The 55184-nt window shown below is 59.2% G+C and carries 59 protein-coding genes, 1 tRNA gene and 1 pseudogene (2 of these 61 only partly in view); 42 read left to right on the top strand and 19 right to left on the bottom strand.

Going from position 1 to position 55184, the window contains the following annotated elements; translation table 11 throughout:
- The 6 genes from ACI2KK_RS15935 to ACI2KK_RS15910 form a co-directional block, all read left to right on the top strand.
- A protein-coding gene (locus ACI2KK_RS15935) for a ParB family protein (protein ID WP_404669591.1) crosses the window boundary here: on the top strand, positions 1-1449 show its 3' portion. The gene continues 87 nt to the left of window position 1, outside the view; 1449 of the gene's 1536 nt are visible here — the last part of the coding sequence; its start codon lies beyond the left edge, outside the window; it ends in the stop codon at positions 1447-1449.
- Positions 1450-1465: 16 nt separating this feature from the next.
- Positions 1466-2017: a DUF2857 domain-containing protein gene (locus tag ACI2KK_RS15930; protein ID WP_400620767.1), complete on the top strand. Its 552-nt coding sequence runs from the start codon at positions 1466-1468 to the stop codon at positions 2015-2017.
- Positions 2011-3231: an STY4528 family pathogenicity island replication protein gene (locus tag ACI2KK_RS15925; RefSeq protein ID WP_400620770.1), complete on the top strand. Its 1221-nt coding sequence runs from the start codon at positions 2011-2013 to the stop codon at positions 3229-3231. Before ACI2KK_RS15930 ends, ACI2KK_RS15925 begins: the two co-directional genes overlap by 7 nt.
- 151 nt (positions 3232-3382) lie before the next feature.
- The gene (locus ACI2KK_RS15920; RefSeq protein WP_400620773.1) at positions 3383-4138 is read left to right on the top strand and encodes a PFL_4669 family integrating conjugative element protein; all 756 of its coding nucleotides are present in this window, start codon (positions 3383-3385) and stop codon (positions 4136-4138) included.
- Positions 4135-4644 carry a DUF3158 family protein gene (locus ACI2KK_RS15915; protein WP_400620776.1) on the top strand — a complete coding sequence of 170 codons (510 nt, stop codon included), beginning with the start codon at positions 4135-4137 and terminating at the stop codon, positions 4642-4644. The genes ACI2KK_RS15920 and ACI2KK_RS15915 overlap by 4 nt, the downstream gene beginning before the upstream one ends.
- Complete coding sequence (locus ACI2KK_RS15910) at positions 4641-5078, top strand: single-stranded DNA-binding protein (protein WP_400620779.1); 438 nt, start codon at positions 4641-4643, stop codon at positions 5076-5078. Before ACI2KK_RS15915 ends, ACI2KK_RS15910 begins: the two co-directional genes overlap by 4 nt.
- A gap of 94 nt (positions 5079-5172) precedes the next feature.
- Here the strand turns inward: ACI2KK_RS15910 and ACI2KK_RS15905 are convergent, their stop codons facing one another.
- Complete coding sequence (locus ACI2KK_RS15905) at positions 5173-5400, bottom strand: hypothetical protein (RefSeq protein ID WP_404669590.1); 228 nt, start codon at positions 5398-5400, stop codon at positions 5173-5175.
- A gap of 137 nt (positions 5401-5537) precedes the next feature.
- On the opposite strand from ACI2KK_RS15905, the gene ACI2KK_RS15900 reads away from it, so the two are divergent.
- The 29 genes from ACI2KK_RS15900 to ACI2KK_RS15760 all read left to right on the top strand — a co-directional run bounded on the left by ACI2KK_RS15900 (position 5538) and on the right by ACI2KK_RS15760 (position 32632).
- Complete coding sequence (locus tag ACI2KK_RS15900; protein ID WP_400620784.1) at positions 5538-5882, top strand: helix-turn-helix domain-containing protein; 345 nt, start codon at positions 5538-5540, stop codon at positions 5880-5882.
- A 125-nt stretch (positions 5883-6007) separates the two neighbouring features.
- A complete protein-coding gene (locus ACI2KK_RS15895; RefSeq protein ID WP_404669589.1) occupies positions 6008-7981 on the top strand; it encodes a DNA topoisomerase III in 1974 nt (657 codons plus the stop codon).
- A gap of 752 nt (positions 7982-8733) precedes the next feature.
- The gene (locus tag ACI2KK_RS15890) at positions 8734-9288 is read left to right on the top strand and encodes an STY4534 family ICE replication protein (RefSeq protein WP_400620790.1); all 555 of its coding nucleotides are present in this window, start codon (positions 8734-8736) and stop codon (positions 9286-9288) included.
- A gap of 67 nt (positions 9289-9355) precedes the next feature.
- Complete coding sequence (locus ACI2KK_RS15885; protein WP_400620793.1) at positions 9356-9613, top strand: hypothetical protein; 258 nt, start codon at positions 9356-9358, stop codon at positions 9611-9613.
- A 66-nt stretch (positions 9614-9679) separates the two neighbouring features.
- Entirely contained in the window at positions 9680-10174 is a 495-nt protein-coding gene (locus ACI2KK_RS15880) for a JAB domain-containing protein (protein WP_400620796.1), read from the top strand.
- Between the two features lie 66 nt (positions 10175-10240).
- The gene (locus tag ACI2KK_RS15875; RefSeq protein ID WP_400620799.1) at positions 10241-10957 is read left to right on the top strand and encodes a hypothetical protein; all 717 of its coding nucleotides are present in this window, start codon (positions 10241-10243) and stop codon (positions 10955-10957) included.
- A 130-nt stretch (positions 10958-11087) separates the two neighbouring features.
- Positions 11088-11597, top strand: a complete 510-nt coding sequence (locus ACI2KK_RS15870) for a PilL N-terminal domain-containing protein (protein ID WP_400620801.1) — start codon at positions 11088-11090, stop codon at positions 11595-11597.
- Entirely contained in the window at positions 11594-12265 is a 672-nt protein-coding gene (locus ACI2KK_RS15865) for a hypothetical protein (protein WP_400620804.1), read from the top strand. Before ACI2KK_RS15870 ends, ACI2KK_RS15865 begins: the two co-directional genes overlap by 4 nt.
- 56 nt (positions 12266-12321) lie before the next feature.
- Positions 12322-12996: a TIGR03759 family integrating conjugative element protein gene (locus ACI2KK_RS15860; RefSeq protein ID WP_404669601.1), complete on the top strand. Its 675-nt coding sequence runs from the start codon at positions 12322-12324 to the stop codon at positions 12994-12996.
- Complete coding sequence (locus ACI2KK_RS15855; protein ID WP_400620807.1) at positions 12978-13532, top strand: transglycosylase; 555 nt, start codon at positions 12978-12980, stop codon at positions 13530-13532. The genes ACI2KK_RS15860 and ACI2KK_RS15855 overlap by 19 nt, the downstream gene beginning before the upstream one ends.
- The gene (locus tag ACI2KK_RS15850; protein ID WP_400620810.1) at positions 13529-13948 is read left to right on the top strand and encodes an integrating conjugative element protein; all 420 of its coding nucleotides are present in this window, start codon (positions 13529-13531) and stop codon (positions 13946-13948) included. The genes ACI2KK_RS15855 and ACI2KK_RS15850 overlap by 4 nt, the downstream gene beginning before the upstream one ends.
- Before the next feature lie 9 nt (positions 13949-13957).
- Positions 13958-16084 carry a type IV conjugative transfer system coupling protein TraD gene (gene traD, locus ACI2KK_RS15845; RefSeq protein ID WP_404669588.1) on the top strand — a complete coding sequence of 709 codons (2127 nt, stop codon included), beginning with the start codon at positions 13958-13960 and terminating at the stop codon, positions 16082-16084.
- A gap of 24 nt (positions 16085-16108) precedes the next feature.
- The gene (locus ACI2KK_RS15840; RefSeq protein WP_400620817.1) at positions 16109-16837 is read left to right on the top strand and encodes a TIGR03747 family integrating conjugative element membrane protein; all 729 of its coding nucleotides are present in this window, start codon (positions 16109-16111) and stop codon (positions 16835-16837) included.
- Between the two features lie 291 nt (positions 16838-17128).
- Positions 17129-17977 (top strand): hypothetical protein, encoded by an 849-nt coding sequence (locus tag ACI2KK_RS15835; protein WP_404669587.1) that lies wholly within the window; start codon positions 17129-17131, stop codon positions 17975-17977.
- A 6-nt stretch (positions 17978-17983) separates the two neighbouring features.
- A complete protein-coding gene (locus ACI2KK_RS15830; RefSeq protein ID WP_138031821.1) occupies positions 17984-18427 on the top strand; it encodes a hypothetical protein in 444 nt (147 codons plus the stop codon).
- A gap of 3 nt (positions 18428-18430) precedes the next feature.
- Positions 18431-20515, top strand: coding sequence for an AAA family ATPase (locus ACI2KK_RS15825; RefSeq protein ID WP_404669586.1), 2085 nt, complete (start codon positions 18431-18433; stop codon positions 20513-20515).
- Positions 20516-20798: 283 nt separating this feature from the next.
- Complete coding sequence (locus tag ACI2KK_RS15820; RefSeq protein WP_400620046.1) at positions 20799-21134, top strand: RAQPRD family integrative conjugative element protein; 336 nt, start codon at positions 20799-20801, stop codon at positions 21132-21134.
- Positions 21121-21360, top strand: a complete 240-nt coding sequence (locus tag ACI2KK_RS15815; RefSeq protein ID WP_404669585.1) for a TIGR03758 family integrating conjugative element protein — start codon at positions 21121-21123, stop codon at positions 21358-21360. Before ACI2KK_RS15820 ends, ACI2KK_RS15815 begins: the two co-directional genes overlap by 14 nt.
- 15 nt (positions 21361-21375) lie before the next feature.
- Positions 21376-21753: a TIGR03745 family integrating conjugative element membrane protein gene (locus ACI2KK_RS15810; protein ID WP_400620040.1), complete on the top strand. Its 378-nt coding sequence runs from the start codon at positions 21376-21378 to the stop codon at positions 21751-21753.
- A 7-nt stretch (positions 21754-21760) separates the two neighbouring features.
- Complete coding sequence (locus ACI2KK_RS15805) at positions 21761-22162, top strand: TIGR03750 family conjugal transfer protein (protein ID WP_400620037.1); 402 nt, start codon at positions 21761-21763, stop codon at positions 22160-22162.
- Positions 22159-22797, top strand: a complete 639-nt coding sequence (locus ACI2KK_RS15800) for a PFL_4703 family integrating conjugative element protein (RefSeq protein WP_400620034.1) — start codon at positions 22159-22161, stop codon at positions 22795-22797. The genes ACI2KK_RS15805 and ACI2KK_RS15800 overlap by 4 nt, the downstream gene beginning before the upstream one ends.
- Entirely contained in the window at positions 22797-23603 is an 807-nt protein-coding gene (locus ACI2KK_RS15795; RefSeq protein WP_400620031.1) for a TIGR03749 family integrating conjugative element protein, read from the top strand. The genes ACI2KK_RS15800 and ACI2KK_RS15795 overlap by 1 nt, the downstream gene beginning before the upstream one ends.
- The gene (locus ACI2KK_RS15790; RefSeq protein WP_400620028.1) at positions 23593-25101 is read left to right on the top strand and encodes a TIGR03752 family integrating conjugative element protein; all 1509 of its coding nucleotides are present in this window, start codon (positions 23593-23595) and stop codon (positions 25099-25101) included. The genes ACI2KK_RS15795 and ACI2KK_RS15790 overlap by 11 nt, the downstream gene beginning before the upstream one ends.
- Positions 25064-25483, top strand: coding sequence for a TIGR03751 family conjugal transfer lipoprotein (locus ACI2KK_RS15785; RefSeq protein WP_400620025.1), 420 nt, complete (start codon positions 25064-25066; stop codon positions 25481-25483). The genes ACI2KK_RS15790 and ACI2KK_RS15785 overlap by 38 nt, the downstream gene beginning before the upstream one ends.
- Positions 25483-28224: a conjugative transfer ATPase gene (locus ACI2KK_RS15780; protein ID WP_404669584.1), complete on the top strand. Its 2742-nt coding sequence runs from the start codon at positions 25483-25485 to the stop codon at positions 28222-28224. The genes ACI2KK_RS15785 and ACI2KK_RS15780 overlap by 1 nt, the downstream gene beginning before the upstream one ends.
- A 222-nt stretch (positions 28225-28446) precedes the next feature.
- Complete coding sequence (locus tag ACI2KK_RS15775) at positions 28447-29424, top strand: TIGR03756 family integrating conjugative element protein (RefSeq protein ID WP_400620019.1); 978 nt, start codon at positions 28447-28449, stop codon at positions 29422-29424.
- Positions 29424-30779, top strand: coding sequence for an integrating conjugative element protein (locus tag ACI2KK_RS15770; protein WP_400620016.1), 1356 nt, complete (start codon positions 29424-29426; stop codon positions 30777-30779). Before ACI2KK_RS15775 ends, ACI2KK_RS15770 begins: the two co-directional genes overlap by 1 nt.
- Positions 30776-31081, top strand: coding sequence for a hypothetical protein (locus ACI2KK_RS15765; RefSeq protein ID WP_400620013.1), 306 nt, complete (start codon positions 30776-30778; stop codon positions 31079-31081). The genes ACI2KK_RS15770 and ACI2KK_RS15765 overlap by 4 nt, the downstream gene beginning before the upstream one ends.
- Positions 31082-31090: 9 nt before the next feature.
- Positions 31091-32632, top strand: coding sequence for a conjugal transfer protein TraG N-terminal domain-containing protein (locus tag ACI2KK_RS15760; protein ID WP_404669583.1), 1542 nt, complete (start codon positions 31091-31093; stop codon positions 32630-32632).
- Here the strand turns inward: ACI2KK_RS15760 and ACI2KK_RS15755 are convergent.
- Positions 32621-32986, bottom strand: a complete 366-nt coding sequence (locus ACI2KK_RS15755) for a hypothetical protein (protein WP_400620007.1) — start codon at positions 32984-32986, stop codon at positions 32621-32623. The two genes, ACI2KK_RS15760 and ACI2KK_RS15755, sit on opposite strands and share 12 nt — an antisense overlap.
- Positions 32987-33426: 440 nt before the next feature.
- Here ACI2KK_RS15755 and ACI2KK_RS15750 point away from each other — a divergent pair, with 440 nt between their 5' ends.
- From ACI2KK_RS15750 to ACI2KK_RS15740, 3 genes are all read left to right on the top strand, one after another.
- The gene (locus tag ACI2KK_RS15750; RefSeq protein WP_400620004.1) at positions 33427-33792 is read left to right on the top strand and encodes a DUF3085 domain-containing protein; all 366 of its coding nucleotides are present in this window, start codon (positions 33427-33429) and stop codon (positions 33790-33792) included.
- Positions 33793-34087: 295 nt separating this feature from the next.
- A complete protein-coding gene (locus tag ACI2KK_RS15745) occupies positions 34088-34408 on the top strand; it encodes a hypothetical protein (protein ID WP_400620001.1) in 321 nt (106 codons plus the stop codon).
- 89 nt (positions 34409-34497) lie between these two features.
- Complete coding sequence (locus ACI2KK_RS15740; RefSeq protein WP_400619998.1) at positions 34498-35436, top strand: ArdC family protein; 939 nt, start codon at positions 34498-34500, stop codon at positions 35434-35436.
- A gap of 83 nt (positions 35437-35519) precedes the next feature.
- On the opposite strand, the gene ACI2KK_RS15735 is transcribed toward ACI2KK_RS15740, so the two are convergent.
- Both ACI2KK_RS15735 and ACI2KK_RS15730 read right to left on the bottom strand, forming a co-directional pair.
- The gene (locus ACI2KK_RS15735; RefSeq protein WP_404669582.1) at positions 35520-35885 is read right to left on the bottom strand and encodes a histone-like nucleoid-structuring protein, MvaT/MvaU family; all 366 of its coding nucleotides are present in this window, start codon (positions 35883-35885) and stop codon (positions 35520-35522) included.
- A gap of 125 nt (positions 35886-36010) precedes the next feature.
- A complete protein-coding gene (locus ACI2KK_RS15730; protein ID WP_279840644.1) occupies positions 36011-36205 on the bottom strand; it encodes a hypothetical protein in 195 nt (64 codons plus the stop codon).
- 221 nt (positions 36206-36426) lie between these two features.
- Between ACI2KK_RS15730 and mobH the strand changes: the two genes are divergently transcribed.
- Positions 36427-38160: a MobH family relaxase gene (gene mobH / locus ACI2KK_RS15725; protein WP_400619991.1), complete on the top strand. Its 1734-nt coding sequence runs from the start codon at positions 36427-36429 to the stop codon at positions 38158-38160.
- A gap of 281 nt (positions 38161-38441) precedes the next feature.
- Here mobH and ACI2KK_RS15720 read toward each other — a convergent pair whose 3' ends face one another.
- The 5 genes and pseudogenes from ACI2KK_RS15720 to ACI2KK_RS15700 form a co-directional block, all read right to left on the bottom strand.
- Positions 38442-39872: a phosphotransferase gene (locus tag ACI2KK_RS15720; RefSeq protein ID WP_400619989.1), complete on the bottom strand. Its 1431-nt coding sequence runs from the start codon at positions 39870-39872 to the stop codon at positions 38442-38444.
- Positions 39853-40770, bottom strand: a complete 918-nt coding sequence (locus ACI2KK_RS15715) for an ATP-binding protein (RefSeq protein ID WP_400619986.1) — start codon at positions 40768-40770, stop codon at positions 39853-39855. Before ACI2KK_RS15715 ends, ACI2KK_RS15720 begins: the two co-directional genes overlap by 20 nt.
- Positions 40767-42605: an AAA family ATPase gene (locus ACI2KK_RS15710; RefSeq protein ID WP_400619983.1), complete on the bottom strand. Its 1839-nt coding sequence runs from the start codon at positions 42603-42605 to the stop codon at positions 40767-40769. The genes ACI2KK_RS15715 and ACI2KK_RS15710 overlap by 4 nt, the downstream gene beginning before the upstream one ends.
- A gap of 107 nt (positions 42606-42712) precedes the next feature.
- A complete protein-coding gene (locus ACI2KK_RS15705; protein WP_400619980.1) occupies positions 42713-43042 on the bottom strand; it encodes a hypothetical protein in 330 nt (109 codons plus the stop codon).
- A 146-nt stretch (positions 43043-43188) separates the two neighbouring features.
- Positions 43189-43854, bottom strand: a pseudogene (locus ACI2KK_RS15700) (DUF4113 domain-containing protein); the annotation flags it as partial.
- Between the two features lie 172 nt (positions 43855-44026).
- On the opposite strand from ACI2KK_RS15700, the gene ACI2KK_RS15695 reads away from it, so the two are divergent.
- Positions 44027-44974, top strand: a complete 948-nt coding sequence (locus ACI2KK_RS15695; protein ID WP_400619978.1) for a GCN5 family acetyltransferase — start codon at positions 44027-44029, stop codon at positions 44972-44974.
- A gap of 267 nt (positions 44975-45241) precedes the next feature.
- Here the strand turns inward: ACI2KK_RS15695 and ACI2KK_RS15690 are convergent, their stop codons facing one another.
- The 6 genes from ACI2KK_RS15690 to ACI2KK_RS15665 form a co-directional block, all read right to left on the bottom strand.
- Positions 45242-47044: a tyrosine-type recombinase/integrase gene (locus tag ACI2KK_RS15690; RefSeq protein WP_400619975.1), complete on the bottom strand. Its 1803-nt coding sequence runs from the start codon at positions 47042-47044 to the stop codon at positions 45242-45244.
- 221 nt (positions 47045-47265) lie between these two features.
- Positions 47266-47341, bottom strand: a tRNA-Gly gene (locus ACI2KK_RS15685).
- 63 nt (positions 47342-47404) lie between these two features.
- Positions 47405-47965 carry a CDP-diacylglycerol--glycerol-3-phosphate 3-phosphatidyltransferase gene (gene pgsA, locus ACI2KK_RS15680; RefSeq protein ID WP_404669581.1) on the bottom strand — a complete coding sequence of 187 codons (561 nt, stop codon included), beginning with the start codon at positions 47963-47965 and terminating at the stop codon, positions 47405-47407.
- 33 nt (positions 47966-47998) lie between these two features.
- Entirely contained in the window at positions 47999-49822 is a 1824-nt protein-coding gene (uvrC, locus tag ACI2KK_RS15675; RefSeq protein ID WP_404669580.1) for an excinuclease ABC subunit UvrC, read from the bottom strand.
- A gap of 10 nt (positions 49823-49832) precedes the next feature.
- Entirely contained in the window at positions 49833-50471 is a 639-nt protein-coding gene (gene uvrY, locus ACI2KK_RS15670; RefSeq protein WP_217885606.1) for a UvrY/SirA/GacA family response regulator transcription factor, read from the bottom strand.
- Positions 50472-50590: 119 nt separating this feature from the next.
- The gene (locus ACI2KK_RS15665; RefSeq protein ID WP_404669579.1) at positions 50591-50983 is read right to left on the bottom strand and encodes a helix-turn-helix domain-containing protein; all 393 of its coding nucleotides are present in this window, start codon (positions 50981-50983) and stop codon (positions 50591-50593) included.
- A 273-nt stretch (positions 50984-51256) separates the two neighbouring features.
- On the opposite strand from ACI2KK_RS15665, the gene ACI2KK_RS15660 reads away from it, so the two are divergent.
- Positions 51257-51694 (top strand): hypothetical protein, encoded by a 438-nt coding sequence (locus ACI2KK_RS15660; RefSeq protein ID WP_404669578.1) that lies wholly within the window; start codon positions 51257-51259, stop codon positions 51692-51694.
- Between the two features lie 10 nt (positions 51695-51704).
- Here the strand turns inward: ACI2KK_RS15660 and ACI2KK_RS15655 are convergent, their stop codons facing one another.
- On the bottom strand, positions 51705-52142 hold the full coding sequence (locus ACI2KK_RS15655) for a GNAT family N-acetyltransferase (RefSeq protein WP_404669577.1): 438 nt from the start codon (positions 52140-52142) through the stop codon (positions 51705-51707).
- On the bottom strand, positions 52132-52518 hold the full coding sequence (locus tag ACI2KK_RS15650) for a DUF488 domain-containing protein (protein WP_404669576.1): 387 nt from the start codon (positions 52516-52518) through the stop codon (positions 52132-52134). Before ACI2KK_RS15650 ends, ACI2KK_RS15655 begins: the two co-directional genes overlap by 11 nt.
- 127 nt (positions 52519-52645) lie before the next feature.
- On the opposite strand from ACI2KK_RS15650, the gene ACI2KK_RS15645 reads away from it, so the two are divergent.
- Positions 52646-54262 carry an inorganic phosphate transporter gene (locus ACI2KK_RS15645; protein ID WP_404669575.1) on the top strand — a complete coding sequence of 539 codons (1617 nt, stop codon included), beginning with the start codon at positions 52646-52648 and terminating at the stop codon, positions 54260-54262.
- Between the two features lie 153 nt (positions 54263-54415).
- Here ACI2KK_RS15645 and ACI2KK_RS15640 read toward each other — a convergent pair whose 3' ends face one another.
- Together ACI2KK_RS15640 and ACI2KK_RS15635 are read right to left on the bottom strand one after the other, a co-directional pair.
- Positions 54416-55111 carry a glutathione S-transferase N-terminal domain-containing protein gene (locus ACI2KK_RS15640; protein ID WP_404669574.1) on the bottom strand — a complete coding sequence of 232 codons (696 nt, stop codon included), beginning with the start codon at positions 55109-55111 and terminating at the stop codon, positions 54416-54418.
- A 32-nt stretch (positions 55112-55143) separates the two neighbouring features.
- A protein-coding gene (locus tag ACI2KK_RS15635; RefSeq protein WP_404669573.1) for a GNAT family N-acetyltransferase crosses the window boundary here: on the bottom strand, positions 55144-55184 show its end. 475 nt of this gene lie beyond the right edge of the window; 41 of the gene's 516 nt are visible here — the last part of the coding sequence; the start codon falls outside the window, past its right edge; its stop codon occupies positions 55144-55146.

The raw sequence follows: 55184 nt of genomic DNA, 5'->3' as shown, positions 1-55184 counted from the left end.
GTCAGTGAAACGGCAATGGTCGTAACGCTGGAGCAATTGCGGCCCTACGAACTGAATCCTCGTGTAGTGCGCAACCCGCTGTACGACGAGCTCAAGGCCTCCATTCGCGAACGTGGCCTTGACCATCCGCCGTCCATCACACGCCGGCCCAACGAGCAGCACTTCATCATTCGTAATGGCGGCAACACTCGCCTGAGCATCCTCGGCGAATTATGGCAGGAAACCCGTGAGGAACGTTTCTTTCGTCTCAATTGCCTGTTCCGCCCCTGGCAATCCGAATCGCATGCCCTGCTCGGGCACTTGGCAGAAAGCGATCTGCATGGACAACTGACGTTTATCGAGCGGGCGCTGGCGGTCGCGAAGCTGTTGGACATGCTGCAGGAGCCCGGCGAGGCCCTCAGCCAGCGTGAGCTCGCTACACGCTTGAGCAAGGGTGGCTATCCCGTCTCCCAATCGCATATCAGCCGCATGTTCGATGCACTCGAGTTTCTCCTGCCCTCCATTCCCCAAGTGCTGTATGCAGGCCTCGGCAAACCCAATATCGAGCGCGTGATTACCCTTCGACGCCGAGCAGAGTCTACCTGGAATCAGTATTTCGGTGATCGCCAGCAGTTTGCGCTGCTCTGGATGGAGGTGCTGTCCACCTTCGATGACGAGAAACCCGAGCTGGATGCCAGCGATGTGCAGGATGAGCTCATCGCCAAGATGGCTCTGTACCTGAACCAATCGCCGCGAGTCCTGGCGCTGGACATCCATCAGGACCGTCGCGCGCTGCCGAACCCGGCACCGCCAATTCCGAGCTTATCTAAACAAGACGCGAGCCCCAGCCGTGCACAATCAGGGGAGCAGGTTATCGAACCAGCGCAAATTCCCGAGACCCCGAACTGTAATCCGGGCGTGACCAGCGTTGAGGTCACCCCCAACCCGGAACCTCGGCTACCGCATATCCTGCAGGCGCTTGAAACCCAATCGTCCGGGACCCAACCACCTGAGGTCGATGGTTCAGACCGAAGCATCACGGGGCCGCCGAACACCGGAATTGAACGTATCGATGACATCGACGGCCTGCGGGAAGCCTGTGCCGAGCTGGCGCAGGACCTGGCGGTTTACGCCGATGCCAACGACTTGGTGCTTCGGCAATCAGAGGGTCTCGGTTTCATCCTCGCCCTGGACCAGTACTCCCCCCTCACCCCTCGACGTACGGGCATTCAGCTGGTGCTCTCGGCGCTGTTGCGCCTGCAGGATGACGTGGCCTGGGTGCAACGTCAGCAGTTGCCTGCCGCTCTGTTTGGGCAGTTGCTGATTGGCGCGTACGACCTGCCGTTTGCCGAGCGCCCTGCCCTGACCATTGGCCTTGAGCGCTTGCCAGACGAGCAGCTGGAGCAACTGTTTGCCCTGATACGCCATGCACGACAGCTGATCGATACCACGCTGTCGACTCTCCGATAACGTGAGGAGCCACCTCATGACCACGACTTTCAACCTGCTGAATCATGCCATGTTGAATCAGGTGCTGCATGAGCTGCGCCACGGGCGTTTGCAACGCTGCAAAGCGCTCGGCCTGGCGGATGAGGACATTGAGGTGCTGCAGTCGCTGCCGCCGACCACACTGTCGCAGCTGGCCCACTCTACGATCAGTTGGGTCGAGATCAAGGTCGACACCACTGTATTGAGACGGCTCATCGCCCAGGCCGAGCGGGACGAACTGAACGAGCGACTGATCAACCGAGCGCTGAAGCTCGGCGCCAGCTCCAGCATCATGTATCGCTGCTTCGGCCTGGACCATTCGGAAACCGCCCTGCGCCGCCGAATACTGAAGATCGAAACCCACCGCGGTCGACCGGTACAACTCACCGAGGCGCAGGAACATGCGGTGTGGAATCGCTGGAGCCAATTGCGCGAGGAAGACCCGGAGAATGATCCACTCGACGCAATGATGATGCTCGCCGAAGAGCAGCACATCAGCCTGACGCTGATCTGGCAACAGATCGAATTGTACGGAGGTGCTCCATGCTGAGCTTCTATGAGGTCGACTGGCAGGACGTCGTGCGTCAGTGCTACGACGCACTTCGGCGGCGCTTGGAATGGCAGGCCGCCCAGGCAAAACTGGCAGAGGCCGCTGCTGCGGAGGCACCGATCCGCACGATCTACTATGGCGATAACGATCCACTGCCGATGAAGCTGTTGCTCGACCGCCGCCTCACGCCCCTGGAGCGCAACACCTGGCAGGTGCTGCGCTGGCTGATCACCGAGCGCAGGGTGCAGACACCGCGCTATCAAGACCTTCAGCCCTACCTGGCCACCAGCCCCTGCGGCACCCAGGCCTCCCGGGAAACGATCGCTCGGGCGCTCAATGTCTTGCGCACCACCCGCTGGCTCAGTCTGGTCGAGCGTTCGCGGGATGCACATGGCTGTCTGCGCGGCTGCGTCTATGTGCTGCACGGAGATCCGTTGACGGCGGCCGAGCAGCTCGAGCTCGACAGTGGCTACCGATCACTGCTGCTGCAGAACATCACCCATGCCACCAAGGGCGTCAGGGATGTCACCGAGCATGTGATCGCGGACATCCAGGCCGACTCCAAGGTCGCGACCTCCGACAAAGCCTTCCTTGCTACGCCCCCCGCCGTGGCGGAGCAACACTCACTGCCGCTGACCAACCACGAGGCGGCAGATTCCGAACGCGGTGAATGCCACCCGGTTCGGAATCTCCCGGCGCCGGCAAGGGATTCCGAATCCTGCGGCAAACCTCCGATTTCCGCTGCCGTTCGGAATGCCGACAATGGCCGTACAGTACAGAAAGACAAAAGCAAAAAAAGTACAGTACTGGCGCACGTGGAGTTCGGACGAGCACGCTGGCCAGAGGATCTCAAACTGAGCCCTGCCGAGCGGCGCATGGCCTCCCAGGCGATGCGCCCGCTCGAGCCGGAACAGCAACAAGCGGTAATCAACGAGGCGGCGGTGCGGTGCGCTCGCGGCGAGATCCGAAAACCGGTCGCCTATCTGATGGGGTTGATCAAGCGGGCGTGCCGCGGCGAGTTCAACCTGTGGGCCGCACGCAGCGATACGACTGCCCCAGCGCACACACCGCGGCGGCCGCCGACTGCGGCGCCGGAACCTGAACCACCTCGCGAACGCCGACAGCCCGGCGAGCAACGAATCGCCTCGCCACTTGCCCTCGCCTGCCTGGAAGAACTCAAACTGCGTTGCCGCGTCCCCGCTGCATCGACCTAGCGCTGGAACGCAGTGGCTTTGATGCCTAGTGTGATCAAATCCACGGACGTCCACTCTTTAAAAATGCGAGCTCAGCACCTTCGCGTTGATTCACGCCGAGGGCGATGACACAGCTCATCGTCTGCCTCACTTCAACGGCGAGGATCCGGCGATGGTCGATCACTACCAGCTCAATCTGGGCTCATTGCGCAGCAGCATCACGCTCACCCTGCACACCCACCATGCCGCTCGACTGTGGCAGGGACGAGCCGCCCGCGAGGGCGTTCATGGCATCCTTGGCATGGCCGGCTATATCAGCGTGACCAACCTGCTCAAGCAGGCCAGCAGCCAGGACGATCCCTTCGCCGACTGGTTCATGCTGCAACTCGAAGACAAGCTGCTGCAGGCGAAGACTGATCTGCAGACGTTGACCGAACAGGTCAGCCTGGTGGAGCGCGATCTCCCCACTCAGGTCGATGTCGGCGACAACCTCAATATCCATCCGGTGACCCTGCCGCTGTTCATCGGCAGCCAGCTGGGCTTTCTCGCCGTCTACCTGCTGACCGATTACGACACGTTGGTGCGACGGGTACTGCTGGCGCATCACACCGCCTTGGTTGGCCGTGGCGACATGGAGATCTGGATCGACCGCGGCGCGCACCTGCTGCGCAGCGTTTTCGGCCTGGCCCAGCGCTACCGCCTGGCCGGCGTCAGCCGCGACGACGTGGCTGCCAACAGCGCCCGGGCGCGTGAGGCCGTCGAAAAGTTCGGCTTACCCCCGCAAGACGTCCTCGAGGGCACGCGCCGCTCTCGGTTCGCCCCGCCCATTCTGCGCCAAACGATGGACGCAAGTCTGGCCACAGCAGCGGCTGAGATCGCCGACGAGCCCCTGATCCCGCCGCCCGCGTTGGAAGGCGGTGACGTATGACCCTGGCCGAAGCCATCGCGCGGCGCCTTTCAACGGATGCCTATCGTCAGCTCGAACAGGGTGCCTCCCTAAAAGGCCTTTTAAAGCCTTTTAAGGGTAAGGGGGAGCTGCAGCAGTTCGCCGAATCGATCCTGCGCCTGCGTACCCAGGTCTCAGGGTTGATGGCGGGCATGCTGGCGATCGTGGCGCAGCCGCCCTTCTCGCTGCTGGACCTGCGTTTGGTGGTGCAGCACAGCGCAGCCGGGACGGATTTTCTGCGCTGGCGCAGCCGTGACTTCAGTCGCATGGGCGTCGAGGTGTGGAAGCAGGCGATGGAGCAGCCGCACCTCGCACCTACCGTGCGCGAGGCACTGCACCAGTTGGAGGTCAACCGCGTGGTGCTGAACCTACAAATGAGCAGCCTGCACTCACTGCACCGCCAGGCTTCGGCGTCCGCCCACCAGTTACTCGACGCCGAGGTCGCCCTCGGCAGTTCCGTTTCCCCCAACCCGGAGTCAATCCCATGAGCACGTTATTTGTTGGCGAAGGCAACATCGGCAGCGTTCCCGAGTTTCAGGAGTTCAACACCAACCCTGAAGAACCGCGTCGCCTGCTGCGGCTCAATGTGTATTTCGACAACCCTGTACCGCGTGACGGCAACTACGAGGACCGTGGCGGTTACTGGGCCCCGGTCGAACTCTGGCACCGCGATGCCGAGCACTGGAGCACGCTCTTCCAGAAGGGCATGCGCATCCTGGTCGAGGGCCGTACGGTCAAAGAGGAGTGGGAGGACAGCGAGGACAACGCGCGGGTGACGTTCAAGGTCGAGGCCCGGCGCATTGGCATCCTGCCCCACCGTCTGGCGTCAGTGACCATGCGCGGGAAGAACCAGGACGGCGGCAAAGGCGACGGCGCCAGCACTAGTCGTAAACCCGCGAGCAAGAAGAGCCCACGCAAGTAGGGTGTCTTGTGGTACTCGGTGGACTGGCCGAGCCAGCGTGCAGCTGATTCAGCACGGCCACCCACCGAGCGCGGGACACGCCGCCGGGGGTCGCTCAGTGGCGCGATGATGAGGCCAGTCTGCAGTGGGCCAGCAGCAACGAGGCCTGCTCCAGATGTTCATCCAAAGCGCGGAACGCGCGCCAGTGTTCGGGACTTTCGCGCAGCCATACCTCAAGCCGGGTGCGAGCGTCAGGGTTGTCCGGCTCCAGGTGCGTGGCCAGCAACAACTGGTACGCCTTCAACTGCAGAGCCTCGGCCCCACCGTCCTTGCTTTCGTTCATGTCCCTACCCTCCACGAGAGTTGGCAACTGCACTTTATTGGGGTGATACGCCTCATAAGGTTGATAGTCAACCTTATGAGGCGTTCATATGCGCGGGTTGATGGTCAACCATATGGGTCGAATTGGAGAACGCCCCATTGCCCGCGAAGAAGCCTAGCCTACGCCATCATATTGGCCGCCAATTGGCCAAGGTCCGCACTGCCTGCAATCTGACGCAGGAAGAAGTGGGCGTGCAGCTGCACGTAACCAGCGAGGCCATTTCCCGTATGGAGCGGGGTCAGGTCGACCTGTCAGTAAGCAAGCTGCTGCGGTTGGCGGACATCTACCAATGCACGGCAGACGAACTGTTGCTGGCCGCGAGCAGCCGGCCTCTCGATCAAGGGCTGGTGATCGCTGAGCTGCTGCAAGACCTGAATGAAGCCGATCGGCTGTATGCCGTGGAAAACTTGCGGCAACTGGCCACACACCTCGCCCGGCGCTGATCCGCGTACTCCAATCACGTTCCCCTCCGGCCAATCGCTGAAGTGATTAGCGCCCATTCGGCTTTCCGCTAGCCTCCCCTTCCCACCCCGGCACGCTGTTGTGAACCGACTGGGAGTGCCTGCTCATGCGTCTGTTCATCTGTGAAAAACCTTCGCAAGCACGCGATATCGCTCGCGTGCTCCAAGCCACGCGGCGCGGCGACGGCCGCCTGGCGGGGTCGGGAGTGATGGTGACCTGGTGCGTTGGCCATCTGCTGGAGACCGCGCCACCGGAAAGCTATGGCGACCGTTACAAGCGCTGGACCTTAGAGGACCTGCCCATCATCCCCGGGCAGTGGCAAGTCGTCGTCAAACCGAAGGTGGCCAAGCAGTTGAAGGTTATCCAGGGCCTGCTGCAGTCATGCTCCGAGGTGGTAATCGCCACAGACGCCGATCGCGAAGGCGAGATGATCGCTCGCGAAATCATTGAGCGTTGCCATTACCGCGGACCGATCCTGCGCTTGTGGCTGTCTGCCCTGGATGAGGCATCCATCCGCCGGGCCTTGGCCGCGCTTCGTCCGGGTGAGCAGACCCTGCCGCTGTATCACTGTGCGCTGGCGAGATCCCGCGCCGACTGGCTGATCGGCATTAACCTCAGTCGTCTGTTCACCCTGCTAGGCCGCCGTGCCGGTTTTGACGGGATACTGCCAGTGGGCCGCGTTCAGACACCGACATTGCGCTTGGTGGTCGAGCGCGATCGCGCCATCGCCAGCTTTGTCGCCAAACCGTTCTGGACCGTTGAAGCCACCTTGGAGGCCGACGGCACGCGCTTTCGCGCACGTTGGCAGCCCCCTGCAAACGCCTGCGATGACAGCGGTCATTGCATCACTGAAACCGTCGCGCAGGAAGCCGCCGCACGACTGGAGCATCGAGCCTCGGCGCAGGTCAGCAACGTCGACATCGAGGCCGTCCGCGAAGGTCCGCCCCTGCCCTTTGACTTGGGCACCCTGCAGGAAGTCTGTTCCGCCAAACTGGGCCTGGGCGTTCAAGAAACACTGGCCGCAGCGCAGGCGTTGTACGAGAACCATAAGGCCACAACCTACCCACGAACCGACTGCGGCTTCCTGCCCGAAAGCATGCTGGATGACGTACCCAAGGTACTCCGAGCCCTCGCCGCCGCGTCGCCGGCCTTGTCGCAGTGGTTGAAATCGGCTGACCCAGCACGACGTTCGCGCGCCTGGAACACGACCAAGATCACCGCCCACCACGGCATCATCCCCACCGCGGTGGTCATCGACCTGGCGCAGTTGTCCGAGCAGGAGCGCGCCGTCTACTCGCTGATCCGCGCCCGCTACCTGGCCCAATTCCTCCCGGATCATGAATACCTGAAGAGCCAAGTGCTGCTGCAGGCAGGTCAAGACCGTCTGATCGCCCGCGGCAAACAAATCCAAGTGCGCGGCTGGAAAGCCGTGATCGACGAGCTCGGTGACAGCGATCGGCCAGAACCCAGCCAACCGCTGCCCACGTTGCGCGAAGGAGCTGACATCACGGTGCTGGACGCCATTGTCTCCGCTCAGCGGACCCAACCCCCGAAAGCCTTTTCCGAAGGCACCCTGGTCAAAGCGATGAAGACCATTGCCAACCAGGTGGACGATCCGCGGCTCAAGCAGAAGCTCAAGGACAGTATCGGCATTGGTACCGAAGCCACCCGCGCGGCGATCATCCAAGGCTTAATCGATCACGGGTACTTGCAGAAAAAAAGACGCAGCCTGGCGGCATCCGCCGCCGCGCACACGCTGATCGAGGCCGTACCACGAGAGGTCGCCGATCCTGTACTGACCGCTCTCTGGGAGCAGGCGCTGGACCGTATCGAGTCAGGCCAGCTCAGCGTCGATACCTTCCTCGCCAAGCAGGCGGCATGGCTGACTCAGCTGGTGCACAACCACCGCTCGCTCACGCTGCCACTGCCCGCCCCGAAGGGCCCAAGCTGTCCGGAATGCCGCAGTGCCATGCGCCAGCGCAAGGGCCGGACCGGAGACTTCTGGTGGTGCACGCGTTACCCAGACTGCAAGGGCACGAAGCCCGTGAAGACGAGCAAGCGCCCGGTCAGATCCAAGTAGCGGTGGCGCCAACGCTTGACGTCGACCGGCGGCGCTGCTGTAGTGGGACTGCCCATCGCCCCTGGCGATCCCAGACCGATTCGCTCCGGGCAGTTCGGTCAGACTCATTGAGTTCGGAGCCACCCTCACCGCTTCTTCGGAGGCCTTCTCAGCGTTCCAAGTCCTCTAGGCGGATGACCCGTGCAGCTTGTACCAGGCTGCACGGGTCATCCGCTTCGGCGACGATGCTCAGCCCCGGTGCCCGCCGGCGAAAGACTGGGCACCTTTTGTGCGCGGATGCGTGCCAGTTGGTTCCGATCCAGGCCACGACAAGGGTCGGTTGATTGCGCGGAACGACAGCTTGAGGTTTGCGATGACTTGGCTGCCCGGATACGAGTCAAAGGTGGTCCCTCTCCTCCTAGCCTGATGACCGTCGGGCTATTTTTTCGCCGTCCAAAATCCACTGAGAACCACCCACTTCCGCTCCCTCAGACCGCCTGCAATCCTCGGTTGACGCGCCTTTGGCAGCGTTTTATAGATGAGTTGCACGCCGCTGTCGTTGACAGCACCCAGACAGCCAGGACCTTCAAGGCTGCGCCCGCTTCGGGTGGTTCTCCCCAAGTGCGACTCGCGCTCGGCAGCTCGCACGGTCATCGCCCCATCGATGATGAGCGCCCTCCACACCGATCACGTTTTTGCACCTCTCCCTTGCGGAACTCACCAGCCGCCAGGGCCGGTGGATATCCGCGTTTCTGCTGAACAGGAGCTCCACCATGACTACTGCAAGCAATAACGCCCCCACCACCTACTTCAACCTGCACACCCAAGGCATCGGTTATCTGAACCGTGTTCGCGAAGTTCCGGTCCGCCGTGGACAAGCGTTCATGGCCTGTGACATCGCGGCCTTGCACGGTGCCTCGGATGACGTCGAGTACACCCGCTTCGATTGCAAGGTCGCCAGCGGCGAAGCCGATAGGCTGATCCGTGAGCACCTGGAAGACGTCCGCGCGGAACGCAAGGTACTCATCGCGTTTCGCATCGGCGATCTTTGGGTCGATCCGTTCCTGTACGAGAAAGGCGAACGCAAGGGGCAACCCGGCGCCAGCCTCAAAGGCCGACTGATCTTCATCGAGTGGATCAAGGTCGATGGCCAGTTCAGCTACCGTGCGCCCGCCCGCACCGACGCTGCCCCCGCTGCTGAGGGTGCTGAGGGTGCTGAGCACGCGGAGACGGATGGAGATAAGGCAGACACTGACGGTGACTCCGATCAAGGTCAGCCAACCCCGACCGCCGCGCGCAAACCCACCGCAGCCCATCAGTCTGCCTGAGGCAGTTTGACCACCAGCAACAGGCGCTCCCAAGAGCGCCTGTTGCTCATTCACGTCCGAGGTCGCCATGGAAAGCTTCTGGCTCTGTGAGGACTGCCTGCAGGCCGTTGCCTACGAGGACTTCAGCGCGCTGTCGCTCTACTACAGCGAGGCTGAAGTAGAACAACGCATCACTCTTATGCGCAACGAACTGCAGGCCTTACTGCCCATAAGCGCCGATTTCGATCCGCACACTGGCGCAGGCATTCAGGCCTTTTCCACCCACCCGTGCGAGGGCTGCCACAGCCCGCTGCACGGCGCGCGTCATCGTTTTACACGTCTGTGACTCACCTCTCTCACCAGTCTGGGGCACTCCCCCAGGGGGCGCTCCGTCTCCCACGAGGAATTGCCCATGAACACTGCCCACAATCGGGTCGAGCATCTCGACTCTGCACTGGCCCAGCGTGCCCGCGAGGATGCGCTGCTGAGCGAAGCGCTGGAGTTGCTGGATCAACGATATTTCCAGCGCGGCGAGCAACTGATCTCACCGTGTGATGCAGCGTCCTATCTGAAATTGCAGCTTGCGCCCTATCACCATGAGGTGTTTGCGCTGCTCTGCCTGGACTCACAGCACCGCGTGCTGAGCTTCGACATCCTCTTCACCGGCAGCATCGACGGCGCCTCCGTGTATCCGCGCCAGGTCGTCGTCAAAGCACTCGAGCACAACGCCGCTGCAGTGATCTTCAGCCACAACCACCCCTCCGGCTGCTCGGAGCCGAGCAGCGCCGATCGGGTGCTCACTGCTCGCCTGATCGAGGCATTGGCCTTGGTTGAGGTGCGTGTGCTGGACCACATCATCGTGGGCGAAGGCACACCGCTGTCGTTGGCCGATTACGGCTGGATCTGACCATCCTCACCATCTGGAGGGTCACCGCCTGTACGGGGTGACCTTCGCATTTTTTGGAGCGCCATCATGTCCACACCTCTTCGCAATCCCTTCCTCCGCGGCTTCCAGGACCTGAGCTACGAACGCGTGGTGCAGATCAGCTATGCCGACGATTGCCCTCCCTGCTACCGATCCCTTCACCCTGCGCTACATGACCTGCCGGATGACGGCATCAATTTCCAGCCGTGCCTATTCGATGATGACTTCGCGGTGATTACTGACGGCGAAAGCGTGCCCGAGTTTGTCCGCATGCGGTGCCCTGCCGACGGCACCGTCAGCCAGGTGCTCTACCAGGTCACAGGGCTGCACCATGGCCGCCGGCGACACGTCAGCGATCTCCCCAGCGAGGAAGCTGCACAGCACTTGATCGAGCAGCTGTCCTTTGCCACCGGGCATTACAGTCGCAGTTGGGAGATCAACAGCGCACACCTGCCTGCAGAAGAGTTCGAGTTTCTGCAGGTGTGCGCCTGGTGTCGTTCACCGTCCGGCTTCTTCGAATGTTTCGTGCTGAGTAGCAACAACGCGGTGGGCTGCAAGCTGTACTCGACGCCCTGGCTCAAAAACATTACCTCGGGCGGCACCTACTTCAGCACCGAGGAAGTGACTGCACGTCTGCGCGCAGATCACGTGCCACCGGTGCTGCTGCGCCTGCTGTTGCTGGCCGGTGAGGCCGACACCCGCCTGCTGATCTTCGACCCTGATGCAACGCCGCTTTCCGAGTTACCCATGTTTGTCGAAGATTGACCTCAAGGCGCCTCCGGGCGCCTTTTTCATGGTTGCGCCAGCATAATCCGGTCGGCGAACTTCGATTTTTCAGTGGGGGTGCACTCTGGCTTTTCGACAAGGTGTCGGCATCTTTTGTCGAGACCTGGTCATGCACATCCCCACGTTTTTCTCGCTTGGACTGATGTTCACGTTGCTGGGCTGCAGCACGCCGCCACCGGCGCCCGCCCCTGCACCACCCGCACCGGCCCCGACCGCAGTGGCCAAGCCAAAGTCCCCGGTACCCGCCTGGGTCCGACAGGACCGCTACACTCTGGCCAGCACCCGGCCAACGCTGGAGCAGCGCCAACCGCTGTATCAGCTGGTCAACGTCCAGATCGCCCCTGTGCTGCACGCAACGGTCGGTGAAGCACTGCGCCACGTGCTGCAGCACTCGGGCTACTCCCTCTGTCCCGATAACCCTGCCGTGGCGCGGTTGTTCCACCGCCCCTTGCCGGCCGTGCATCACGTCCTCGGGCCGATCTCGCTGCTGGATGCCTTGACCATCATCGGCGGCCCCGCCTGGCGGCTCGACATTGATCCAGTCGAGCGTAGCGTGTGCTACGCCCTGCGCCTGCCCACGCCCGAACCACCCTTCTCGACACTGGAGACCGCACCATGAAGGTTCACCATTTTCAGGCCTTGGTGATCGGCGCCCTGTGCCTGGGTGCTGCCGTCCTCGCGGCTGCAAGCTACAACCAGCACCAGCAACTGGCTGAACTGCAGACCGCCGCACGCAATGCGCCGGCCGACACTGGCCCGTCACTGCGTCGCGACATCGGTGAATTGCGCACCAAGCTCACCACCCTGCAGCCTCGAGTCGCGGCCCTGGAAGACCTCCAGCACCAGCACACCAGTGCGCAGGCAATGCTCGGCCAGCAACTCGACGAGTTGGCGACGTCCGTCAAGGTGTTGCAAGCGGTACCGCCAGGACCGAGCAGCGCCGACCTGAGCTCTCTGGCACAACGCATGGGCGTGGCGGAAGCGGCACTCGAGAAGCTGTCGACCGCTCCTAAGGTGCCAGAAGCTACCGCCGCATCCCAATCTGCCTCCAACCGTGAAAAATCAAAAGCCAAGGCGCTGCAGCCGCCTTTCGCCCTGCAGGGTATCGAGACGCGCGGCACCATCAGGTTCGTGACCGCGTTGCCTGCCGGCGCCCATGCACTGTCCACCGTGCACCTGCTCCAGCCCGGTGACAGCTTGAACGGCTGGCAACTGCGGGCGATTCGCGAGGGCCGGGCCGTGTTCCACGTCCCGGGCCATGGCGATCGCACCCTGCCCATCCCGTGAGGAGATGAACGTTGTATAGGTACTCAGCGGTTGCGCTCATCCTGTTGCCGGCTTACGTGTTCGCCGACCAGGGCTCGAGTGTCGCCAAGCATGTCGACGCTCAGGTGCAGTTTAGCGAGCAGTCGCCGCTGGCACGGCAGGCGTCTGCAGCAGACCAGGCCAAGGCCTGGGGTCTGACAGATGACGAATGGGCCACCTTTGAGCGTCTGCAGACCGGCCCCCGCCATTACTGGTCGCCGCAACTTGACCCGCTCACCACCCTGGGTGTCGAGGCCAATTCGGATCAGGAGCGGCAGCGCTACGCCGAGCTGCAGGTCCGTCTGGAGGCCAAGCGTGCCGAGCGCGAACTGGCCTATCAGAAAGCCTACTCCGCGGCCTGGGCGCGGCTGTTTCCGGGTCTGCAGCCTGTGCAGGGGATGAGCGACGATGCCGGCCCCTTGAGCAGCAGCCGCACGGCGCTGTTCGTGGAAGACAAATGCGCCGCCTGCGTGACCAGCCTCCGACAGTGGCTGCAGGCCGGTGCGCGGCTGGATGTGTACCTGGTCGGCAGCCAAGGCAACGACGCGCGCCTGCGCCAATGGGCGCAGAGCGCAGGCGTCACTGCCGCCCAGGTCAGCGGAGGCCAGGTCACCTTGAACCATGACCGCGGCCGCTGGTTTGCGTTGGGTGCCAGCCGGCCCCTGCCAGCCCGCTATCAGCAGGTGGACGGAAAATGGCAGCGCATCGACTGATTCTCGCCCTGGCGATGGTCGGGGCGACCAGCGTTCACGCAGGCACACTGCCGCCGCCGGCCTATCAATTGGCGGCCGCGCACGCCGGCATTCCCGCGTCGGTGCTGTTCGCCATTGCCCTGCAAGAAAGTGGCACTCCGCTGCGCGGGCAGCTCATGCCCTGGCCGTGGACCTTGAATGTCGCTGGATCATCACTGCGGTTTGCCCGGCGCGATGAGGCGTGTGCCGCACTGAGGGAGGCGCTCAGCCGCCACGATCCCAAGCGCATTGATGTCGGGCTTGGACAAACCAACCTAGGTTATCACCCGGACCGTTACCCCAGCGCCTGCGATGCCCTCGATCCCCGCACCAACCTCGCAGTCACCGCCGAGCTGTTGCGCGCGCACTATGCCGACACCGGTGACTGGGTTGTCGCCGCCGGCCGCTATCACCGGCCTGCCGGTGGTGATCCTGCGGCGCGCTATCGCCGGCAATTCAGCCGTCATTGGCAACGCGTCCAGTCAATCGCGGCTGCCCCAGGAGGGTCACTGCCATGAGCTGCTTGCGCTCGGTGGCCCTGGCCCTCTGCCCCTGGCTGTCGTTTGCCGCTAGCGCTGAGTCCAGCAGTCTGCCCGCCTCCACCACGCTGAACTGGGTGCTGCCGGTGCGCAGCGCTCGCCTCTTGCCCGGAATCGTGCCGCCCAGGGCATTGCGCCTTCCCAGCATGACGCCGCTATTTCTGGTTGGGCAGGACGCTGCTTCCCTGGAGTGGCTGTCGCAGCACGCCCAGGCGCTACAAGAGCTAGGTGCCAATGGGTTGGCGGTCGAGGTCGACGACGTGCGGGCGCTGCGTCGCATCCAGACGGCAGCGCCTGGGCTGAATATCTGGCCAGTCAGTGGTGACGACATCGCCGAGCGGTTGGAGCTGGACCACTACCCGGTACTGATCACGCCCACCGGTCTGGAACAGTGAGGACACCTAATGGGCGAGCATGCGATGGAATCCCTGCTGCGACCTGCGGTGGAACTGTACACCGTGGGTATCTGCGCCGGCGCCGGTGCGCTGTGCCTGCATTCGCCCTGGGCCGTGGCACTGTCGCCCGAGGTAGGGGCAGGTATGGCGCTGGCGTACACCGCGTTCGGCCTGAAACGGCTCAACGAGGCGCGGATCGTCCTGCGCTACCGGCGCAATATCCGCCGCCTGCCCCGATACTCGCTGACCAGCCGGCAGATCCCGGTAAGCAGCAAGCGCCTGTTCATGGGCCGCGGCTTTCGCTGGACGCGCCTACACACGCAGCGGCTGCTCGAAGCTCAGGACCCGGCGCTGGCCCACTATGTCAACCAGTCGGCTGCCCACCAGTGGGCGCGACGGCTGGAACAGCTGCTGGAGAAGGCCCCGCCAGGGCTGTCGCTGCTGCCTCGTCTGACCGCCTGGGACAGCCCGTTCAACCCCGTGCGTCCGCTACCGCCGGTGGGTGGCTCGCCACTGCTGCACGGCGTCGAGCCGAAGGAACAGGAAGCCATCCTGCCGCTCGGCGAACGGGTGGGACATACCCTGGTGCTGGGCACTACACGGGTGGGCAAGACGCGCCTGGCCGAGGTGTACATCACTCAGGACATCCACCGACCGAGCCGGGAAGTGGTCATCGTCTTCGACCCCAAGGGCGATGCCGACCTGCTCAAGCGCATGTACGTCGAGGCTCGTCGCGCCGGCCGTGAGCATGAATTCTATGTATTTCACCTGGGCTGGCCGGAGATCTCCGCACGCTACAACGCTATCGGCCGCTTCGGCCGCATTTCGGAGGTAGCCACCCGAATCGCCGGCCAGTTGAGTGGTGAAGGCAACTCGGCGGCCTTCCGCGAGTTCGCCTGGCGCTTCGTCAACATCATCGCCCGAGCGCTGATCGAGCTCGGCCGGCGCCCGGACTACCTACAGATCCAGCGCCATGTGGTGAACATCGACGCGCTGTTCATTGAGTATGCCCAGCACTTCTTCGCCCGCCATGATCCGCAGGCCTGGGAAGCGATCGTGCAGATCGAAGGCCGCTTGAACGAGAAGAACCTCCCGCGGCACATGGTTGGCCGGGAAAAGCGCGTCGTTGCCATTGAGCAGTACCTGACCGCCAAACGTATTTTCGACCCCGTCATGGACGGCCTGCGCTCGGCCGTGCGCTACGACCGCACCTACTTCGACAAGATCGTCGCCTCATTGTTGCCACTGTTGGAAAAGCTCACCAGCGGCAAGACCGCGCGGCTGCTGGCCCCGAACTATTCCGACCTGGACGATCCGCGGCCAATCTTCGACTGGCTACAGGTCATCCGCAAACGCGGCATCGTCTATGTTGGCCTGGACGCGTTGTCGGATGCCGAAGTGGCCGCCGCCGTCGGCAACTCGATGTTCGCCGACCTGGTCTCCGTTGCCGGCCACATCTACAAGCACGGTATCGATCACGGCTTGCCCGGTTCCTCCAGCGCCGCGGACAAGGTGCCGATCAACCTGCACGCCGACGAGTTCAACGAGCTGATGGGCGATGAGTTCATCCCGCTGATCAACAAGGGCGGCGGTGCCGGTATTCAGGTCACGGCCTATACCCAGACCTTGAGCGACATCGAGGCACGTATTGGCAACCGGGCCAAGGCTGGTCAAGTCATCGGCAACTTCAACACCCTGCAGATGCTACGCGTGCGAGAAACCGCGACGGCGGAACTGCTGACTAACCAGTTGCCAAAGGTCAACGTGCAGACACGCACCTTGGTCTCCGGGGCGACGGACACCGCCGATCCTGATGCCCATACCGACTTCACTTCGTCCTCACAGGATCGCGTCACCACCACTGCGGTACCGCTGATCGAACCGGCGCACATTATCGCCTTGCCCAAGGGGCAGATGTTCTCGTTCCAGGAAGGCGGCCAGCTGTGGAAGGTGCGCATGCCACTACCGAAGCCCGCCAGCGACGATGCGATGCCTGCGGATCTGCAGACCCTGGCTGCGCGCATGCGCGAATCGTACAACGCCAATGCGGGTCGTTGGTGGAGTAACGAGGGAGGCGCACCCACGGCCGATTTCGATCCCGAGATGCCTCCACCAGGGCGCAGGCACGCGCCATAAGCGACCGAGTACTGCGGAGACCCTATGACGACCTCTCCTGCCAGCCCACCTCCTGCGCAACGACGTCCGGGATTCATCTTGGGCACGCTCGAGCTTTGCCTGCGAATGCTCGGTCTGCTGTTCGCTTCGCTGATCTTCTCCATCGTCCTGGAGTTCATGGGCATACTGTGGTTCTGGCCCGACCAGGGCTGGCATCACAGCCATGCCATGTGGCTCAGTGAGCTGGGATGGCTCAGCGATCACTTCAAAAACTCGCTGCTCGTGGAGGAGCCCGCGCAAGCCACCGCAGAGGTCCTTCAGCACCTGAGTGAATGGGTCGTGGTCCGCTCCGGCTGGGCACAATCTGACACTCAGCTGAAGCTCCTAAGTCACGAAATGTCGGTGCAGGGACAGTTTGCTCAAGCCTATGTGGTGATGCAGGACTACCTATTGGCCGCCTTATTCACCGTTTTTACCTTCGTCGTGCGCCTGGCCGTCCTCACCCTGGCGATGCCCCTATTCCTGGTGGCCGTTATCACCGGCGCGGTCGATGGGTTGATGCGTCGCGACCTTCGCAAGTTCAGCGCAGACCGCGAAAGCAGCTTTGTCTATCACCGAGCGCGGCGGACGTTGCTACCGTTGATGATCAGCCCGTGGGTGATCTACCTCTCACTGCCGTGGTCCATCAATCCCATCTGGGTGCTGCTGCCGTGTGCCACACTGCTCGGTTGCATGGTCGGCATTACTACTACCACGTTCAAAAAATACCTTTGACAGTTGGTTGTGCGAGCTCGGCTCACTACGACCGTACCGGTCGCCTGGACCTACCGCGTTGCTCTCTGCCTACACTCACCGCATAGTAGCCAATTGCTAGCGCAAGCTCGGGCTTATGAGTATCCTGCCATTACCACATCGTCCCAGAAACTTACTGGGCCAGGAAGCGCAAAGGAATGGAGTCAAAACCAGATGTTCCAATCTAGGTTCGGCCTATTTGACGGGAAGTCTTGGGAGTCGCTTTTACAGCGAATTTTCAAGGATAGGCATGGAGGAGAAGGCTATTTCGAGATGCCTACTTCTCCAGGTGATTTTGGTATTGAAGGCTATGTAGCAAGCGGCATAGCATTTCAATGCTACTGCCCAGACAAACACTACAATCCCGATAGGCTGTATATCAAGCAGCGTAACAAAATCACCAAAGACATAAGCAAGTTAAAATTAAACGAAGCAGAACTAGTTTCACGCCTTGGTGGCACCCTGATTAAAAACTGGTGTTTTGTAACCCCAGAAATCTCAGACAACAAGTTACTAAAACACGCAAAGAATAAAGAAATAGAAGCCAGAAGCTGGAATCTATCGATCTTAAGCCCTGATTTCAGAATCGACCTACACACTGCTGAGCACTATGAAAAAGACATTCATAGTTTCCAAGCAATGCAGGGCAAGGCACTCCACATCCCAGGAATAACTCTCGACCTGCCGTTCCCAGACACTGAGAGCATTGATTACGAAGAAAACATCTTGCGGAAGACCATTGCCAGGGTCGCAGCTGGCTTTCGCAAGGTCGAGTTTGACATGGAGAACCCTGCTCACAAATCTAAAGTCGAGCGCTTATATTCATCCACCTTGGACGGCTTCCTTAGATATAACAAATTTCATGACGAACTGAATAAGGCATCTCCGCTAATATATCAAAAAGTAAAAAGATTACTTTCTGCTTTTCATCAACATGTCGCAGAATGGTCAGACACCCTTAACGCCACCCCGGACGTATTGACTGAAAAAATTCGCAGCGAGCTTACAGAACTCCTAATACGAGAAACAAGTCCATCCGTAGATTACGCACTAGCATCAAAGATTGTAGCCAATGAAATATCATACTGGCTGGGCGCTTGTCAGCTTGACTATAGCGAGTAACTAAAAATGGCCACACTAAAGTTTACATCGCGCCCCGCCCCGGTTCTAGCAGAACATAGGCCGTTGTACAAAATAGCCCAGTGTTTACTTATTATCGACACTTGCGGCCGAGCACAAAAATGCAGCCTATTAAAGCTACACCTAATCAACTGGGCCTTAAAAAAAGACTCCCGAATTGAGGACCTGAAGGCTGCAACGCAAAACAAGCAACTTTCGATACCGGTCTGGGGATTTGACCCAGCACTGGCTGTAGCCCTTCAAATAGCCTCAGAAGAAGACATTCTCAAATCAGATGAAACTGGGATTGTAATCCTGCCAGCAGGGCAAGAATTCTTATCAGAAATTGCCAGCGACCCAAAATTTCTATCAACTGAAAAGGCTCAACTAGACAAAATTGGTAAAAAACTTACAGAGAAAATGGTCGCAAAAACAGCCAGGGATTGGGAATAGAGCATGTACATCAAGTCTTTCTGCATAAACATCATCTGCTCAGGCGGGAATTTTGGGTTTTCTACAGACTTCCAAAAGGGACTGAATATCATTCGGGGCTCAAACTCCTCTGGGAAGAGCACTATTGTAAATTGCCTACTATACTCACTCGGAATGGAGGAGCTTGTAGGCGGCAAAGGGGAAGCCGCACTTTCCTATGCTGTCCGAGACTATGTAATTCATGACGAAAAGAAGCATGCAATATCAGAGTCTTATGTCACCATTGAGATTGAAAATCGCCAAGGAAGAGTCAGCACTATCAGACGATGGATCAAAAGCGCAAATCATAATACAAAATTGGCCGAGGTGTCAGAGGCAGCCTCCTCTGAGAGCGATACTAAGCAAGTAAGCTACAAATTCATCCACGACAACTACAGCGCCGTTTATAAAGAAGGATTCTTCACTTATCTTGAGAGCTTCCTTGGTCTTCAGCTGCCCAAGGTTCATGACTCTAACGGAAAGCAAGTAAAGCTGTACCTCCAGGCGATCTTCGCGGCGTTAGCTATAGAGCAAAAGCGCGGCTGGACAGACTACATCGCCAACATCCCCTACTACAGCGTGAGTAATGCTCGCGTACGAGTTGTAGAGTTTCTGCTCGGCCTAGGGGTGTTTGAGCAAGAATCGAAGCATATGGAGCTTGATCTGGAATCAGTCAAGCTTCATAACGACTGGACCTCAAAGCAGAAAGAGATCTCATCGCAAGCCTCTCTCCTTAGACTAAGCCTAACTGGACTATCAACACGCATAACATCTGACTTCGATCAGAACAAGGTTGAAGCATTACGGATAGCGGACGGCGAGCAATCTAACCTGTACACAACTATCGCCACACTGAAGAAAAAATACAGAGACCTAGATCTAGCAATAAATCCAGAGAACGGCTCAACTGGATCTCTAATTTCCGAAGAACTACAAAAGCAAACATCCGCAGTAACCAAACTAGCAGCCGACTATGAAACGTCTCTCAGCAACCTAACAATCTACAATTCAACTCTTAGCGCTCACATCCAAATCAAGCAACAAACCCAAGAAGAACTAACTCGAAACAAAACCACGAAAAAGCTAAGAGAATATGGCGCAAGCAAGCACATACATGCTGCAGAAGACTCTTGCCCAACATGTCATCAGCACATCGAAGACTCATTGGTGAGCATAAACCTCACCGGAACGGCGATGGATATTGACACTAACATCCACTACCTAGAAAGCCAAGCAAAGATGCTTGCCAAACAAGAAGCAGGCATTGAGTTAAAAATTCGCGACGCAGAAATAATATGCCGAAACCTTGCGGCACAGTTAGAAAAAGAGCGATCAATACTTAGCTCCTTGCGAAGAGATGCAACCAGAGGAAGCGCCGTCTCCCAAGCCGCCGTTAAAAAGCAAGTCTTGGTCGAGTGGGAGATCGAAAAACTAGAAGAATTCTCCGACCAACTCGAAGATGCCATTACAGTACTACATAAGCTCTCACTCGAGTTCAAGACCAACCAAAACAAGAGAAAAAATCTGCCCAAAGACCGGTATACGGATGAAGACAAGAAACGCATCCGACGATTTTCGCAGCACTTTCGCGGCAATGCAGGTGAATTCGATTATCTTAGCGCGGAAATTGAAGACATCGTCTTCAACGAAGACACCCTTCTACCTCAGCTATCTCGGTTAGAGCTTCGAGAAATTGTAGATTCTCCCAGCGATGCAAAAACCAAAGCACAGGCAGCGCGTAATGGAAACATGGCTCAAAACTCCAGCGCAAGTGATTTCGTGAGACTCATATGGAGCTACATCATGGCTCTCTATCAGACGGCTTCAAGTAGGGACATCCCGGGAAATCATCCCGGCTTTATCATGATGGATGAACCCGGACAACACTCGATGGCTACTAAAAGCCAGCAAGCACTTTTTCGGATGCTAGCAAATCAGACAAATTTCCAAGCCATCGTTGCAGCATCCTTCGATGACCTAGATGCGGTTTTTAAAGAATCTACCGAGGGCGTCAAGTTCAAATACATCCATCTCGAAGGCAAGTGCATCGCACCGCTATCGACAACTTGAGAAAACAGTAGAACTGCTGCAGTCCTTCACAACACTTTTCGGGCCGCAGCAGTCACTCACCAGTTTAATCCGTAACTAACCCTGCGCAGTTCAACGACCGGCAACTACAACTACGACGGTGCTATCTTCGCATAAACCTACGCCTTCTAACATATCTAAATCAAAGCCCCCCCCCGCCGAACCCCAAAATCCTTTAAATTGATGTTCCGCCAATCCTTTTGACTCATGCCAAATGCTGGCCAACTTATTACAGTGAGCCCCAGATACTCTTCTGGATCTTGCCATGAACCTCACCCCCTACTCACTGCTCATCTCTTTTTTTGTGACATTAGGTGTCGCGGCCCAAGATGTTCGCGAGCGATCGGATTTGGGTCTTGTACAGCGGCAGATCACTGCTATGGGGCAATTGGCCAATCGCGCAAGCAGCGGCTCAGTCGATACCGCTGGATCCCGTTATAGCTTTGATTACACAAGGTTTGCTGCGGACCTTGAGCTTGTTAATCAAGGCATCCACCGATACCTGTCACCCTCCCGCGCGCAACCGGCCGATCTGGTCGAGCTAGCCGGTGATTATCGTGCTGAAGCGCCCCAGCCGAGGCCTTCCAATGAGCATGACTGACGCTCAACTGAGTGCGTTCTCAGCCGTGGCCGGGTTTACCCCGCAGCTCAGTTCGGTGCTGTGGCGCTCATCGGTGCTGGTGCTCGCATTGCTCTGGTGCACCTGGGCACTGTGGGCCGGCTACCGCGGCTGGGCGGCCGGAAACCTCAATTTTGGTGCGCTAGGCGGCAGCACGCTGCGCCTAGCCCTCGCCCTGATCGTGCTGATGTTTTTCATGCTGTCGTAACCCGGAGACCGTGCCATGAAACTCTCCCACTATTGCCAACGCCCGCTCCCTCTGGCGCGGGACATCTGTTCAAAAGCCCTGTGCAGCGGTCTGGTTTTGCTGAGTTCGACGTTCGCCAGGGCTGACCTGCCGACTATGGAGGCACCCTCCCGGGGTGAAGGTTCGGGCCTGATCGACACCATCAAAAACTACGCCTACGACGGTGGCATCCTGCTCGGCCTGCTGATCGCCACCCTCGCTTTCCTGGGCGTGGCCTGGCATTCGCTCACCGTCTACGCCGACGTACAGAACCAGCGTAAGACCTGGAAGGACCTCGGCGCCGTAGTCGGCGTCGGCGCGCTGCTGGTGGTGGTGATTCTGTGGTTCCTCACCAAAGCCGCGACGATTCTGTGAGGTCAACATGTCCGACGCCCCTGCCACTCTGCCTGACGGCACACTGACCTTCCTGCCGGAGCGTCTCAACCGTGACCCGGCCGTCCTGCGCGGCCTCACCAACGACGAGATGTGGGTCGCCCTGATCGTCGGTGCCGCGCTGGGCGTGATCCTCGGAGCGCCGCTGGCGGTGACCACCGCCTCCATCGCGACTCTCCCTACCTGCATGTTCTTGTGCATGGCGTTGGTGTTGCTTGGCGGCGGCAAGCTGCTGCGCCGGGCCAAGCGTGCCCGCCCCGAAACCTGGTTGTACCGGCGACTGCAGTGGCACGTGGCGGTGCATTGGGGCATCGGTTCGCACCAACTGATCCTGCATTCGGGGCCGTGGGCCGTGCGCCGGACTCGCCGGCATAGGAGGACCTTCCCATGAGCCGCTTCCGCAACAAGGTGGATGCGCAGCAAGCGCATATTTTCAGCCTGCGCCTGGCCGCGGCCATCCTGGCGCTGCTGTGCGGCGGGCTGTGGTACGGCTGGCAGGCCGCGCCCTCCGAGCTCACCATTCACGTACCACCGGATCTGCGCTCAGGCAGCACGCGCAAGTGGTGGGATGTGCCGCCCGAGAATATCTACGCCTTCGCCCTGTACATCTTCGGCCAGCTCAACCGCTGGCCCACCGACGGTGAGGTCGATTACCACCGCGCCATCTTTGCCCTGCAGCCCTACCTGACACCTGCCTGCAAGACGTTCTTCGACGGTGACTTCGAATATCGCAAGGCCGCCGGCGAGCTGCGTGGCCGGGTGCGCGGGGTGTATGAGGTGCTGGGCCGCGGTTACAGCGACGACCCCGACTTGCGGGTGAAGCAGCTGGATAAGCACAGCTGGCTGGTCAAGCTCGACCTCAATGCCGACGAGTACTACGCCGCCGAGCCGGTGAAACGCGTAGTGGTGCGCTATCCGCTGCGCGTGGTGCGCTTCGACGTCGATCCCGAGCGCAACAAATGGGGCCTGGCGCTGGACTGCTACGAAGGCACACCGCAGAAGCTGACACTGCCGGGAGGTGCGTGATGATGCGTGTCTTGATCCTGATTCTGGTGATGGTCAGCGGCTGGTGTTCAGCAGTCGGCGCCGTGGAGGTCAAATACTGGGAACGCTTGCCCTTGGTCGTTCCGCTCACGGTGGGCCAAGAGCGGGTCCTGATGCTCGATGAAGACGTTCGCGTTGGACTGCCCAGTGCGATCGCCAGCAAGCTGCGCGTGCAATCCGTCGCGGGTACGGTGTATCTGCGTGCCGCCGAAGCGCTCCCCACTACCCGGCTGCAGCTGCAGTCGGTGAAGACGGGCGACATCATCCTGATCGATATCGAGGCGCTTGAGGGCAGCGAGGCGCTGGAACCGGTCAAGATCGTGACCCAGATCCAGGCGCCGGATGCGAAGACTGAGAAGGATGCAGCCCCCTCGGCGACGCCGGTACCGGTGGTGCTTACCCGTTATGCTGCACAGAACCTCTATGCACCTCTGCGTACCGTGGCGCCTTTGCCTGGCGTGCGGCGTGTGCCGCTGACCGATTCCATCGCGTTCAGCACCTTGCTGCCGACCGAGCGGGTTTCGATCAAGGCGCTTGCTGCGTGGCGGTTGGGCGACTACTGGGTAACGGCGGTAAAGATCGTGAACCGCGGCCCCGGCAAGGTCGCGCTGGACCCGCGTCACCTGCAGGCCACGCTGTACGCCGCGACGTTCCAACACGCTGATCTCGGCCTCGCCGGTACGCCTGAAGACACCACCGTGGCCTACCTCGTCACCCGCGGAAGCGACCTGAAGCACGCCATGCTGTTGCCCCCGCCAACGACGGAGGCTGCCGATCATGAAAGCTAATGGCCTGCTGAAGTTCCTGGTACCCGGAGTCCTGCTCGGCATCGTACTGATCATCGGCAAATCCTGGATGGCCGCGCCGGACGGCCAGCTCACTCGCGATCCGGACAAAACCACGCTCAGCGCGGAACAGGCCAAGGCCCTGGGCATCGCGGGCGACACTCCTCGCGACACCGTGGCCACCCTGATCGGCCAGGTCAAGGCGATGCGCAGTGAGATGCAGACGCTGAAGAAAGGCAACGATGCCCTGCAAACCGAGAACAACCGACTGCGCTCGCGCGAAGGCAATGTCGACACGCGCATCCAGAGCACTTTGAACAGCGTCACCCAGCAGGTCACCGAGCAGCGCCAGCAGGCCAACGATGCCCGGCAGAAGGCCGAACAGCAGCACCGCGAAACCCAGGGCCTGCTGTCCAGGCTCAAGGACCAGCTCACCAACAAGCCGGCCTCCAAGTCCGATCTCCCCGCAGGCTTTGGCCTTGAGCCGGGCGACGAGCAACAGTTTTCGGGTGCGCAATCGGCGGCTGACGCAGTGCAGTGGATCGAGCCGTCGAATGCGCGCACCGGGCAGGAGGGCATTGGGAAGGCCGACGGTCCATTGTCATCGCTGACGTCGACCTTCAAGGACCTGCACGGCCTGGACAACAACGCCATTGATCGAGGCCAGGACCGTTTGCGTGCCGTCGCCAAAGGCGAGCGTGATCTGGAGAACACTCAGTACCGCGCCGAGGGCGCCAAGCCCGTCTACACAATCCCTGAAAACTCGACGTTGATGGGCTCGATTGCCATGACCGCGCTGATTGGCCGCGTCCCGGTGGACGGCACCGTGAATGACCCGTATCCGTTCAAGGTACTGGTGGGCCCGGACAACCTCACCGCCAACGGCATCGACCTGCCAGACGTGGTCGGAGCGGTCATGAGCGGCACCGCCGCCGGCGACTGGACGTTGTCCTGCGTGCGCGGCCAGGTTGAATCCATCACCTTTGTCTTCAGCGACGGGACTGTTCGCACGGTGCCACAGCCGCAGAAGGTCGTCAGCCGCAATCGCAGCAGCACCCAAACCTCCGATACCGAGAAAATCCGCGGCGGGCTGGGCTACATCTCCGATCCCTACGGCATTCCCTGCATTTCTGGGGAGCGCCGCTCCAATGCCCAGCAATACCTGGGCAGCCAGAGCCTGATCACCGCAGCCGGTGCCGGCTTCGCTGCAGCAATGGGCAGCGAGCAAACCAACACCTCGTTCATCAACTCGGCCGGCGGCAGCCTGGGCTTGACCCAGAACAGCGGCAACAGCGCGCTGAACTCAGTCATCAGCGGTGGCATTGGCGATATCCGTGAGTGGATCAACAAGCTCTATGGCGAAGCCTTTGCCGCCATCTACGTGCCGCCCGGGGCCAAGGTGGCGCTGCACCTGGATCACGAGATCAGCATCGACTACGAGCCGAAAGGCCGGAGAGTGAACCATGAAAGCCCATCTGTTTCGGTACTGGATCTGGATTAGTCTGCTGCTCGCCCTGCACCTGAGCGGCTGCTCCACCAGCAAGGAGGAAATGCTGCCCCACGGTGATCAAACCATGCTGGACATCTGGAACGGCGGGGGCTCCGTCGGTTCCCAGCAGCAGTTGCAGGAAGCGCGTGGCGAACTGCGCCGTCCGGTGCTCGACCCTGAGCGCCTGATAGGCAACCAAAGCGCTTACACGCGCACTGCAGCCAACGAGATCCGCGCGCAGTTCCCGCGACTGCCCAACCCTGACCTGGTCATGTACGTGTACCCGCACCTGGCCGGTACCCAGCAGACCCCGGTGCCAGGCTACTCGACCGTGTTCCCGCTGTACGAGAAGGTCCAGTACGCGCTGCCCGGCGAACGCCTGGACGATCTGTGATGGCCGATGACCCGAGTTACGACCCGCCGCGCTGGAAGCCCTGGCGCGCTGCACAGCGCCGGCGCGCGACGCTTGCCGACGAGTCCGCCCAGTATGCGCACAATCCCAGCTTTACCGATCACCTGCCCTGGGTCGAATATCTCGAGGACGAGCAGTGTTTTCTGCTCGACGACAACCGCTCCGTGGGCGCGGTGTTCGAGCTGCAGCCGATCGGGACCGAGGGCCGTGAGCCCGAGTGGCTGATGGCGGCCCGCGACGCCCTGGAAGATGCGCTGCAGGACAGCTTCGACGAGCTCGACCAGGCGCCCTGGGTGGTGCAGTTTTTCTGCCAGGACGACAGTGACTTTGCCCCGTACCTCGAACGCCTGGAGCGCTACATCGCGCCAAGGGCTCTCGGCACACCGTTTACCCAAGCCTTCCTCGCTTCGATGCAGCGTCACCTCGACGCCCTTGCTAAACCGGGAGGGCTGTTCGACGACCATGTCGTGTCCCACCTGCCCTGGCGCGGCAGCAATCGGCGGATTCGTCTGGTGGTCTACCGCTGGCTCGGGGACCAGGGTGAGGAAGACGGGCAGAGCCCGTCTCAGCTGCTGAGCCGCACCTGCGACCGCCTGATGGCCTCGCTGCAGGCCTGCGGGGTCAGCCCTCGACGGTTGACCGGACGCGACTTCTACGCCTGGTTGCTGCCCTGGTTCAACCCTTCCCCAGCCCTCACTGACGAATCTCCCGCGGCGTTCTATCGACGCGTGCCCTATCCGGAGACGGACGACGGCGAGGAGCTGCCGCTGCCATTCGACCACGATTTTGCTGAGCGGCTGTTCTTCCAGGAACCCCGCTCCGATAGTGAACAGGGCGTATGGTACTTCGATCAACAGCCACACGCCGTGATGGTGGTCGACAAGCTGCGCAGGCCACCGCATATCGGCCAGCTGACCGGCGAAACGCGTAAAGGCGAGGCGTTGAACGCCTTGTTCGATCAGTTGCCCGAGCAGGCGGTCATGAGCCTGACCCTGGTGATCACGCCTCAGGATGTACTCGAGGAGCATCTCAACCGTCTGGCGCGCAAAGCCATCGGCGAAAACCTCGCCTCAACCCAGACCCGCCAGGACGTGGAGGAAGCACGCGCGCTGATTGGGCGCCAGCACAAGCTGTACCGCGGCACGCTGGCGTTGTACCTGCGCGGTGCGGATGAACAGCAGCTGCGCCAGCGCTCGATTCAGGCCGCCAACGTACTGCTCGGCGCCGGCCTGCAGCCGGTGCGCGAGGGCGATGAAGTGGCGGCGTGCAACAGCTACCTGCGCTGGCTGCCGATGGTCTACAACCCGGCCCGCGACACGCGCAACTGGTACACCCGACTGTTGTTTACCCAGCATGTCGCCAACCTGCTGCCGCTTTGGGGCCGCAGCATCGGTACCGGCAACCCGGGCATCACGTTCTTCAACCGTGGGGGTGCACCGCTGTCGTTTGACCCGTTGTCACGTTTCGACCGCTCCATGAATGGCCACCTGCTGTTGTTCGGCCCGACCGGCGCTGGCAAGTCGGCTACCTTGGTTTCGATCCTGATGCAGGTCATGGCCGTGTACCGGCCGCGGCTGTTCATCGTTGAAGCGGGCAACTCCTTTGGCCTGCAGGGCGACTACTTCGCCACGCTCGGATTGTCCGTCAACAAGGTGCAGCTCAAACCCGGCAGTGGCTTGAGCCTGGCACCGTTCGCCGATGCCCGTCGGCTGATCGAGCACCCGGATCAGGTCGCCAGCCTGTCGACCGAAGACCTAGATGAAACGGCGCCGGACAGTGATGAGCAGCGCGACGTATTGGGAGAGTTGGAGATCACCGCACGGCTGATGATCACCGGTGGTGAGGCCAAGGAAGAGGCGCGCCTGACCCGCGCAGACCGCAGCCTGATCCGCGAGTGCATCCTTGATGCCGCCCAGCACTGCGCAGCGACCGAACAACAGGTGCTGACGCGGCATGTCCGCGATGCCCTGCGCCAAGTCGCCAGCGACGCCCATTTGCCTGACAAACGCCGGGAGCGCGCCCAGGAGATGGGCGAGTCCATCGACCTGTTTTGCCAAGGTTTCGAGGGCGCCCTGTTTGACCGGCCCGGCACGCCCTGGCCAGAGAGCGATGTGACGATTGTCGACCTCGCCACCTACGCCCGCGAGGGTTACGAAGCGCAGATGTCGATCAGCTACATCAGCCTGATGAACACGGTGAACAACATCGCCGAACGCGACCAGTACCTCGGGCGGCCGATCATCATGGTCACCGACGAAGGCCACATCATCACCAAGAACCCGTTGCTCGCACCCTTTGTGGTCAAGGGCACGAAGATGTGGCGCAAGCTGGGCGCCTGGTTTTGGCTGGCGACGCAGAATCTGGCCGACTTCCCCGACGCGGCGCAGACCATGCTCAACATGATCGAGTGGTGGATCTGCCTGAACATGCCGCCGGCGGAAATCGAGGAAATCGCCCGCTTCAAGAAACTCACGCCGGCGCAAAAGACGCTGCTGCTCTCCGCGAGCAAGGCCTCGGGGAAGTACACCGAGGGCGTAGTTCTGTCGAAGAACCTGGAGACGCTGTTCCGCGCGGTGCCACCGAGCCTGTACCTCGCTCTGGCCATGACCGAGCCCGAGGAAAAAGCCCAGCGCTGGCGATTGATGGAGGAGCACCAGCAGTCCGAGCTGGAGGCCGCCCTGCAGGTCGCGGCCGACATCGATTGCCTGCGCGGCATGTTGTGACCGATACCGCCAGGACTGTTCGCAACCCCTTTGTTCAGCAAATAATCGACAAGAGCACATTTGTACTCTTTCGCTTATTTGCCTGACTCGCTCACCTCAATCAGCCGCCAGACGAAACCGATCTACCTGGGCTCAGTTTGTCTCCCCTCCTCCAGTGCCGGATCCGGGATGCTGAAACTTGGCGCATGGATGCACACCGCTGCCACCTGCCGAGCGTTGCCCATGAACGTGACCGCCTCCATCCGCTGCAGATTACCGAAGCCCAGGAAGACTGACCGACGCCGTGCGCTCACTGCGGCGGTTCTGCTCATCGCCACCGAGCAGTGCCTGGCACTGACCACCCCGACCATCATCGCTTCGGTCACTTCGCTGCAGTGCCTGGAGTACCGGGTCGTCGGTATCTGCTACTGGCTGCTCTGCACGCCGTTCGGCTGCACGGTGCGCACCTCGCCAAAGATCCGTCACTTCATTCCCGAGCTGGTGGTGTCGAGTTACGCCGACACTGGCGGCAACCCTTGGAGCGAGATGTCGGCACTGTCGACACCGACGTCAGCATCCCAAGGAGGTGGCAACCTGATCACGCCTTCCCCGCAGCGCGATAACCTGCCACGGTTCAAGAATGTCGATGGCATCGGGCATCCCGGCGGCGCTGCCCTGACAGCCTTGGCGCACTCGTTCGGCTATGCGTGCCCGAGCGGTGCCGTGCCGTTTGCACCCTATTACCTCAGCACGCTCGACCCGCTGGCGTGGCGCCAGGCCATTCCCGAATCTGTCTACCCGCAAGCACTGGTGCCGGGCATGCGCGAGATCGGCAGCCAGGCACTTGGCGACATGTGGGGTAGCGTCTACCCACGTCACGGTTTTCTGGTGCAGCCCGACGATTTCAAGGCCGGTGCCGTGATGGCGCAGCGCGCCAGCGACTTCATCACTCGCGTTGGCCAGCCGCACGTCTATCGGCCGCTGCAGCCGATGCCAGCGCCTGGCTACTGGCCGCCGCAGCCGGTGATTGAGAACAACGTCAACAACCACCGCTGGCAATTGCTCACGCCGGTGATCCAAAGCACCTGCGCCATCTTCCCCAGCCCAGCGATCCAGAGCGCCGACGGTGCCTATGCCTGGTCGCTGTGGCGGCCCTACCGCTGCTGCCAGCGCATGGGCCAGACCTTCCTGTTCAGCATCGATTTTGACGGAGGCCAATGATGAAGACCTACTTCCTCGGATTTCTGTGCTTCCTCGTCTATGCCGTGGGCCACGCCGCCGAGAACGGCTACCACCTTGGTGACCAGGCTCAGGTGCTGGACGACCGGGTGATGTACACAATCGGCGGCGGTTCAGCGGCAGGAGCGCCCTCCTCGCTCTACCGACCCAATGGCCTTGGCGTGGGCATGTCTTGGCGCGCCAACATGATGTGCGGAAACATGAACCTCTCGAACACCCTGCAGAACCAGCTCAATGGCGCCACCCAGGGTTTCCAGCAAATCATGGGCAACGTCATCCAGAACGCCACGCAGGCCGTCATGTCGCTGCCGGCGATGATCATCCAGCGGGCCAACCCCGGGTTGTACGAGCTGCTGAGCAATGGTGTTCTGCAGGGACGGATCGACTTCGACCGCTCCAAGCTCACCTGCCAGGCAATGGCGGCGAAGATGGCCGACAAGGTCGACCAGGCCGGCTGGGGCGCGCTGGCGCAGAACCAGGAGATGCAGCACAACCTCGAGCAGTCCGGCGGTGATGCCGTTACGGCGGTGAAGGACACCGAATCCAACAACGGCAATAACGGCGTCAGTTGGGTCGGTGGGCAAAAAGCCGGTGGCAACGGCCAGCAACCCATCCGGGTGACGTCGGACGTGGTCAAAGCCGGCTACAACCTGCTGCACAACCGGGCGATCGAGGATCCCTCGGCTCTTGGTTCGGCTTGCCAGAATGGCGCAATCTGCCAAGCCTGGTCGAGCCCCGAGGAAGCCTCCGAGTGGGCGACGCGTGTGCTCGGGGAAACCGAGGTTCAGACCTGCGACGATTGCGAGACGCTGCGCATAACTGCCGGTACCGGGCTGTCGCCGCTGATCCAGGAAACCTACACGGAAAATCTTGAAGGCTTGCAACGCATGGTCTCAGGCGCCGAGCAGCCGACACCGGAGAACCTAGGCAAGGTCTCCAGCCCATTGTTGCAGGTCTCCCGCGGTGTCATCGAGGGGCTACGCGACGACCCCGACCAGAACCTGCTGGCCCGACGCCTGGCCAGCGAGACCGCGCTATCGAGTGTGATCTACAAAGCGATGCTGTTACAGCGCACGCTGTTTGCCGGCAGCCACGAACCCAACGTGGCCTCAGCGCAGCCCGCCACCAGTGCCCTCAACAGCAACGTCGAAACCCTCGAGCGCGAGATCCGCCTGCTGCAAACCGAGCTGCAGGTACGCCAGGCGCTGGCCACCAATACCGCCAGCCTGGTCCTCGATCGCCACGCCGGCGGCGCCGACGCCTCGCGTAGCATCGATCGGCGCGATCCGGAGCCGGACCGACTGCGCCGGGCCGAACAGGAGAGGAGCACGCCATGATCTCATTATCGGTAAGGTTCACGCTCGCACGTGTACTGCTGGTGCTCGGTGTCATGCTGGGCATCTTGATGATTGCTTGGATGGCGCTGCACCTGTCCGTGACCCAGTTGAATTGGCTCGAACCTGCACGAGTGACAACGCCTTACTTCGCGTGCTGGCGCGCGCTCTTGTACACCCTGATGTTCGCCGGTTGGGCCGCAGCGTTGCGCAGACGACCCACGCCTGCAGATCAGCAACGGCTGAAGCGCCTGGGCTTGATCGGCTTCTGCTCGATCATCCTGGTCGAACTGTCTCGTATGTGAGGTGCAGCCATGAACATGAGCACCAACAGCTACCTCGAGTATTACCTTTCGCTGCTGGCCTGGATCATCAATAACGGCATCTGGAACACGCTGGCGGACACCGGGCTGTTCGCCGCTCCGTTCGGCGCGATCATCCTGCAGGAATGGCTGTCGGCCCGCCAACAGGGTGCCGACGAGGGCAACAAGGGGCTGTTATCGATCCCTCGCGTCGAGAACAGGCTGTGGATGAGCTACGTGGTCATACTGTTTGGCTGCATGCCGTTCTTTCCGCTCAACCTGTCCTCCGTGAGCTTTGACGATGCGGCGAGCCAGCGCTGTGGGGTTTCCATGGCCAAACCAGCGGACACGGCTTGGGGCACAACTTTCAACACCATCGGCGAGAAATCCGCGAACGTGCCCGTGTGGTGGTTCCTGGTGCATGCCATGAGCAAAGGCATCACCGCCGCGGCGACCGCATCGATCCCGTGTGCACCCGACATCCGTGCAATGCGGATGGAGATCGACAGCTCGCGGATCAACGACCAGGTGCTGCTGCAGGAAGTTGCCGACTTCACCCGGGACTGCTACGGCTTTTCGCGCTCACGGCTCTTTACCAATCGGCCCGATTTGGACGAATCCCAGAGCTACGACGCGTCCTGGATCGGCTCGATCTACCTACTCAAAACACCGGGCTACTACGATACCGATCGCTCGCGAATGCCCAGGGTCGATTGGCCATACGACGAGACGAGAGACACCTCGCTGCCCCAGCTCGACAACGGTGCTGGTTATCCCACCTGCAAGCAGTGGTGGAGCGATGGCACCATCGGATTACGTGATCGTTTGGTGGCCGAGGTCGATCCATCGCTGATGTCGCAGTTGCGGGGCTGGCTGACTGGGCGCACCACCACCGAGATCGAAGACGCTACCTTGCGCGAGCTGGTGAGCCCGCGGCAACAGTCATTGAGTATGGCACCCGGGCAAGTGTTCCAGGACTACGGCAGCAGTGCTCGGGGCGGTTCACTGACGCAAGGGCTCAACAACCTAGCCACTAACACCGGCCTGGCCCTGGGTTCTTTCAGCAATTTCCCAGCGATGAATGCCTTACGTGCAGCCTTACCCATGGTTCAAGCCTTCCTGATCATGGGCACGATCATCAGCTTGCCACTGGTGCTGCTGATCAGCACCTACCAGCTCAAGGCGCTCATGACGATCACGTTCGCGCTGTTCACCCTGCACATGCTGACGTTCTGGTGGGAGCTTGCGCGCTGGGTCGATTCGAGCATGCTGGAAACGCTATACAACCAAGTCTCAGCCACAGACCAGGCACTGTTGTCGTTGCCGACGGCAGGCTTCATGGACGGAACAGTCACCGCGCAGGTAATCGAGTACGTCATGGGGGCAATGTTCATTGTATTGCCTGCATTGTTCGTGGGCACTTTAAGCTGGGCAGGTTATGCCGTGGGTAACGGGATCCAGAGTATGTTGGCAAGTGGCGGTAAGAATGCAACCGACGCTGCAAGCAAAGGCACAGCGCAATTGACTAGTGCCGGCAAAAAATCAATCAGGTGACTTAAAGTCACCTATGTAATGGCCGTTGCTATCATAATCGCCAATATAGAGGTCAGCACCCAGAGAGTCTGGGACTGATTCTTCTCGACTCGCCAATGGTTCGCCGTTCTCCCACCAGCTTCGAACCAAAGCAACTGCCAGGCTGGTGATGATCAGCAGAGCAAAGGCGAGAGCTACTGCAGCAAGGCCAATCAAGCAAAGTAGTCTAACAGCTGCCGTAACCCAAAATTTTCTATGCGGTAATTGAGTCGAACTTTGAGCGCTTACTAATTTGGATGCCAAATTTCGCCAGGCTGTTCCAAGGCTAGAACCTAAAAGGCCCGGAACTGAATGAGGACGGATTTTGGTACTCATGTTACACCTCCACAGGCCGGTAGCCCGTTGGATCCAAGATTCAAGTTTACTCCTTTCAGTCCCGCGAACAGTACCGCTCATCGTTCAGCAGCGGACTGAAACATCGCCATGGAACTATGCGGACACGGATCCTGACTCTGCACCTGCCCCGCCGTTGACCACAGCCAGCCGGCCTGATATTGAGTAAGTGCAATCGCTGGTTATCCAGCATCCCAGGTAGCCGTAACCTTTGAGGCTACGTCACGTTTGTGATGGTTATCCCCAAATGCGATTCGCGTTCGGCAGCTCGCATGGTCACCGTTCCCCGGTGATGAACGCCTTCCAATCCCCCCATAGCTCATTGAGCCGGCGTCTTCGACGCCCCCAAACCCAATCCATATCAGTGCTGGGAATTCTCCCGCATGGGTGGCATTCCTCCGCACCTTCTGGAGGATCTCATCATGCTGCGTTTCACAGGTACTGAACTTCACGCCGTATTGGCAGAGGCCGGCATCAACGGTTGCAGAGTGATATTGGTCAAAGACCACGGCGTCTACCTCATGTCAGAGGTTGGCGAAAGCAAACCAGATGGCGGTGGACGTAAACGCGTGGCCTATGCCACCGGTTGCAACCCTGCCGTCGACGACTTCGACACTTGGTGGAGTCGCGCTCGCGATGAATTCGGCGGCGATGATTTTACTGAGTACTTTGACGTCGATGATCCCGTTCTAGCCAGCCTTCGCGGCACTGCAGGATCGCTGGTGGTGGAGGCCACCTCTACCCATCTGTACCTGGCCGTCGAGGTTGATCCTGCGGGAAAACCTTGAACGTAAAAGCGAGCACTTCGCGCTTCCCGAGAGGCACCTAGCGGGCCTTTCGGGAGGCTTTACACACTACATTCAGGCTGAGTGGAGATCGCCGCTGGTCAGGAATTCGAGGCCGATAGTCTTCCTTGGAACGCCCTGGATATAGCCGTTCAAAAGAGGTCAGAATCCGAGATTGACCCCACGTTCAGGCGCGTTTTAATGGACAAACGCTCCCTGCTCGGCGGGTTGATCGGATCGGGCAAATCCACACCGAACCTCAGAAAGGTGACGCGGAACCTGCTAACCGGAGGCCACCATGTCTAGAATGAACCACCTCTCCACTGCCATTGTGCTGAGCCCAGGTGTCTGGCGGCAGTTCATTGAACCTGCCACAGGCGAGGAGCCGGTTGAACAGTCCGCACTTCGCTTGGCAGAACTACTCAATAGCGCGCTGACCTCTGCACCGCTTGCCTTGCACCGTCCCGTAGCACTGCAGTTCGACCTGCAGAGCAACGGCACGTCAGAAATTGCCCACCTGCCGCAGCTTCAACTGGCTCGTGTCATACCACGCAGCGGTCCGGCTTTTTTGCTGGTCCGACTGCCTGATGAGAGCGCGGTAGACATCGCCGCCCTCTGACCCACTCAGCACCGTCGCAGCCTCCTCTACCCCCACCGGGAACCCTTCCCGGCCGGGCAGCGTTCCCCCCTTCACGACCGGAGAACGCCATGTCCGATATCTACCTGGACGTCACCAACAAGATCGTCAGTGCCCTGAGCCAAGGCGTAATCCCTTGGATCAAACCCTGGACCACCGCAGGTTCGAGCGCTGACTCTCCATTTCCCATCAACGCCATTACCCGGCGGCCCTACGCCGGCATCAACGTTCCACTGTTGTGGGCTGAGGCCCGCCTGCGAGGGTTCACCCAGGATCGCTGGCTGACCTTCAATCAGGCACGCAAGGCTGGCGGCCATGTGCGCAAGGGCGAGCAATCCACCCTCGCGGTGCTATACAAACCGTTGAGCAAGGAGGCGCATGATGAGGACGGCCAGGTCGTTCGCGATGAACAGGGCAACATCAAATTGGTGCAGTTCGCGATCCTGCGCACGCACTGCCTGTTCAACATTGAGCAGACCGAAGGCTTGCCTGACGAGGAGCCAGCCTCCACCGAGCACACTGAGCCGGCGACCTTCATCAATCATGAACCGGCCGAGCAACTGCTGATCGCCAGCGGGGCGCGCATCGAGCATCGCTACAGCGATGACGCGTTCTATCAGCCGATCCGTGATCTGATCCAACTGCCTACGAAGGCGCAGTTCGAAGACGTCGGCAGCTACTATGCAACGGCTCTGCATGAGCTGACACACTGGTCGGGCCACCGGTCGCGTCTGAACCGTGAAGGTATCACCGGCGGGCATGCATTCGGCTCTACGGCGTATGCCTTCGAGGAGCTGGTCGCAGAAATGGGCGCCGCGTTTCTCTGCGCACTCACCGGTACCACAGGTGAGTTGCGTCACGAGGAATACCTGGCGTCCTGGCTGAAGATACTCAAGGAAGACAAACGAGCCATTTTCCGCGCCAGTGGTCAGGCCCGGGAAGCCTCTGAGTACCTGTTGGCCTTGCAGTCCGATCAAGCCACGGATACACCCACACGCCTCACCGTGTGATTTCACACCCAGTAAAAAGGCCCCTAACCGGTGCCTTTGTTTTGTCTGCAGCGCGACTTTTACTGCTGTCAGTAAGTCAGTGATTACTGCACCCAGCTCTCAACGGTGTCCGAGCCGTGCTCCTGCTTCCACTGTTTGAGGATCTTGTGGTTGCCGCCCTTGGTCTCCACAATCTCACCGCTCTGCGGATGCTTGTAGCGCTTCACCTCGCGAGGCTTACGCTGACTGCTGCTGGACGCACTCGCGGTCGGTACGCTCAGGCCCTTGGCTGGATCCAGAATACTAATTACCTGGCGCAGGCCCATGCCGTACTCTTCCAGTAACGCTTTGAGTTTCTGTTCAAACTCGATTTCCTGCTTCAAACCGGAGTCGTTTTTCATGGCATCCAGCTGTTGCAGCTGCGCGGCCAGTTGCGCTTCCAGCGCTTTGAATTCGGCAAGTTTGGACATGAATAATCTTCCTAGGCGTGGGACAAGTGCTGGAATAATAACTGAGACTGCGGATTTAGCCGAGGGTTTACTTAAAGCGCACGCGCTCTTGCAAGGTGCCGGTTAAAACGACCTCGTTTGGGAGCTCAATCAGGCAAGTGCTGACACAGGTGCGCCACAAGTTTCCGCGGATTTGCGCTGTTTCCAATCTTGAACACGATATCGCGCTGGCTGCGGGGCAGCTTTTTCGCACAGCGCTTGGCTGCAGATCGGATGGCCGCATCCGTGCCATGAATCCGATCAGCCAATAACACGACCAATACCGCATCACTCAACGTCATCAGCGCCCCAGCTCTAGAAATCATGCCGGGCAGTCTACGCCCTGAACAAAGGGACGGCTATTCCGAGCGGCCGCCGATCCCGATGGACCTGGCTTCGAATTATCACACGCGTGAAAAGGGCCAAGGCGGTAAAGGGTAACGGCGGCAATGGAAGGGGCGCAAGGGTAAGAGCTCTATCCGAAAAGGCAAAAGGACCTCCCGAACGAACAGCAGGTCATGCGATGAAACGCTGGTGGTTAACATTTAAAAAAGGTGAGGCGGCAGAGCCCACCCCCACTCCCATCGCCGAGGGCTTCATGCTCCCCCAGTCGGCCGAATCTCTACTTGCCGCCGATCACCGGAGAAAGCTGCTCGAACGCATCTGGCAGTACACGGCCCTCTCCGAAGCGCAGTTTGATCGACTCTACCTCGAGCCCATCCGCCGCTACGCCAGCTTCGTACAGCAACTCCCGGCAAGCGAAAGCCATCATCACGCCTATCCCGGGGGCATGCTCGATCACGGGTTGGAGCTGGTGACCTGCAGCTTGAAGCTACGCCAATCCTATCTACTTCCCAGCGGTGCTGCACCGGAAGACCAGGCAGCCCAAGCCGATGCCTGGAGCGCCGCGATTGCCTACGGTGCCCTGCTCCATGACATCGGCAAAATCGCCGTCGATTTGCAGGTGGAGTACCAAAGCGGAGAGCACTGGCACCCCTGGCACGGTCCTATAAACCAGCCCTACCGTTTCCGCTACAACCCCGACCGCGATTACAAGCTGCACGGCGCCGCGGCCGGGCTGCTCTACACGCAGCTCTTGCCGCCAGCCCTGCTCGACTGGCTCAGCGATTCCCCCGATTTGTGGGGCCAATTGCTGTTCCTGCTCGCCGACCACTACGAGCACGCTGGCACACTCGGGGAATTGGTGCTGCAAGCTGACCGGGTGTCCACCGCGCAAAACATCGGTGGTAATCCCGCGAAGGCCTTGCAGGCGCCCAAGCACTCGCTGCAGCATCATCTGCTGACAGGTCTGCGCCACTTGGTCAAGAACGAGCTCAAGCTCAACCAGCCCGGCGCGGCCGGCTGGCTCACCGAAGACCACCTGTGGCTGGTCAGCAAGACCACTACCGACAGGCTGCGGGCGCATCTGCTGGCTCAGGCTGTAGACGGTATCCCATCGTCCAACATCGCCTTGTTCGATGAGCTGCAGTCCCATGGATTGGTGGAAGCGTCACCGGAAGGCAAGGCGGTTTGGATCGCCACTGTCACGGACGGCGACTGGCAGCATCGCTTCACGTTCCTCCGCCTGCAACCCAGCCTGATTTGGGCCAACGAACCCCGGCCACTCAGCTTCAGCGGCACGGTTGAGCCGATGATGGAGCATCCCCTGCCGTCGAGTGAAACCAGCGAGTCAGCAGTGGATCGACCGCAATCAGTGCCAGACAGAGTACAGGCCTCGCCCGAGCACCCGAATCAGGATTCCGACTATCTCGACGATTTGATGGACTTGTTGGAGGAGCCTGACGAAATCGAGAATGAAACAAGCATTGTAAGCCCCCAATCTGCCACTGCCTCCCCCCAGGATGCCTTGGGGCTTGCCTTTCTCGAGTGGCTGCGCGAAGGACTCCATACGCATCGCTTAGTGATCAACGACCGTAAGGCAAAGCTGCACACCGTGGACGGAACTCTTTTTCTGGTCACGCCCGGTATTTTTCAACGCTTCGCCGCCGAACACCCAGAGTTGGTCAAACCAGACCCTCAAAGCGAGGCCTGGCGGCACCTCCAACGTCAATTTGAGAAGCTGCATGTACATTTGAAGACGCCCAATGGCCGGAACATTTGGACATGCAGAGTTAGAGGCCCCCGTAGCGCCAGCTCGTTGAATGGCTACTTGCTAAGCGACCCCAGGGCAATTTTAGGAGAGCCTCCTGGCAACAACCCTTTTTTAACGTTGCTGCCTATGGCGTCTGAAAGTTGATCGTTCTGATTAGGACTCGTCTGCGATTCTGGCCAGACTCGCGCGTCCCTAAAAGCCTATGGGTCTCAGCAAGGCAGCCCACGTTATCGGACGTGGGCTACTGGCTCACGTTTCTGACCTCCAGCGCCCGTGCACGCAGCTCGCTGTTCAGAATGTGGTCGTTCTGGCTGTAGTCGACTGGGCAGTCAATCACATGCACGCCAGTGTTGGAGATGCAGTGGTCTAGCAAGCTTCCGTTTAGTAGATGAGAGCCACTATCTTTCAATGTCCTCCAGCGATACTCATCGTGAGCTTCCGACCAATGCTTCCGAGATCCGCTTTATTAATGCAAGCGTTTTTTCATGGCTAACCGTTTCATATTTCAGTTGTCGCAAAGCGAACGCATACCCAGCAGCCAGAACTGAACGATCGTCTCCACTTATATCGTATGCCCAGTCACGACAATACTTAACCACACGACCAAACGGATTTGTTTGAATATATGAATCTATGTTTGGCCAGTGCTCCAAGACTGAGATCATCTCCTTAGAAACGCCCGACAATACGCAGTCCGGATGGAAAATCAGGCTCATTTCAAGGGTGATTGGGTCCAAACCTGTATAACTTGAGCCCACATCACCAAAATCGATTAAAACTGGAAATCCAGCTTGATTTACCAGGACATTGCCGCCATGCAAGTCACCATGAATGCAAGAGACCGACGCACTAATAGAGATATTTTCGACACTCCGGACTTCATCTAGACCGAATTTTTTTACTAAATCCTCGAAAACCTCATCGCTAACCTTTGCTTTTCGCACATCGCCAACCGTGCACTTTGATACTTCTCGCACAGCACCCCATCGGTCCAAGCTAGTACGAACTCGCTGAATCACTTCGAGTGCAACATCACTATCCCTCCTTATCACCTCGAACAGATTCTCTTTAAACCCCTCAGCCAATGTATAAAATATTGCACTATTGTCCTTGAGCCCTCTATCCATCTTAGACAACAAAGGCGTGAAAGTATTCATAGGCATCAATCTTACATAGCGCAGGTAAGACTCGCCTTCTTTTTGGATCTTAGAGGCAGCGCCCAGTTTTGCCACAAACGCACCAATGACATTCAATCGTACGTCCCTGACTTCGACACGTCCAACCAAAGACCCCGACAAGCCGCTCAATGGATAATAAACACTATCGACCCCGCCCATACTTCTCACGAAAGTCTTTAACGCCCGATCTTGACCTTTTGTAAATTCAATAAATCTTCCGCGAGTATTTATAGATATTGAATTAACTGCCGAGATTTCTTCATAAACCTGAGAAAGTTCCTCTACAAGCTCTGGCGCTTGATTTTTCTTGAAATATAAAACAGTGGGAAATTCCTTTTCCGCCCCCCAAAGCTTAATTCTTTCGCCGTGTCGCGACAACCCTGTTGCGAAACTATCAGGATCGGAGCCAGTTAAAATATAAATCGGGGTTCCAGGCAGGGCTTTCTGAACAGAATAAAACAGTCGCTGACCGTACTCCACACTCTTCTCAAGTCCAGATGTGACATTTGGCATACAGAGATCAAGTATCACCAAGTCATAAAACTTTTCTTCAAGCAGCTTTTCCGCCGAACCAGAGTTATCGACTAAATCCCAACATATCCCCGGAAGTTTGTTACTTACAACCGACGTTAGGGTCTCAGCGAAGGATGAATTATCTTCAACGAATAGTACTTGCATAGTTCCTGTACCACCTCAATTCAAATCTGGCGCCACCTTCAGATTTATTGGAGATATACACATCGCCCTCCATAGATCGCATCGAAAGCTGAGCAGTTGTAAGCCCATAGCCGAAATGCTCATCTTTATTCGAGACGCCGAGCTTGAAAGCTTCATCTAGATTACCAGTAAAACCTGGGCCGCAGTCTAAAATCGCTAACCAATTCTCAGAGCCAGCCGGCCCCCAATTTATCAAAATCTCCGCAGGAGTGACCGTTGAAAATTCCTGAACCGCTTCTATTGCATTTCTAATTCCGTTATCGATCGCCAATCCAAGTGAGTACCTATCAGCTTGGACTATGTAAGGTCTAATGCCGGCAACCCGTATAATGATCTTATCATCAGGTATATTCAAAACCGCTATACATTCAGCGAGTAGCTCTGATAGATCAAACTCACTATAAGAAGGAGTGGATGCCGCTTTTTTTAGCTTCCCAACAGCTTCAAGCAATCCATTGAGACGCTCAACGCAATGCTTCGTCCTAGAGTTTTCATATTGAGTTACCTCCATCTCCGCTACTAGCCTTAGAGATCCAATGAGGGGTGAAAACTCATGAAGAATTGTTCGTGACACCTCGTCGACAGCTTGCGCCCTTAAATCTCTCAACAGCTGTTCTTCGTCAGCCTCAACAACTGATTCTACCTCTTTTGTTGTATTCCTTTTGGGGCCAATCTGAATTCGATCTAGAGCTCGTTCAAGAGCCCGCTTAACCCATCGAGCGCTTTCTTTAGCAAGCGCCCGCGATAGCAACGCCGAATCTGATGGCTCCGCAGCCTTCGAAAAATACCGCGCAGCTTCCAACCTTTTGTCTACTGAATCACTAGCCAGTGAGGCCGTAGCCTCTTCACGAGTAATCACAATGAATTATCTTTATAGAATTTAGCGCGAGTATCAAATGCATCCACGCCGCCCTCCATTACAGTGCTAATGGCGGTCACTGCCTCAGGATGTGTTAAAGGCTTATTCACCTGAATAAATCCATTTCGCCCATCAGACGTCAACTCAACAATCAAATCCGCTTTACCCAAAACAGGAATATTAGCGTTATGGGTTGACAAGATCACCTGGCCACGCCCCTTACGCTTGTTAAGCGTTTTAATTATTGTATTAGCCACAAAAGCGTTGTCAAGATGGTCTTCTGGCTGGTCGATTATCAAAACCCTTTCGGAGTGCTGCAAGACTATCGATAAAATAACTGTGCAACGTTGACCGGCGGACAGAGCAGATACCTCCTTATAATCTACTCCATCCAGCAGACTCATGCTTACATCATCTTGAATATCGCAAGTCAGTATATCTGCAAGACCAAACTCCCTAAACTGCGCAACTACTCTCGCAGCACGTTCTTTCGGTATCTCCAATATTTCAGATAGTGCTTCGAATGCGCTATTATCAACGATATTGACAAGTTCTCTGGGACTAAGGTTTTCAGCAATCCTTAGAGCTAGGTCATTATACTTGATACCACTTCCCTTAAGTGCATCCGTCAGTGACTTAGCATACTCACCTAGTTGCGAAGACTGCTCTACTTCGACTTTCACATGAGGTGAAAGAGACTGGTTAATTTTTTCCGCCACACCACAGCGAAGACTGAAACGTTCCAACCTAATATTTTGAAGCTCGTTTACTGCTTCATCCCGCCGTGCCCGAAGAGTCGATAGCCTTTTTTTACGTTCGTCTAAGACATTAGACCGGGTATTGATCTGAGCTATCTGAGACTTGATAATAGAGATACTCCTGCTCAACGCGCCTGTTCCCTCAGACACCTTATCGAGTTCCATACGTAATCCTCGAGCCTTGCGTTCTATATCTACATTGCCAGCAGAAATTTGCTCCCTTCGCAATCGCGATTGCGCCTCAACGCGCTCAAATTCTTTCGAAGCCTCTGTGATTTTTCTAATAGCACTTCCGTAAATATTCCGAAGATCGCCAACTGGATCTGCACTTGGCTCACCGGTCCAAGCGTCTGGACCGTACTCTTCCGCAAGCAGCCTTTCTAGCGTGCTCCGCCACTCAGACGCGTGGCTTTCAAAACGTGCAATGACATCCTCCCTAGCTGACGCTGCGGCCAACTCCTCAGCGAGCGCGGAAGACTCTGCTTGTTTTTTAAACACTTCAATTGAATTACCTTGAAGTTCTTTAAGCTGTCCCTCTTGCTGCTGTAACTGTGCTATCAAGCTAGGGATTTTTACAACTTCTTCCGAGAGCGATAAAATCTCAGCATCAACCGAAAGCAATTCTTTATAAATACTTTTTATTGAGCTAACCACTGACGCTTCATTTGCCGATAGCCCACTACGCGAATTAATGAATCCATCTATCAAAGAGAGGCGACCTGCGTCGCTCAGCCCAAGAGTTTCGACCTCTGTCTGAGATAAAACAATTGGTGCCACGAACCGTCCAGGTGATCGCGGCTGGTCCTCGTCTGCGGCGCGCGAAACGGTGATTTCATCAATCAGATCGTTTAAAACTATCGTGACCTCTCCACCTTCTAGAACTGCCCTAGCATGGTCAAGGGATCGGTTTTTTGCTTCGGCGGTATGACTGCGAGCACCAAGGGCATATCTTATGAGTTCAATAACAGAGGTTTTCCCCGTACCTCTTGCACCAATGATGACGTTTAGCCCTGGCGCAAACTTGAGATCCAAGCCATCTAAGAAACCACCCTCAACCTGAAGTCGCTCGATATCCACTGCAACACTCCCTGCTTGACATACCCTTGGCAGCCCAAGATCTATAATTATCAACTAACTTCCATCGGAGAGACAAGCCGATGAAATACGACTCAACACTACAACTATTATCCGTTGTTATATCGACGCCTAGGGGCAATTTGAGATACTCGCGCAGGTGAGAGCCCAAATTTCTGAGCTACATCCTTGGTCTTTTGACCGCTTGCTACCTCACCTCGAATTGCGCTATCCCTAATCTCATCTAAAGACTCTTGAAGTTTACCTATCTTTAGGGCTGCTTCATCGTGCTTTGCCTCCATCCGAGCCAGTCGCTCATCTGTCTGTATTTGCTTGTCTTTCAATGCCTCGATGTCTTTTGACATCTCTTCATGGGCCCTGTTAAGGAGATTTTGCGCTTCTCCTAGTAATTTTTGGGCTTTGCTTCCAAAAATGTCCATTTCGTACCACCTCGGCTTTTCTTGACACAGAAATTAAATTTACTTAATTTAATTTCTGTGTCAAGGGGTGGACACGAAAAATTTCAAACCAGCGCATTGACCAGCCCGCCAATCTCTAGCACTGCCCACCTCCTACGCCAGCAGCATCACTTTACCGCCCACAACTGCTGGATCCTCGTTGTGTACGACTGACTCACCATCTCCCGCCTCATGCCCCAGTCAGGTGTCGCCGGCACACTGGCGCTCCGCATCGTCCCCTCCCCCAGCGCTGATTGATGTCATCCATCACCTGCATAAGCCGGTCACACGCCACTGGCTGCTTGAGCGCAAGCAAATCCTCAGAAAATTCGCCGGGCTGCCGCAGGTCCACCAACAGCACCTCGGCCTTGCTGTACCGGAACCCGGGCCGGTAGATCCGCTCGACAGCATAGGTGGCCAGCCGCGTCATCAGCAACGTGTCAAAGGTCGGATACGGCAACTCCACCAAGGCGCCCTGGGCGGGGCGCACTTCGTCCGGGTTGAACATCCCGGTTCGGATGCTCACTCGCAGGCGCTTGCACACTGATCCTTGGGCACGGAGCTTTTCTGCTGCGCGGCCGGCGTAGGTGGCCACCGCCTGCTTGATCGGTGCCAGCTCGGTCAACTGCTTGCCAAACATCCGGCTACGGCAAATCTCGCTTCGGCGGCTCCGCCTCATCCATTTCCAGACACGGTGTGCCGGCGAGCTCGCGGGCAGTCTTTTCCACCACCACGCTGAATTTCTGCCGGAGCGTCCACGGGTCGGCCTTGGCCAGGTCCATCGCCGTGAGGATGAGGATCAAACTGTTGCTGATGCGATTGGGATACGCTGGTGAGGTGACTGGGACCGAGATGGCAGTGAGAAGTAGGAGCGCTTCGTGAATCTCGACCACGTTGAGCTTTGCTGGCACCGTTCTCTGTTGCCGCTGTTAGGATGGCATCTTCACATCATCAGCAGGGAAACGCATGTTCGATCTACTCAAGCTGCTCACAGACAACAGCCCCTCGCTCACTAGCGATATGCAGGCCTGGTTCAAACAGTACCCGCCAGACGCAACTTGGAATATTTTTTCGGACTACTGCGTAGGGAACACGGAGAAGGCGAACGACAGCTTTTCGTTCGTCATCACGCTGATGCACGACACCGATAAGAATTTCTCGGAGTACATCGCCAACGTGGCTCCCAAGGATCTCAAGAAAACCCGGCAGGCGTCGGATGGCTTGATTTCCTACCTCAACTGCCCTGTAGCCTTCAGCGTCTCATTCATCGTAGAGCGAGAGTCGAAGCTGCTTCGAGACTTCATCACTGACGATAATATTCACGGGTTTTGCCTCGACATGCGGGAACTGATCGCATCCTGGCTGAGTGAACCGGGTATTGATAAAGAATACTGGCAACGAATTGACAAAGCGTTGGGAGATTTTGCGTCCGAAGTGAAACGCAAGAAATTCAATGCGAAACTCGCGAGGCAGGTGTTGTTGACATCAACGCTCGCTGCATTCCTCTTCTTGACGCTTAACCAGCTCAAAGAGCCGGCTTACATCAGATGGATCACCGACCGAGATGCGACATTCGAAAAATACAATGAGGTCGCATTCGATATAGCTTTTGTGCTGTTTCTCGTTGCTCGAGCTCAGTCGGGGATTGTGAAGAACCCAAATAAACCACAGTATATTTTTGCTTACCCATTCATGGACGGAAAAACTGACTACGCGGAGCATGTACGCCTCCCTGACTACCTCGCAGGTCTTTGCGCTGACATACAACTTCCCTCGATGGAATTCACACACACCAAATTCGAAAAAATCTTCGGCAACGCCATAATAAACTCGAAGAACAACGTCGTTCTCCAAATCCTTGGCAATCCAGAAAGAATAACAGCTAGACGCTTATCCTTTAGGGAGGACATATGAGTGCACGCTTCAGTAAAAAATGGCAGCATAGTCTTACCATACGCTTTGGAATACTAACTTCGCTAAGCGCTACAATCTGTTGGATGAAGCATAGAATGTGGTCGGAGATCTGTTCACCAAAATCCACTCTGCCCGGCACCCTCCTAAATGGCATGGTGTTTCTGTCAAACGAACTGGGCGGCGCGCTGCATGCAGGCAGACGCAGTGAGATTTACTACCCAGAGGATTGATAGCCTTTCCGACACCTTGTTAATTAATACATAAGCGCTAACATTCACCAGTCAGAATCTTAAGTAATTCGTCAAAATTTTCTAGGGTCACAACACTATGTGGAGAATTACCGCGTAACTGAGCGTGCGGTTCACTCAATAGTCGGTGGACACTCCAAGCCTCCAATGAAGGGAGGGCGTCGAATACTGCCAGCACCAGTTTGTGCTTCAAGGGATCTAGCTGCCAATCAGGAATACGCTGCCCCCGGTTACCCAGGCTGAGCGAGAGAATGCGGCGTGCTTTGATATCACGATTAATCTGGTCACGGGACTTGCCTGCTAGACGAGCGAACGCGGGGAGTGGAAGGTTAGTTGGCGCTTCGTAGATAGCAAGCATCTGCGCACGTTCCTTTTGAATATCAGAGACCTCAAGGCTTGGCACCTGAGAGTCCGACTCGAGCGACGGCCGCCAGTTTGCTCTCCCGCCCTTCCGTCCCGCTCGCGACTCGGATTGAGTACAGACATGTTGCAACGGTGCTGCAACCCGCAAAGCATTCGTCGACATCGGCTGTGAAGCCGTCCCTTCCAATCGGATTGTCAAGGGGGCTCCTGCTGCCTGAGCATGCCCTAGAGCCCAGAGATCCAGGCGATTGGCCCAATCCTGCATCATGGCCCGGCGCTGCTCGACATACTCAGCATGATTATACGAGGCACTGACCTTGTCGGGATCAGCATGCGAAAGCTGAGCATCAATCCAGACTTTCGGATAACCGATCTCATTGAGCGCAGTGGAGATAGTGGCACGCATACCGTGCCCGGTGAGTCGATCAGCGAACCCCATGCGCCGCAGCGCACTGTTCAACGTGTTCTCGCTGATCCGCTTGCTCAAGTCACTCCGATGGGCAAGCAAATGCCGCTGCGCAGGCACCACACGATCGAGCAGCAGCCTCACCACCTCCACCGCCTGGACAGATAGCGGCACGATGTAGGGCGGCACCTTGGAGGCCTGGCTGCGGCTTTTACGCATCTTGAGCTGCAGCTGCTTGACCACCTCAGGCGGGATGACCCAGAGCCGCCGCTCCAGGTCGAATTGATCCGGCGAGGCCAAACGCAGCTCACCGGTGCGCACTCCGGTAAGCAACAATAGCCAGATGCCCAACAGGGTCTGCTGCCCACCATGATAGCCGCGCAGCTTGTTCAGAAGTTGAGGCAACTCATCCATGCGCAGGAAAGGATTGTGCTCTACAGGTGGCTTGGGCATCGCCACCACATCCAGGTCTGCAGCGGGGTTGTGCTCAAGCCCCGCTACGCGCACAAGCGCGTAGCGGAACAATTGATTGAGCCAGGTGCGGCACTTTTCTGCGGTGGTGAACGCGCCACGAGACTCGATGCGGTCCAGCACCCCCATGAGCACATGACGACTGACGTCGTAGATGGAGCGGTCACCGAGGTAGGGAAGAATATCTTTGCTGAAGATGCGCAAAATTTGCGACAGCGTGCTCTGCCGGCCTTCCTTGAGACTCAGGCGGCGAAAGGCGATCCACTGGTTGAACACGACCTCGAAGGCATGATCGCTGGAGAGGCGAACCGCCAGGCGCTGCTGCTTACGCTGTTCGCTGGGATTGGTACCCTGAGCGATCAGCGCCCGGGCTTCATCACGCTTCGTCCGCGCACCCCGTAAACCGAGCTGCGGATAACTACCAAACGACATGCGCTTCTGCTTGCCGGCCCAGTAGTAACGGAAATGCCAGATCTTCCCGCCCTGCGCGGTGATGTGAAGAATCAGGCCATCGCTGTCAGCGAGCGTATAGTCCTTCCCAGTGACTCGGGCGTGCCGAATCGCCATCTCCGAGAGTGCCATGGTGACCTCCTGAACCTGTCAGAGGCCAAATGCTCGTCTCGTGCTCCACCAAGCTCCACCGGAAAAGCGAATTGGGGCATTTCCAATTCTGGCCTCAAATCTGGCCTTAAATTTCCCGGATACTGCCGGTTTTCGGTGGTTTCCGCTGGAACGAAAAAAGGGCCCTAAGGCCCTTTTTTCAACGACTTACAGACTTCCATGGAACTCTGTAGATCTATAACTGGAGCGGGAAACGAGACTCGAACTCGCGACCCCGACCTTGGCAAGGTCGTGCTCTACCAACTGAGCTATTCCCGCGTCGTGATGGAGGCCATTCTAGCGATTTGCCGAATGGCGTCAACCCCTTGATTCAAAAAAACTTTATTTCTGCTCTGAGCCTTCGCGCAGGTGCGGCCAGGCGGCCAGCAGGTAATGCATCATCGACCACAGCGTCAGCCCCGCCGCCACCAGCAAGAGCCCGTAGCCCAGCACCACCCAGAAGGTCAGCATCGGCGGGTTGGCCAGCAGGATCACCAGCGCCAGCATCTGCGCAGCGGTTTTCCACTTGCCCAGGTTCGACACCGCCACGTGGGCACGGGCGCCCAGCTCGGCCATCCACTCGCGCAGCGCCGACACCACGATCTCGCGGCCGATGATCACTGCTGCCGGCAGCGTGAGCCAGAAGTTGGCGTGCACCTGCACCAACAGCACCAGGGCCACGGCCACCATCAGCTTGTCCGCCACCGGGTCGAGGAAGGCGCCGAAGGGCGTGCTCTGCTGCAGCCGACGGGCCAGGTAGCCGTCCAGCCAGTCGGTGGCGGCGGCAATGGCGAACACCGTGCTGGCGGCCATGTAGCTCCAGTGATAGGGCACATAGAACAGCAGGATGAAGATCGGGATGAGCAGGACGCGTAGAACGGTGAGCAGGTTTGGAATATTCATCGGTACGACTGGCTGCGAGTTGAGCCCGGCATTCTACTCGCTATGCAGGCTGGCATAAATCGACTCGGCAAGCTTTTTACTGATGCCCGGGGCCTTGGCGATCTCGTCGATACTGGCGCGGTTGAGCTCCTGCAGGCCGCCGAAATGTTTCAGCAGGTCGCGCCGGCGCTTGGGCCCTACCCCGGCCACGTCTTCCAGGCTGGAGGTACGCCGCGCCTTGCCGCGCCGGGCGCGGTGGCCGGTAATGGCAAAACGGTGGGCCTCGTCGCGGATCTGCTGGATCAGGTGCAGCGCCGGGTTGTCGCCCTTGAGGGTGAACTCGTGGGCCACATCGTTCAGGTACAGGGTTTCGAAACCGGCCTTGCGGGTGACGCCCTTGGCCACGCCGAGCAGCGTCAGGTCACTGAAGCCGAGCTCCTGCATCACCTCGCGGGCCATGTTCAGCTGGCCCTTGCCGCCGTCCACCAGCAGCACGTCGGGCAGCTTGCCTTCGCCGTCCTTGATACGCCCGTAGCGACGCTGCAGCGCCTGGTGCATGGCGGCGTAGTCATCGCCGGCGGTGACGCCTTCGATGTTGAAACGCCGGTAGTCGGACTTCAGCGCGCCCTCGGGGCCGAACACCACGCAAGAGGCCACGGTGGCCTCGCCGCTGGAGTGGCTGATGTCGTAGCACTCCAGGCGCTGCGGCACTTCGTCCAGCTGCAGCACCTGGGCCAGTGCTTCGAAACGCGCCGCCATGTGCTGGCGGTTGGCCAGGCGCGCATTGAGCGCCTGTTCGGCATTGGTCACTGCCAACTGCTGCCAGCGTGCACGGGTGCCGCGTACGCGGTGGCTGATGGTGACTTCGCGACCGCGCAGGGTGTGCAGCGCCTCGGTGATGGCCTCGAAGTCCTCGTGCACCACGTTGACGATCAGCTCGCCCGGCAGCTCGCGCTCGGCATTGCCCAGGTAGTACTGCGACAGGAATGCGGCCATCACCTCGGCCACCTCCTCCTCGATACCCACCTGCGGGAAGAAGTTCTTGCTGCCCAGCACCCGGCCGCCCCGCACGCTGATCAGGTGCACGCAGGCGCCGCCCGGGTTGACGAAGGCCGCCACCACATCGACGTCGCCTGAGCCGCCCTCCATGTATTGCTGGTCCTGTACCCGGCGCAGCAGTGCGACCTGGTCACGCAGTTCGGCAGCCTTCTCAAAGTTCAGGGCCATGGCGGCCGCTTCCATCTCGGCGTTGAGCTCGTTGCCCAGCTGCTGGCTGCGGCCTTCCAGAAACATCATCGAATGGCGCACGTCCTCGGCGTATTCGGCAGGCTCCACCAGCCCCACGCAGGGGCCCTTGCAGCGCTTGATCTGGTATTGCAGGCACGGGCGGGTGCGGTTGGCGTAGTAGCTGTCCTCGCACTGGCGCACCGAAAAGGCCTTTTGCAACAAGCTCAGGCTTTCGCGAATGGCACCGGCGCTGGGGTACGGGCCAAAGTAACGGCCCTTGGCCTTCTTGGCGCCGCGATGAATCCCCAGGCGTGGGAATTCACCGTCAGACAGGAATACATAGGGGTAGGACTTATCGTCACGCAGCAGGATGTTGTAGGGCGGCCGCCACTCCTTGATCAGCGTCTGCTCCAGCAGCAGCGCCTCGGTCTCGTTGGCGGTGATGGTGGTTTCGACCTGCGCGATGCGACCTACCAGCGCGGCGGTCTTGGGCGCCAGGCCAGTCTTGCGAAAATAGCTGGCCAGGCGCTTTTTGAGGTTCTTGGCCTTGCCCACGTAGAGCAGACGCGCCTCGGCATCGAACATCCGGTACACGCCCGGGCGGCCGCTGCAGGTGGCCAGGAAGGCACTGGCATCAAAGGTGTGTGACATGGGGGTGTGCTTAGAGACTTGCGTCGACCATACCGTGGCGGACAGCCAGCAGCGTCAGTTCGACGTCGCTGGTGACCGAGAGTTTTTCGAAGATCCGATAGCGGTAAGTATTGACGGTCTTGGGTGACAGACACAACTTGTCAGAGATGATCTGCACCTTCTGGCAGCCGACGATCATCAGGGCGATCTGGATTTCCCGCTCCGACAGCGAGTCGAACGGCGAGCCCTGGGGCTGGAACGACTTGAGCGCCAACTGCTGGGCAATCTGCGGGCTGATGTAGCGTTGCCCGGCGAAGGCCAGGCGGATGGCCTGGACCATTTCGTCGAGCCCTGCGCCTTTGGTCAGGTAGCCGGCGGCGCCAGCCTGCATCAGGCGGGTGGGGAACGGGTCTTCCTCGCACACGGTCACTGCCACCACCTTGATGTCGGGGTGGCTGCGCAGCAGCTTGCGGGTTGCTTCCAGCCCACCGATCCCTGGCATCTTCACGTCCATCAACACCACGTCCGGCTTCAGCTCGCGGGCAAGCTTGAGTGCAGACTCGCCCGAGTCGGCCTCGCCCACCACCTGCAGGCCATCGATGTCAGCCAGCATGCGCGTGATACCGGTACGCACCAGATCGTGATCGTCGACCACCAGGACCCTTATCAAGCATGCACCTCGTCAGTGGGGCGATTGGATCCCGCCACCTTAACAAAATTTTTCACCGCCGACCTAGTGGCCTGAACGGTTAATTAGGCCGCCCGCAGAGCTGCCGGCGACCCTCACACTCACTGGCGCAAGCCGTCCAGGAAGCCGGCCTGGCGCTCGAAGCGGCGAATGACCAGTGGCTGCTCCTCCCCCACCTCGCCGGCGAGCCGGTTGAGCAGGTGCCAGACAGCCGCCTGGTCGTCTGCCGGCAGGCGGCGGAAGGCTCCGAGCAGGCGATCTTCGTCGGTGGTCAGGCTGTCGAGAGGGGCTGGGGTCGGGGTGCCGGTCAGCACGTAGAGGGCGTCGACGCCGCGGGCGGCGACGGCGGCCAGGTAGTCCATGCGTGGCGTACGCTCGCCGCTTTCGTACTTGCCCTGGGCGTTGGGCTCGACGCCGCCAACATCGCCGAACACCCGCTGGGTAAGCCCCAGGCGTTCGCGCTCTTCTCTCAACCGTGGGCCGAATCCGCTCATCTTTTGCCTCCTTTGCATGGATGGATAACGAGTGCATCCCGCACCCGAGTGAATGCCTGCGCATTCGCCTGGGCACTATGCCAATTGGATCCAATATTCGCAAGCCATCATTACGCCATTTCCCTTGCCTTAAATGGAATACAACGAACAAGTCAATCGGAAAACCCTGTGCAAGCGAGGGATTCAGCCCTTTGCAACTGATAAAACTGCCAGTAGTGACGAGCGAAAAGTCGACATAGCATCGAGACTTCTTCCATCGCCCAGGGCTGCATCATGACCAGCACCAGCAACCACACCGACAGGCTGCTCTCCCCTACCGCCAAACCCGAATCGTTCAAGCGCAAGGTCGGCACAGTGAGCACCCGCGCCACTCGACAGGGTGTCGAGTATTGGAGCGGCGCCATGAACTGGGTGTATTTCTACCCAAACAAATTCGCTGCCGTGGGCCTCGCTCTAGATAAAAGAGCCGAACTGATGATTGTTTTGCATGCCGAAACCTTCGCCACAGGCAAGACCATATCGTTCACACCCCAGAACAGCGCGGTACGCTTCTTCGTCGAGGATGAATCGCAAGAGCCCGGCACCGGCAAAATCTCAGTCAGCCAGTTCGAAGTCGACAAGGTGCTCAAGGCCACCTTCGAGTTTCACTTCGACCGTAATGGTCAACGCCACGAAGTAAAGGGCCGCATCGATATCGATCTGCCGGGATAACCGTTCCGGCTCATCTGCAGGCGATGCTGCGCTGCATGCGCACAAAGCACTCGTCCTCGCCCATCTCCATGAAGCCCCGGCGCCGGTACAACTGCCGCGCCGGGTTGCTGCGAAACACCATCAACCGCAGGCAAGGCAGGCGACGTTGCGCCGCCCACCGCGCCAACTGCTCCAGCACCCAGCCTCCCACCCCACGCCCACGGTGCTCCGGCAAAAGATGCAATTCGCGAATGAACAACGCCTGCCGGTCCTGGCTCAGGCTGCAAAAACCCAGCACCTCGCCCTGCTCCACCACCAGCCACTGCTCCCGCCAACCCCAGGCTTCATCGAAGGCCTCCTCGATCCACAGCAGGTCGAACTCGCGGTAGTAAGGCAGCATGGCGCGCCGGGTCAGGTCGCGGGCAAAGGTCAGGTGGGCATCGCTGGCCGCGATCAACTCAAGGGGCATAGCACACCGGCGAACTGCCCGGCCCGCGCCGCAGCAGTTCGTCCTCCAGCCAATCAGCCAGCACCCGGGCATTGTTGTGCTCGGTATCCTTGCCGGCATACAGCAACGTCAGGTTGCCCTGCTGGGCAAGGTCCAGCAACGGGTACCAATGCTCAGGACGGGCAGCCAATTCCTGCCGGTAACGCTGCGTGAACCCGGCAAAATCCACCTCGCCGGCATGCAACGCCTTGCGCAGTTCGTCGGATGGCGCCACTTCGCGCAGCCACTGCCCGTGCAGGTCTTGCTTGCGTCTGTTACGCGGCCATAAGCGGTCCACCAGCACACGCTGGCCATCGCCGGGGGCGGCCGGTTCGTAGACGCGCTTGCAGTAGATCATGGTGACTCGCTTGGCAATCGGGAGGTGCCTTCTAGACTAGGAGTTCCGTTGACCGAGGTCACGCCTTGGTAACGAATTGTTTCTAGGATTGGAAACTCCCCCCAAGCGTCGATGCCTCGGAGCCCCCATGACAACGCCCTCGATGGTCAGCCAGGATGCCCTGACCCCGCGCGACTCCCGCCCGCACCTGTCCCAGCGCCCCGGCCGCGCCACCCTGGTGCTGTTCTTCGGCCTGCTGCTGGCGGGCCTGGCTTACACCTTCTACAGCCTCAAGCAGGACGTCAGCGCCAGCGGCACCATAGTCACCACGGTCACACCTTTCCTGTTGCTGGGCCTGGCGCTGCTGATCGCCTTGGGCTTTGAATTCGTCAACGGCTTCCACGATACCGCCAACGCCGTGGCCACGGTCATCTACACCCACTCGTTGCCGGCACCGGTGGCGGTGGTGTGGTCGGGCCTGTGCAACTTCCTCGGCGTGCTGCTTTCCAGCGGTGCGGTGGCATTTGGCATCATCGCCCTGCTGCCGGTGGAGCTGATTCTGCAGGTGGGCTCCACGGCGGGCTTCGCCATGGTGTTCTCGCTGCTGCTGGCGGCGATCATCTGGAACCTTGGCACCTGGTGGTTGGGGCTGCCGGCCTCGTCATCGCACACCCTGATCGGCTCGATCATCGGCGTGGGCGTGGCCAACGCCCTGATGCACGGGCGCGACGGCACCAGCGGGGTGGACTGGGGCCAGGCCAGCAAGGTGGGCTATGCCCTGCTGTTCTCGCCGCTGATCGGTTTCGCCTGCGCCGCCCTGCTGTTGCTGGCCCTGCGCGCCCTGGTCAAACGCCGCGAGCTGTACCAGGCCCCTGAGGGGCAGACTCCGCCGCCCTGGTGGATCCGCGGCGTGCTGATCCTCACCTGCACCGGGGTGTCGTTCGCCCATGGCTCCAACGACGGGCAAAAGGGCATGGGCTTGATCATGCTGATCCTGGTCGGCACCCTGCCGATGGCCTACGCCCTGAACAAGACCATGCCCAACGAGCAGGCCCTGCAGTTCTCGGCGGTAGCCGAGGTAACCCGCCAGGCCTTGGTACGCAGTGCACCGCAACCGGCAGTGGCCGACCCGCGCCAAACCCTGACAGCCTTCATCAACGAACCCAAGGCCAGCCCCGAGCTGGTACCCGCCCTGGCCGCACTCACCGGCATGATCGGTGAAGAGGTCAAAGGTTACGGCTCGCTCAAGCGCGTACCGGCCGAAGCCATGGCCAACGTGCGCAACGATATGTACTTGACCAGCGAAGTGATCCGCCTGCTCGACAAGCACAAGCTGGTGGCCTTCGACGCCGACACCGCCAACCACGTGCAACTGTTCAAGCGCCAACTGGACGATGCCACCCGCTACATCCCGCTGTGGGTCAAGGTGGCGGTGGCCATCGCCCTGGGGCTGGGCACCATGGTCGGCTGGAAGCGCATCGTGGTGACGGTGGGCGAGAAGATCGGCAAAACCCACCTGAGCTACGCCCAGGGCGCCTCGGCGGAGGTGGTGGCGATGTGCACCATTGGTGCGGCAGACATGTTCGGGTTGCCGGTATCCACCACCCACGTGCTCAGCTCGGGGGTGGCCGGCACCATGGTCGCCACGGGCTCGGGGCTGCAGCGGCGTACGCTGATCAACCTGCTGATGGCCTGGGTGCTGACCTTGCCGGCGGCGATGTTGCTGGCGGGGTGTTTGTATTGGGTGTTGAACCAGGTGTTCTGACCCCGCACAAAGCGCTGCAGATACCCTGTAGGAGCGGCCTTGTGTCGCGAAAGGGGCGCGAAGCGCCCCCGACGATCCTGCATGAGTCCGAGACTCTGGGGCCGCTTCGCGCCCCATCGCGACACAAGGCCGCTCCTACAAGTGCTGAAGCGATCACCCCGGGATCTTCAACCCGCGCTGCACCGCCGGGCGCTCGAGGAACCGCGCCAGCACCCGCTGTACTTCCTTGAACTCATCGAAACCCACCAGCTCACGGGCGTTGTAGCGCTCCACCAGGTTGCGCACCCAGGGGAAAATGGCGATATCGGCGATGCTGTACGCATCGACCATCCACTCACGGCCCTTCAGGTGCCGGTCCAGCACGCCGAGTAAACGCTTGGACTCGTTCACGTAGCGGTCACGCGGGCGCTTGTCCTCGTATTCCTTGCCGGCGAAGAAGTGGAAGAAACCCACCTGGCCGAACATCGGCCCGACGCCGCCCATCTGGAACATCAGCCACTGCAGGGTCTGGTAACGCTGGGCCGGGTCATGACTGAGCAGCTTGCCGCTTTTCTCGGCCAGGTACTGCAAAATCGCCCCGGACTCGAACAGCGCCAACGGTTGGCCACCCGGGCCGTCGGGGTCGAGGATGGCCGGGATCTTGTTGTTGGCGCTGAGCGAGATGAACTCCGGGCTGAGCTGGTCGTCGCTGTCGAAGCTGACCTTGTGCGCTTCATAGGGCAGGCCCAGCTCCTCGAGCATGATCGACACCTTGACCCCGTTGGGGGTCGCCAGCGAGTACAACTGCAGCCGCTCAGGGTGCTGCGCCGGCCATTTGCGGGTAATCGGGAAAGCAGACAGATCGGTCATGGGCGTGCCTTGGCAGTGGAAGGGCTACCACCTTACGGGCAAGCGGCTGGCCTGACCATCACCCAATCACGAT

This window comes from Pseudomonas sp. NPDC089406 (genome assembly GCF_044900265.1).
In the GTDB taxonomy this organism is placed as follows: domain Bacteria; phylum Pseudomonadota; class Gammaproteobacteria; order Pseudomonadales; family Pseudomonadaceae; genus Aquipseudomonas; species Aquipseudomonas fakonensis.
This window is presented reverse-complemented; position numbering and strand designations above follow the sequence as displayed.

Excerpts from the sequence above, each read along its gene's own strand:
- ACI2KK_RS15930 (WP_400620767.1), top strand. The coding sequence starts at position 1,466 with ATGACCACGACTTTCAACCTGCTGAATCATGCCATGTTGAATCAGGTG.
- ACI2KK_RS15925 (WP_400620770.1), top strand. The coding sequence starts at position 2,011 with ATGCTGAGCTTCTATGAGGTCGACTGGCAGGACGTCGTGCGTCAGTGC.
- ACI2KK_RS15920 (WP_400620773.1), top strand. The coding sequence starts at position 3,383 with ATGGTCGATCACTACCAGCTCAATCTGGGCTCATTGCGCAGCAGCATC.
- ACI2KK_RS15915 (WP_400620776.1), top strand. The coding sequence starts at position 4,135 with ATGACCCTGGCCGAAGCCATCGCGCGGCGCCTTTCAACGGATGCCTAT.
- ACI2KK_RS15910 (WP_400620779.1), top strand. The coding sequence starts at position 4,641 with ATGAGCACGTTATTTGTTGGCGAAGGCAACATCGGCAGCGTTCCCGAG.
- ACI2KK_RS15905 (WP_404669590.1), bottom strand. The coding sequence starts at position 5,400 with ATGAACGAAAGCAAGGACGGTGGGGCCGAGGCTCTGCAGTTGAAGGCG.
- ACI2KK_RS15895 (WP_404669589.1), top strand. The coding sequence starts at position 6,008 with ATGCGTCTGTTCATCTGTGAAAAACCTTCGCAAGCACGCGATATCGCT.
- ACI2KK_RS15890 (WP_400620790.1), top strand. The coding sequence starts at position 8,734 with ATGACTACTGCAAGCAATAACGCCCCCACCACCTACTTCAACCTGCAC.
- ACI2KK_RS15885 (WP_400620793.1), top strand. The coding sequence starts at position 9,356 with ATGGAAAGCTTCTGGCTCTGTGAGGACTGCCTGCAGGCCGTTGCCTAC.
- ACI2KK_RS15880 (WP_400620796.1), top strand. The coding sequence starts at position 9,680 with ATGAACACTGCCCACAATCGGGTCGAGCATCTCGACTCTGCACTGGCC.
- ACI2KK_RS15875 (WP_400620799.1), top strand. The coding sequence starts at position 10,241 with ATGTCCACACCTCTTCGCAATCCCTTCCTCCGCGGCTTCCAGGACCTG.
- ACI2KK_RS15870 (WP_400620801.1), top strand. The coding sequence starts at position 11,088 with ATGCACATCCCCACGTTTTTCTCGCTTGGACTGATGTTCACGTTGCTG.
- ACI2KK_RS15865 (WP_400620804.1), top strand. The coding sequence starts at position 11,594 with ATGAAGGTTCACCATTTTCAGGCCTTGGTGATCGGCGCCCTGTGCCTG.
- ACI2KK_RS15855 (WP_400620807.1), top strand. The coding sequence starts at position 12,978 with ATGGCAGCGCATCGACTGATTCTCGCCCTGGCGATGGTCGGGGCGACC.
- ACI2KK_RS15850 (WP_400620810.1), top strand. The coding sequence starts at position 13,529 with ATGAGCTGCTTGCGCTCGGTGGCCCTGGCCCTCTGCCCCTGGCTGTCG.
- traD (WP_404669588.1), top strand. The coding sequence starts at position 13,958 with ATGGGCGAGCATGCGATGGAATCCCTGCTGCGACCTGCGGTGGAACTG.
- ACI2KK_RS15840 (WP_400620817.1), top strand. The coding sequence starts at position 16,109 with ATGACGACCTCTCCTGCCAGCCCACCTCCTGCGCAACGACGTCCGGGA.
- ACI2KK_RS15835 (WP_404669587.1), top strand. The coding sequence starts at position 17,129 with ATGCCTACTTCTCCAGGTGATTTTGGTATTGAAGGCTATGTAGCAAGC.
- ACI2KK_RS15830 (WP_138031821.1), top strand. The coding sequence starts at position 17,984 with ATGGCCACACTAAAGTTTACATCGCGCCCCGCCCCGGTTCTAGCAGAA.
- ACI2KK_RS15825 (WP_404669586.1), top strand. The coding sequence starts at position 18,431 with ATGTACATCAAGTCTTTCTGCATAAACATCATCTGCTCAGGCGGGAAT.
- ACI2KK_RS15820 (WP_400620046.1), top strand. The coding sequence starts at position 20,799 with ATGAACCTCACCCCCTACTCACTGCTCATCTCTTTTTTTGTGACATTA.
- ACI2KK_RS15815 (WP_404669585.1), top strand. The coding sequence starts at position 21,121 with ATGAGCATGACTGACGCTCAACTGAGTGCGTTCTCAGCCGTGGCCGGG.
- ACI2KK_RS15810 (WP_400620040.1), top strand. The coding sequence starts at position 21,376 with ATGAAACTCTCCCACTATTGCCAACGCCCGCTCCCTCTGGCGCGGGAC.
- ACI2KK_RS15805 (WP_400620037.1), top strand. The coding sequence starts at position 21,761 with ATGTCCGACGCCCCTGCCACTCTGCCTGACGGCACACTGACCTTCCTG.
- ACI2KK_RS15800 (WP_400620034.1), top strand. The coding sequence starts at position 22,159 with ATGAGCCGCTTCCGCAACAAGGTGGATGCGCAGCAAGCGCATATTTTC.
- ACI2KK_RS15795 (WP_400620031.1), top strand. The coding sequence starts at position 22,797 with ATGATGCGTGTCTTGATCCTGATTCTGGTGATGGTCAGCGGCTGGTGT.
- ACI2KK_RS15790 (WP_400620028.1), top strand. The coding sequence starts at position 23,593 with ATGAAAGCTAATGGCCTGCTGAAGTTCCTGGTACCCGGAGTCCTGCTC.
- ACI2KK_RS15785 (WP_400620025.1), top strand. The coding sequence starts at position 25,064 with ATGAAAGCCCATCTGTTTCGGTACTGGATCTGGATTAGTCTGCTGCTC.
- ACI2KK_RS15780 (WP_404669584.1), top strand. The coding sequence starts at position 25,483 with ATGGCCGATGACCCGAGTTACGACCCGCCGCGCTGGAAGCCCTGGCGC.
- ACI2KK_RS15775 (WP_400620019.1), top strand. The coding sequence starts at position 28,447 with ATGAACGTGACCGCCTCCATCCGCTGCAGATTACCGAAGCCCAGGAAG.
- ACI2KK_RS15770 (WP_400620016.1), top strand. The coding sequence starts at position 29,424 with ATGAAGACCTACTTCCTCGGATTTCTGTGCTTCCTCGTCTATGCCGTG.
- ACI2KK_RS15765 (WP_400620013.1), top strand. The coding sequence starts at position 30,776 with ATGATCTCATTATCGGTAAGGTTCACGCTCGCACGTGTACTGCTGGTG.
- ACI2KK_RS15760 (WP_404669583.1), top strand. The coding sequence starts at position 31,091 with ATGAACATGAGCACCAACAGCTACCTCGAGTATTACCTTTCGCTGCTG.
- ACI2KK_RS15755 (WP_400620007.1), bottom strand. The coding sequence starts at position 32,986 with ATGAGTACCAAAATCCGTCCTCATTCAGTTCCGGGCCTTTTAGGTTCT.
- ACI2KK_RS15750 (WP_400620004.1), top strand. The coding sequence starts at position 33,427 with ATGCTGCGTTTCACAGGTACTGAACTTCACGCCGTATTGGCAGAGGCC.
- ACI2KK_RS15745 (WP_400620001.1), top strand. The coding sequence starts at position 34,088 with ATGTCTAGAATGAACCACCTCTCCACTGCCATTGTGCTGAGCCCAGGT.
- ACI2KK_RS15740 (WP_400619998.1), top strand. The coding sequence starts at position 34,498 with ATGTCCGATATCTACCTGGACGTCACCAACAAGATCGTCAGTGCCCTG.
- ACI2KK_RS15735 (WP_404669582.1), bottom strand. The coding sequence starts at position 35,885 with ATGTCCAAACTTGCCGAATTCAAAGCGCTGGAAGCGCAACTGGCCGCG.
- ACI2KK_RS15730 (WP_279840644.1), bottom strand. The coding sequence starts at position 36,205 with ATGACGTTGAGTGATGCGGTATTGGTCGTGTTATTGGCTGATCGGATT.
- mobH (WP_400619991.1), top strand. The coding sequence starts at position 36,427 with ATGAAACGCTGGTGGTTAACATTTAAAAAAGGTGAGGCGGCAGAGCCC.
- ACI2KK_RS15720 (WP_400619989.1), bottom strand. The coding sequence starts at position 39,872 with ATGCAAGTACTATTCGTTGAAGATAATTCATCCTTCGCTGAGACCCTA.
- ACI2KK_RS15705 (WP_400619980.1), bottom strand. The coding sequence starts at position 43,042 with ATGGACATTTTTGGAAGCAAAGCCCAAAAATTACTAGGAGAAGCGCAA.
- ACI2KK_RS15695 (WP_400619978.1), top strand. The coding sequence starts at position 44,027 with ATGTTCGATCTACTCAAGCTGCTCACAGACAACAGCCCCTCGCTCACT.
- ACI2KK_RS15690 (WP_400619975.1), bottom strand. The coding sequence starts at position 47,044 with ATGGCACTCTCGGAGATGGCGATTCGGCACGCCCGAGTCACTGGGAAG.
- pgsA (WP_404669581.1), bottom strand. The coding sequence starts at position 47,965 with ATGAATATTCCAAACCTGCTCACCGTTCTACGCGTCCTGCTCATCCCG.
- uvrC (WP_404669580.1), bottom strand. The coding sequence starts at position 49,822 with ATGTCACACACCTTTGATGCCAGTGCCTTCCTGGCCACCTGCAGCGGC.
- ACI2KK_RS15665 (WP_404669579.1), bottom strand. The coding sequence starts at position 50,983 with ATGAGCGGATTCGGCCCACGGTTGAGAGAAGAGCGCGAACGCCTGGGG.
- ACI2KK_RS15660 (WP_404669578.1), top strand. The coding sequence starts at position 51,257 with ATGACCAGCACCAGCAACCACACCGACAGGCTGCTCTCCCCTACCGCC.
- ACI2KK_RS15655 (WP_404669577.1), bottom strand. The coding sequence starts at position 52,142 with ATGCCCCTTGAGTTGATCGCGGCCAGCGATGCCCACCTGACCTTTGCC.
- ACI2KK_RS15650 (WP_404669576.1), bottom strand. The coding sequence starts at position 52,518 with ATGATCTACTGCAAGCGCGTCTACGAACCGGCCGCCCCCGGCGATGGC.
- ACI2KK_RS15645 (WP_404669575.1), top strand. The coding sequence starts at position 52,646 with ATGACAACGCCCTCGATGGTCAGCCAGGATGCCCTGACCCCGCGCGAC.
- ACI2KK_RS15640 (WP_404669574.1), bottom strand. The coding sequence starts at position 55,111 with ATGACCGATCTGTCTGCTTTCCCGATTACCCGCAAATGGCCGGCGCAG.